Consider the following 54,245-nt stretch of genomic DNA (forward strand, 5'->3'; position numbering starts at 1 on the left):
CGGCACCGCCACCCCCTAGCGATGCATCCGCCTAGGGATGCATCCGCGCCCCCTTCAGCACCTTGTCCACCGCGTTTCGCGGCCCGTACACCGCAAGCCCCACCAGATCCAGCTCCCCGGTCGGCACGGCCCGTACGGCCGCCCGGTTGTCACGGTCGTTGCCCGTGGCGAACAGGTCGGACGTGAAGACCGCGCGCGGCAGCGCCCGGGACAGTGCGCGGCCGTGCGCGGCGGTCAAGGTCTCCTTCGAGCCCTCGAAGATCAGCACCGGCTGGCGGAACATCGGAAGATACGGGGTGCCGTCGGCGTCCTCGTACGCCTCGCCGATCACCTCGGGAACCGTCGTCCCCAGGCCGCTCACGAGAAAAGCGGTCACATTGAGCCGTTGCCAGGGCTCCAGGTCGTCCCGCAGCAGGACGGCGATCTTGGTGTCGAAGCGGATGGGTTCAGGGGTCGACGAGGTGTTCATGCGTCGAGACTCCCGAACGCCGTACGACATCGTCTTGTACGTTCTTTGCATGGCCCCTCAGGTCCATCAGGCCCCTCAGCGGGAGATCACCGCGTGGCGCCCGCGCGTTCCGGGTGTCGTGGAGGTCTTCCACGCCCACTACACCGAGTACGCGTACCCCATGCACGTACACGAGGCGTGGACGCTGCTGATCGTCGACGACGGCGCCGTACGGTACGACCTCGACCGGCATGAGCACGGCACCCCGCACGACACGGTGTCGCTGCTGCCGCCGCACGTGCCGCACAACGGTTCGCCGGTCACCGAGCACGGCTTTCGCAAGCGGGTCCTGTATCTCGACCTGAGCCGGCTCGACGAGAGCCTCATCGGGCCCGCGGTGGACGGGCCCGATCTGGTGGATCCCGTACTGCGGCGCCGCGTCGGGCAGTTGCACACGGCGCTCGCGCACCCCGGGGACGAGCTGGAGGCCGAGAGCAGGCTGACGCTGATCGCCGAGCGGCTGCGCGGGCAGCTGCGGCCACGGCTCGTCGACGAGCCGCGACCCGACCGGCCGATCGCCCTCCGCCTGCGCGAACTCCTCGACGAACGCCTCGTCCAGGGCATCGCCCTCGACGAGGCGGCCGCGCTCGTGCACGCCCACCCCGCCCACCTGGTGCGGGCGTTCAGCGGCGCGTACGGCATCGCCCCGCACCAGTACCTGATGTCCCGCCGCGTCGACCGCGCCCGCCGGCTCCTCCTGGAGGGCGGGAGACCGGCCGAGGTGGCGACGGCGACCGGCTTCTACGACCAGCCCCATCTGACGCGCCACTTCAGGCGGTTGGTGGGGGTCTCCCCCGGTCGCTATCGCTCCAGCTCGCGCTGAGCGTCGTACAGATTGCGCGGGCGTACGACGTCCGTGGTCCCGTACAGCTCCAGTCGGGAGTGCAGGTCTCCGGTGAAGTCGGGTACGTCGATCTGGTCGAACTCGGTGACTTCGTTGACGCCGACGGTGGCGGAGTAGGGCGCGAGGCCGTCGATCTTCATCAGGCCCGCGCGGCCGTTGGTCACCCGGATGTTCCAGTGCGTGAACCGGGCGCCGAACAGCGGACCGGCGCTGGCGTCTCCGCCGTGCCGGCCGTTGTTGTCGACGGTGATGTCCGTGCGGACGTTGGCGAAGGGCATGCCCCGGTGGGAGTCGAACGTGCCCATCCGCATGTCGCCGCGCGACCAGACGTTGTAGGAGGACAGGCCCTCGACGTTGATGCCGTGGAGTTGGGTTCCGGCGGGGGCCGGCACCGTGCGCTGCTCGATCGTGAAGTCCTCGATGAGGTTGTCGTGCGAACCCTCGCGGCAGAAGTACGGGTGGTGCGAGCCGCGGCCCGCCACGCGCGTACGGCGCAGGGTGCAGGCGGAGGCGGCGACGAGCCCGAATCCGTTGTCCACATGGCGTACGACGATGTCGTCGGCCCAGCAGTCGTACGCGCACTGGAACACGACCCCGTTGTAGCCCTTGTCGAGGAGGTGCGGGGACTGGGGTGTCTCGACCGCCTCCAGGGTGACGCCCTCGACACCCGAGCCGGTCAACTCCCGTACGTGGGTGGTCAGGCGCGGGTCCCATTCGGGGCGTACATCGAGCGGGAGGGGGCGTTCGAGGGTGACCTTGCGGCCTCGGACGTGCGCGATGCGCACGGGCCACTCGTAGGGGACGTACGAGGTCAGTTTCGTCTTGTCGTCCCAGTAGTACGCCTCGGGGCCCGGGCCGCCGCCCGCCATGTGTTCCAGGAGCGTGTGGTCGGCGTCGTCGGCGAGGCGGAGGAGGACGAGCGCGCCGGGTCGCAGTTTCTCGGCGTCCGCGACCGTCACCGTCCAGGAGCCCTGGCGCGCGGGCGCGACCGTCGTCAGCGTCTCCCACTCGTCGCGCTTGTTGCCGGTCCAGCCCTCGAAGGGCCACGCCTTCGCCTTGATGGCGGTCGTCAGCGTCGCGAAACGGTCCGCCGGGCAGAGCCAGACGAGCCCGCCCGCCCAGGACCAGGACGACTTGTCGCCGCCGTAACGGGATCCGTAGACACCGATCAGCTCGGTGAGGTTCTTGGTCGCGTACAGCTTCGTACGGTCGCTGCCGGCGCCGCGCAGGACGACGTTCGAGTGCCCGATGCGGATCAGGTCGTCGATGCGGAAGGTGCCGGGCGGGATGAGAACCGTGCCACCGCCGGCCCTTCCGGCAGCAGCGATGGCACGGTTGATCGCGGGCGCGCAGTCCGTCGTTCCGTCGTCCGCCACGGCTCCGTAGTCGCGTACGTCGGCCACGACGGGGCGGCGGGGGAAGCGCGCCGCCCCGCCGCCGCGGCCGGACCTGCCGATGTACGGGATCTGCGGGTGGGTGAAGGGGGTGCGGGTGAACTCGCGCCAGAGGGCGGGGACTTGTCCCTGTTGTGCGGCTTGTGCGGGTGATGGAGATGATGCGGCTTGTGCGGGTGATGCGACGGCCGTCGTCGTTCCGCCGGTCACGGCGACGGCCGCCACGGCTGTGGCGCTGCCGAGCAGGCGCCGTCTGGTGATGCCCGTATGCCCGTTGCCCATCCCCGCACCCATGCCCGTGCTCATGCCCGTCCGCCTTCCATCGCTTTCCATGGATGTGAACGACGTTCAGATCTGCGTCGGCGGTGAGCATGCCACGGCGACCGCAGGCAGGGAAGGGGTCATGCAGCGGCTAATTACTAGGTGAAGGAGGTCAGTTGGAGGGACGCCGAGTCAGGTGAGTGAACGCGTCCAGATTGCGGGTCGACTCGCCGCGGGACACCCGCCAGTCGTACTCCTTGCGGATCGCCGAGGCGAAACCAAGCTCAAGGAGGGTGTTGAAAGAGCCGTCGGCGGCTTCCAGGACCGCGCCGAGCAGCCGGTCGATCTCGTCCGGCGCGACCGCGGCCAGCGGCAGCTTGCCGACCAGATACACGTCCCCGAGGGAATCGACCGCGTAACTGACCCCGTAGAGCTTGAGGTTGCGCTCCAGGAGCCAGCGGTGGACCGCTTCCTGGTTCTCGTCCGGGTGCCGGATCACGAACGCGTTCAGCGACAGCGAGTGCCTGCCGACGATCAGCGAGAGGGTCGTCGACAGCTTCCGGGTGCCGGGGAGCTTCACCACGTAGTTGCCGGGCTCAGGGCTTTCCCATTCGAGTTCGGCGTCCTTGAGGACCCCCTCGATGACCTGCGCCGCCCGCTGTACGTCAGCCATGGTGGGAGCGTACGCGACGCCGGTGGGCCTGCATCGCCGCCGTGTACACGTCCGCCGTCGCCGCGGCCGCGGTGTCCCAGCCGAAGCGCTCCGCATGGCACGCGGCGGCCGCGCCCATCCGGGCGGCCAGCTGCGTGTCGTCCGCGAAATCGCGCAGCACGCGCGCGTAGTCGACGGGACTGTGCCCGGGGACGAGGAAGCCGGTCTCCTGGTGGCGCACCGCCACCGGCAGCCCGCCGACCTCGGCCGCGAGCACCGGCGTACCCGCCGCCTGCGCCTCGATGGCGACCAGCCCGAAGGACTCGCTGTACGAGGGCATGACCAGCACCGACGCCGCCCGGAACCAGTCCGCGAGCTGCTCCTGCCCGACGGGCGGCCGGAAACGCACGACATCGGCGATGCCGAGCCGCGCGGCGAGCTTCTGCAGCCCTTCGGGCTTGGCGAGACCGCTGCCGCTGGGACCGCCCACTACAGGGACGACGATGTTGCCGCGCAGCTCGGGACGCTCGTCGAGCAGGACGGCGACCGCGCGCAGCAGCACATCGGGGGCCTTCAGGGGCTGAATGCGGCCGGCGAAGAGGGGGATCAGGGCGTCCTGCGGGAGCCCGAGGCGGGCACGGGCGGCGGCGCGGCCGTCGGCCGGGCGGAAGCGGTCCAGGTTCACGCCCGGGTGGACGACGGCGACCTTGCCGGGGTCGGCCTCGTAGTGGCGTACGAGCTCGTCGGCCTCCTCCGCGGTGTTCGCGATGAGGCGGTCGGCGGCGCGCACGATCTGGGTCTCGCCGATGACGCGGGCGGCGGGCTCGGGGGTGTCGCCCTCGGCGAGCGCGGCGTTCTTGACCTTGGCCATGGTGTGCATCGCGTGCACCAGGGGCGCGCCCCAGCGCTCGGCCGCGAGCCAGCCGACGTGACCGGAGAGCCAGTAGTGCGAGTGCACGAGGTCGTAGTAGCCGGGTCGGTGGCCGGCCCAGGCCTGCATGACGCCGTGCGTGAAGGCGCACAGCTGGGCGGGCAGGTCCTCCTTGGCGAGGCCCTCGTAGGGGCCCGCGTCGACGTGCCGGACGAGGACGCCGGGGGCGAGCTCGACGGTCGGCGGGAGGGCGGCCGTGGTGGCCCGGGTGAAGATCTCGACCTCGATGTTGATCGCGGCGAGGCGTTGGGCGAGCTCCACGATGTAGACGTTCATGCCGCCCGCGTCGCCCGTGCCGGGCTGGTGCAGCGGTGAGGTGTGCACGGAGAGCATCGCGACGCGACGGGGCCTGCGGTGCAGCCTGAGCCTTGCGGACGCCGCCGGGGAGCGTCGCCCGAGCCTGCTGACGTACTGGCTCACGTGGCGTTCCTCCTTGCTGCGGGCATGCCGGTCGGAGGACGCACTGCGCCCTCCGAGAGGGGCAACGCCGGAGGGCGCCGCTCCATTTCCTCTTTGCCGAATCATTACTGGGGGTCGCTCAACCGTTCGAGGGTGGGGCGGGTTGCGCTCCGACTGCGGGCGAGTGGGGGCTTGTCAGGAGCGCGGGGAACTGCGCGATCTTTCAGCGGGGGGGGGCTGGGGCGGCAGCCCCCAGGGACGGGCAGGGGCGGAGAGGGCGAAGAAACCCCGGCCTCGGCACCGGCGCGGGGTGCACCCCAAGCCGGCGCATACCCTCGTACGTATGACAGCCCGCGCAGCGTCCCGCCCCGTGGGAACCGTGACGCGCGGGACCACCAACCCCAACCGCCTGCGCCGCATGGACCGCTGGATAGCGGCGACACACGGCGCCGAACTGCGCCGCACCCCTGCCCCCGTGGCGGTCGACCTCGGCTACGGCGCGGCCCCCTGGACGGCGCTGGAGCTGCTGACACGGCTGCGCACCGCCGCCCCCCGCACCCACGTGGTGGGCGTCGAGATCGACCCGGCCCGGGTCGCCGCCGCTCGCCCGTACCAGCGCGACGGTCTCGTCTTCCGCCACGGCGGCTTCGAGGTACCGGTGCAGGGCAGCCCCGCCCTCATACGCGCGGCCAACGTGCTGCGCCAGTACGACGAGGACCAGGTCGCCGAGGTCTGGCAGCGCCTGCGCACACGCCTCGCGCCGGCGGGCCCGGGCTCCCGGGGCGGCCTGCTCGTCGAGGGCACGTGTGACGAGATCGGCCGCCGGCACGTCTGGGTCGCCCTCGGCCCGGAGGGCCCCCGCACGGTCACCTTCGCCACCCGCCTCGGCTCCCTGGACCGCCCCTCCGACCTCGCCGAACGCCTGCCGAAGGCCCTCATCCACCGCAATGTCCCGGGCGAGCCGGTGCACGCCTTCCTGCGCGATTTCGACCGCGCCTGGGCGGCCGCCGCGCCCTACGCCTCGTACGGCGCCCGGCAGCGCTGGATCCGCACGGTCCGCGACCTGACGGCCGACTGGCCGGTCGCGGACGGGGTGACGCGCTGGCGGCAGGGCGAAGTGACGGTGCGCTGGGAGGCGTTGGCGCCACGCCTGTGACCGCGGATCGACGAACACGATCGGCCCAGGCGGCCTGACCTGCGGGGAACGATCTCCGTGACTGGTTCGTCACACAGGCGGGAGATCGTCTTGTGGAACTGGGGGCAGTGGGCGGAGGGCGGGGAGTTGGGCCGAGGGAGGGGAGTTCCTTGCCCACCTCTGTCGCATTGCGCGTCGACATGGCACGATCCCCCAGGCGTCCGTAAGTTACTGACGGTAAATCAGTTTGGGGGCGAAGTAATGGGATCCGGCAAGCGGAGCCTGACCACGGCGGCCATGGCCCTGGCCTGCGCATGCGTCTGCGCCGTGCTCGCGACACCCGGCGTGGCGTACGCGAGCCCGACACCGACACCGACCCGGACCGCCACCACGACACCAACGCCGGTGAGCAACAAGGACCTTGACGCGGTCCGCAAGAAGCTGGACAAGCTCTATCACGCGGCGGCGGTGGCCACGGACGCGTACAACGCCGCGGAGGAGAAGGCCCAGAAGCAGTCCGCCGAGATCGTCGATCTCGCCCGCGAGATCGTCAAGGGCCAGGCGAAGCTGGACAAGTTGAAGGACCGCGCGGGCGCCGCGGCCCGTGCGCAGTACCGGGGCGGCGGGCTGCCGCCCGAGGCGCAGTTGTGGCTGAGCGACGACCCGCAGGAGTTCCTGGACGGCGCGGGACGGGTGCGGCAGGGCGAGCACGCGACCAAGGGGCTGCTCGCCGAGATGACGCGGACACAGCAGGACTTGCAGCAGTACGCGAAGGACGCCGCCGCCCAGTGGAAGAAGCTGGAGGCTGGCCGCAAGACCAAGGCCGAGGCCAAGAAGAAGATCAAGGAGCGGATCGCCGCCGCCGAGAAGCTGGAGTCCCAGCTGGAGAAGGAAGAGAAGGAGCGGCTGGCGAAGCTGGAGGAGGAGGCCGCCTACCAGGCGCAGACGACCTGGCTGAGCTCCGGCATCCTCGCCGAGATCAACGGCAAGGCGTCAAAGCAGGGCAAGAAGGCCGTGAAGTACGCGACCCACCAGATCGGCAAGCCGTACGTATGGGGAGCGGAGGGCCCGGGGTCGTACGACTGCTCGGGGCTGACCTCCCAGGCCTGGGCGTCCGCGGGACACGGCATTCCCCGCACCTCGCAGGAGCAGTGGAAGCAGCTCACCCACGTCGACATCAAGGACATGCGCCCCGGCGACCTGATCATCTACTTCGACGACGCCAGCCATGTCGGGATGTACGTGGGCGACGGCGCGATCGTGCACGCACCCCGGCCCGGGCGGACGGTGACGATCACGGGTGCGGGTTCGATGCCGATTCTGGGGGTCGTACGGCCGGACGCGTGACGCCTCACGTGTGACCCCGCGGCGGCGCACCCCGCGTGACCTGCCCCACGTGAGCCATCACACGGTTGCCCTCCCCGCGCAACCCCAGGGACGTGACGTTCGTCATTCCGGAGGGAACCGCATCCTGTCCAAGTGCGGTACAGGATGCGGCATATGACGGTGGCCGTTTGCCGGACGCCGTGCCGCACACCATTCCGTTGCGGCACCGGCTGACGCTATGGTCCCCGTCGGTGGGTCGAGGACCTTCGACCCACCACGCCCTCGGGGGGAGGGAAGGAACCCAGACGATGCCCGTACCCGTACCGCGGCAGAGAGCGATCCCGGCCGTGGAAAGTGGTCAGGCTCAAGCCGCGTTCTCACCCGGCGGGCCATCCGGAGACTCGACCGGCGGCCCCGCCGGGACAGTGCCGGCGCCCCGCGCCTCGACCCCTGTCGCCAGCACCACCAACCTGACCCTGCTGGTCATCGAGGACGACCCGGCGGGTTCGCTCAGCGTGCCCGAGATGCTCGACGCGGCCGGCAAGCCGATCCGTATCCGTACCGCCCGCAACCTCACCGAGGCCGAGCGGCTGCTGACCGACGACGTCCACTGCATCCTGCTCGACCTCGCGCTGCCCGCGCCCGGCCGGGCCACCGGCAGCGAGGACGAGCTGGCCACGCTCAAGCACGTGCTGCGGCTCGCGCCCCGGCACGCCGTCCTCGCGCTCACCGCGTCCGGGGACGCCGAGCGCGGCGCGGAGGCGGTGCGCGTCGGCGCCCAGGACTACCTCTTCCGCGACGAGCTGGACGGCCGGCTGCTGAGCCGCGCGATCCGGTACGCGGTGGAGAGGAAACGTTCCGACACGGCCGAGCGACGGCTCACGGAGTCGAAGCTGCGCGCCCAGGAGAACGCGCGCCTGGAGCGCGGCCTGCTGCCGACCCCGCTCCTGGAGGGCTCCCCTCTGCGCTTCGCCGCGCGCTACCGCCCGGGCCGCTCCCGTGCCCTGCTCGGTGGCGACTTCTACGACACCGTCCGTACGCCCGACGGCACCGTGCACGCGATGATCGGCGACGTCTGCGGGCACGGGCCCGACGAGGCGGCGCTCGGCGTGGAGCTGCGCATCGCCTGGCGCGCGCTGACGTTCGCCGGCCTGTGCGGCGACGAACTGCTCTCGACGCTTCAGCAGGTCCTGGAGCACGAGCGCGAGAACGACGAGATCTTCGCGACGGTCTGCACGGTGGACATAGCACCGGACGGCCGCCGCGCCGGGCTCTGCCTGGCCGGCCACCCGTCACCGCTGATAGCCCGCCCGGGCCGGCCCGCCGAACTGCTGCCGTACGACAACAACGGCCCGGCACTCGGCCTGCTGCCGCACGCCCGCTGGCCGCGCATGCAGGTGGAGCTGGGCGCCGCCTGGAGCCTGATGCTCTACACCGACGGTCTGATCGAGGGCCACATCGGCGAGGGCAAGGAGCGACTCGGCCAGGACGGCATGGTGGACCTGGTCCGCCGCCAGCTGGCTCAGGGTCTGCAGGGCGAGGAACTGCTGCGCGCGACGGTGAGCGAGGTGCGCGAGCTCAACGGCGGGGAGCTGGCGGACGACGTGGCGGTGCTGTTGCTGGACCGGACGCCGTAAGCGCCGTACGCGTCAGGGCTTGTCGGCCTTGGCGGCCTTGCTGCCCTTGTTGGTCTTAACGTCCGCCGTTGTAGGGGCCGTACGGGCCGTCGCTGCTGCTTCCGCCGCGGCGGCCGCGGCCGCCGCCGGAGACCTGGCGGAGGGCGGGGCGGACGTCGACGAAGAAGACGATCGTGGCGATCAGGCCCGCGATCTGCAGGAAGAGCATCGGCACCAGGAGATTCACGGCCACCGTGATGCCCAGGATGATCAGCCAGAACATCTTGTTCTGCTTGTCGGCCGCGCGATAGGCGTCCTCGCGGGCCACCGCGGCCATCACCAGTGCCACCACGGCGAGCACCAGCATGGCTGTGAAGATCAGCCACATGAGGCCGCCGAATGCCGTCATCAGCACAATGCCCACCGCCCGAGTCGAGTCGTCTCTATGGCCACCGTACCCGGAGAACGGGCCGGGAACTCTGAGAGTGCCCGGCCCGTCTCTGTGAGGTGAAGTGGTCCTGCTGCTTCTTCCCGCCGAGGACTTACTTCGCGGGCGGAGTCGTCTTCTTGGCCGTCGTCTTGCGGGCCGGGGCCTTCTTGGCGACGGGCTTCTTCGCCGGGGCCTCCGCGGCGGCGGCCGCGGCCGGCTTCTCCTCGTCCTTGACCTCGACCGGCTCGGCCTTCGGCTCGACGGCCGCGGCCAGCTCCTCGATCTCGTCGGCGGCCTCGCCGCGCCAGGTCTTCACGGTCTGCTCGCCGTGCTCGGCGACCTTCTCGTACGTCTCCCGGGCCTTGACGGCGTACTCGGCGGCGACGCCGACACCTCGCAGGGCGAAGTCCTGAGCGGACTCACCGAGCTTCTTCAGGTCGGTGTCGAGGGTGCTGCCGAACTTCTTGATGTCCGCGTCGAGGGTGCTGATGAACTCCGTCACCTTGGCCTGGAGGGTCTCCTGCGCCTCCTTGGCGCGGGCAGTGGCCTTCTCCTGGACGGCGTTCGGGTCGATGTTCTTGACGGTCTCGATGCGGGCCGGGGCCTCGGCGCGGATCTGCTCCACGATGCCGGGGACCTTCTTGGCCTGCTGGACGGCCAGGTCGGCGGTGCCGGCGAGGAAGTAGAGCGGGGTCGGGTCCGTGGCGGCCTTGCGGATGTCGTCGGTGATGGCCATGGCGATGGTCCTCCCGTATTCGCTTTCGTCTGAGGGTTTTGGTGATCCGCGGTGTGACCGCGCGGTCTGCGTTTTTGCGGCGGTGCTGGTCAACTGGCGGTCTGCTGCGGATCGGCATCGCTGCCGTCGGCCGTGCGGGGGCCGCGGACGGCGGTGTCCTTCGGGTGCTCGGCATCCGGTATGTCCTGAGCCGTGCGTACGTCGGTGCCGTGCACCTCGGTGTTGTGAACGTCCTCGCTCGCCTGGGCGATCTCGAACCCGTTCTCCTTGCGGAAGGACTCGTAGATCTGGAGCAGCACCTGCTTCTGCCGCTCGTTCAGCGTGGGATCGGCGAGGATGACGGCGCGCGTCTCCACCTCGTCCCGGTCCCGCTCGGCGTCGAGGATGCCGGCCCGCACGTACAGCGTCTCGGCGGAGATCCGCAGCGCCTTGGCGACCTGCTGCAACACCTCCGCGCTCGGCTTGCGCAGCCCGCGCTCGATCTGGCTCAGATACGGATTGGACACCCCGGCGGCGTCGGCGAGCTGCCGCAGTGACAGCTGCGCGTTGCGCCGCTGTTCCCGCAGATACTCACCAAGATTGCCGACGTTGAGCGATGCCATGCCCCTACCTTGCAGCACCCCCGCTAACAATTGCAAGCACCCGCTTGCAAAAGTGCGCCACGCCACGCGGCGGCCGTAGGAGAACCAGCCCAAGCGAAGGAGAACCGGCCGAAGCCAAGGGCAACCAGACGTACGCTCGAAGCCGGTCGGATCGAGCCAGGCGACGCCGACGGAGACCGCGAAGGCGGCCCCGCCCAACAGATGGAGACACGATGAGCATGGCCATGAGGACGGACACGCAGTCGCCTGCGCCGCACGCTGCCGACAGCCACGATCTGATCCGCGTGCACGGCGCGCGCGTGAACAACCTCAAGGACGTCAGCATCGAGATCCCGAAGCGCCGGCTGACGGTGTTCACCGGGGTGTCCGGCTCGGGCAAGAGCTCGCTGGTGTTCGACACGATCGCCGCGGAGTCGCAGCGGCTGATCAACGAGACCTACAGCGCCTTCGTGCAGGGCTTCATGCCGACGCTCGCCCGTCCCGAGGTCGACATCCTCGACGGGCTGACGACCGCGATCAGCGTCGACCAGGAGCGGATGGGCGCCAACGCCCGCTCCACCGTCGGCACCGTCACGGACGCCAGCGCGATGCTGCGCATTTTGTTCAGCAGGCTCGGGAAGCCGCACATCGGCCCGCCCAACGCGTACTCGTTCAACGTCCCCTCGGTGAAGGCCAGCGGTGCGATCACCGTCGAGCGCGGCGGCAAGACGAAGGCCGAGAAGGCCACTTTCAACCGTCTCGGCGGCATGTGCCCCCGCTGTGAGGGCATGGGCTCGGTCACCGATTTCGACCTGTCGGCTCTGTACGACGACAGCTTGTCGCTCAACGAGGGCGCGCTCACGATCCCCGGCTACAGCATGGACGGCTGGTACGGCCGCATCTTCCGAGGCTGCGGCTTCTTCGCCCCGGACAAGCCGATCCGCAGGTTCACCAAGAAGGAGCTGCACGACCTGCTCCACAAGGAACCGACCAAGATCAAGGTCGACGGGATCAACCTGACGTACGAGGGGCTGATCCCGAAGATCCAGAAGTCGTTCCTGTCCAAGGAAGTCGACGCGCTGCAACCGCACATCCGCGCCTTCGTGGAGCGGGCGGTGACGTTCTCGACCTGTCCCGAGTGCGACGGCACCCGCCTCAGCAAGGAGGCCCGGTCGTCGAAGATCAACGGGAAGAACATCGCCGACGTCTGCTCGATGCAGATCAACGACCTGACCGACTGGGTCCGGGGCCTCGACGAGCCGTCGGTGGAGCCCCTGCTGGCCGCGCTGGGGCACACGCTCGACTCGTTCGTCGAGATCGGGCTCGGCTACCTCAGCCTCGACCGGCCGTCCGGCACGCTCTCGGGCGGCGAGGCGCAGCGCACCAAGATGATCCGCCACCTCGGGTCGTCGCTCACCGACGTCACCTACGTCTTCGACGAGCCGACGATCGGGCTGCACCCCCACGACATCCAGCGGATGAACGACCTGCTGCTGCAGCTTCGCGACAAGGGCAACACCGTGCTGGTCGTGGAACACAAGCCGGAGGCGATCGCGATCGCCGACCACGTCGTCGACCTCGGCCCGCGCGCCGGCACCGAGGGCGGCGAGGTGGTGTTCGAGGGCACCGTCGAGGGGCTGCGGGCCAGTGACACGCTCACCGGGCGGCACCTGGACGACCGGGCCTCCTTGAAGCCCTCGGTGCGGACACGGTCGGGAGTGCTGGAGGTGCGCGGCGCCGGCGCGAACAATCTGCGGGACGTCGACGTCGACATCCCGCTCGGCGTGCTGGCCGTCATCACCGGCGTCGCAGGGTCGGGAAAGAGCTCCCTGATCAACGGCTCGGTGTCCGGGCGGGACGGGGTGGTGTCGGTCGACCAGACCTCGATCCGCGGCTCGCGACGGAGCAACCCGGCGACGTACACCGGACTGCTCGACCCGATCCGCAAGGCGTTCGCGAAGGCCAACGGCGTGAAGCCGGCGCTGTTCAGCGCCAACTCCGAGGGCGCGTGCCCCACCTGCAACGGCGCCGGCGTCATCTACACCGACCTGGCGATGATGGCGGGCGTCGCCACCACCTGCGAGGAGTGCGAGGGGAAGCGGTTCCAGGCATCGGTGCTGGACTACCACCTGGGCGGCCGCGACATCAGCGAGGTGCTCGCGATGTCGGTGACCGAGGCCGAGGAGTTCTTCGGCGCCGGCGAGGCGCGCACGCCGGCCGCGCACCGCATCCTCGACCGGCTCGCCGACGTCGGGCTCGGCTACCTCAGCCTCGGCCAGCCGCTCACCACGCTGTCCGGCGGCGAGCGGCAGCGGCTCAAGCTGGCCACCCACATGGCGGAGAAGGGCGGCGTCTACGTCCTCGACGAGCCGACCGCCGGCCTCCACCTCGCCGACGTCGAGCAGTTGCTCGGCCTGCTCGACCGGCTCGTCGACTCCGGCAAGTCGGTCATCGTCATCGAGCACCACCAGGCGGTCATGGCGCACGCCGACTGGATCATCGACCTCGGCCCCGGCGCCGGCCACGACGGCGGCCGAATCGTCTTCGAGGGCACACCCACCGACCTCGTCGCCGCCCGCTCCACCCTCACCGGCGAGCACCTCGCGGCCTACGTCGGCACCTGACCGAGGCCCTCGCGGACACCGTGAGACGAAGTCGCTGTGCGCCGCGCGCACAGCGACTTCGCCGTGCGGCTGTGCGGCGCCCGCCATGATCGCGCCTGCCAGGGTCGGCGCGCTCACCCGCTGCTCCCGGTCGTCGCCGCCCGCCATGTCGGCGAGCCAGGGCGGCGCCGCGAAAGCTCGCCGAATGGACACTGCCCTGGTGGCACGGGGCCGACCACAGGTCGTTCCGGAGTGTGGGGGCCGGTTCCGCGGCGATGCGGTCCAAGAGCGCCGGGATGTCCTCCGCGGAGCCGCGCGCGTGGCCGAGTCGCGACCAATCCGTCATGCGCGCACCCAACCACCCGTGGTTGGGACGCTGTTGCGGCTCAGCTTCTCAACGGCCGGCCGTCCACTCCTCCCTGAGCAGGCCGAACAGCACCCTGTCGTGCCACTCGTCCCCCACCCGCACACTGGCCCGCCGTCGGCCCTCCTCGACGAAACCGGCGGCGCGGAAGGCACGGAGGGCGCGTTCGTTGCCGCTCCAGGTGTCCAGGTCGACGCGGTGCAGGCGGAGGGGGCCGAAGAGGTGGGCGAGGAGGAGGTGAAGGGCCTCGGAGCCGTAGCCGCCGCCCCAGTGGTCGCGTTCGCCGATGGTGATGCCGACCGTCGCGCAGCCGGTGAACGGGTCGAGGTCGCGGTAGTCGACCATGCCGACCGCGCGGCCGTCGGCCAGGTCCTCCACGGTGAACGTGGCCTGCACGCGCGGGTCGTCGCGCAGCCGGGCCTCGTAGAAGTGGGCCACGGCCTCGCGGCTGACCGGGCCGAAGAGCGGGTCGCCGCCGGTCGCCCAGTGCACCACCTCCGGGTCGTTGCGCCAGCGCACATGCGCGTCCAGGTCGTCTGCGCGCAGCGCCCGCAGCCGTACCAACTTGCCTTCGATCATGGGGTGATCATATGAATCCTGAGGACCGGTTCCACTGAGCCGCAGCCCTAGCCCACCCGCTCCGCCAGGAAGTCCTCCCACGTCCGCTTGCCGATCTCCGCGCCGTCGAGCGTCAGGTTGTCGCCCGCGCGGTAGGCGCGCCCCGCCTTGCCGGGGATGCGGATTGGCATCATCGGGCGGCGCTTGCCGCGGGCCTTGAGGTAGCCGCGGGCCAGGTCGTCGAGACCGTAGACCTTGGGGCCCGCGAGGTCGGGCACCAGGCCGGCGGGGCTGCCGAGGGTGAGTTCCGCGATGCGGGCCGCGACGTCGCGCGCGTCGACCGGCTGAAGGCGCAGGCCGCCCGGGACCGGGAAGACCGGCATTTTCGCCATCGTCCGCACCATCTTCAGCGTCAGTTCGTGGAATTGGGCGGCCCGCAGCGTCGTCCACGGCACCCCCGATTCGGCGATGGCCCGCTCGGCGTCCAGCTTGGACCTGAGCCAGGCCAGCGGGACCCGGTCCGCCCCGATGACCGAGATGTACACGAGGTGCCGTACGCCCGCGGACTTGGCGGCCCGCACCAGGTTCCGCGTCGCGATGTCGTCGCCCTTGGGACCGCCCGCGAGGTGCAGGACGGTGTCGACCCCGGCCAACGCGGCTTCGAGGCCCTCGCCCTTGAGCAGGTCGACCGCCACGTACTCGACGCCGCCGACAGCCGCGCGGGCGTGCCGGCTCAGTACCCGTACGTCGCGGCCGGCCTCCCGCAGCAGCGGGACGACGAGGCTCCCGAGCGTGCCTGTGCCGCCGGTGACCAGGATGGTTGACGGGGTGGACGTCATGACTGCTCCCATGGTGGTGGGGACCGGACCTGCGAAAATCCCTGTCCCCTCAGCGGGTTCTCGGTGTTCTACTTCTCTGACACCCCGCGAGGAAGGAATGTGACACGGTGGGCGAGAGCGCATGGCTGGCGGAGCGTTTCGAGGAGCACCGGACGCATCTGCGGGCGGTGGCCTACCGGATGCTCGGCTCGGTGAGCGAAGCCGATGACGCGCTCCAGGAAGCCTGGCTGCGGGCCGGCCGCGTCGACACCGACGACGTCGAGAACCTCGCCGGGTGGCTGACCACGATCGTGGCGCGGGTGTGCCTGAACATGCTGCGCACCCGCGAGCGGCAGCGCGAGGAACCCCTCGACGTACGGCTCACCGATCCGGCCGTCGGCCCGGAGGACGGTGGCGACCCCGAGGAGGAAGCGGTCCTCGCCGACTCGGTCGGTGTCGCGCTGCTGGTGGTCCTGGACATGCTCTCCCCGGCCGAGCGGCTCGCCTTCGTCCTGCACGACATGTTCACCGTGCCCTTCGACGAGATCGGCCCGATGCTCGATCGTTCCCCGGCCGCGGTGCGACAACTCGCGAGCCGCGCCCGCCGCCGCGTCAAGGGCGCCTCACCTCTGCCCGAGGCCGACCTCACCCGCCGACGCCGGGTCGTCGAAGCCTTCCTGGCCGCCACCCGAGGCGGAAACCTCGACGCGCTGGTCGCCCTCCTCCACCCGGACGTCGTCCTGCACGCCGACAAGTCCGTCATCCCCACCCCGGAACCGGTCGTCGTCAGCGGTGCGATCACCGTCGCCAAGAGCGCCATGGCCGCCACCGGCCGCGCCCGCTTCACCGGCCTCGCCCTCCTCGACGGAACGGTCGGCCTGGCCATGGCCCCCCTCGGCCGCCTCCGCGTGGTCCTCACTTTCACCGTCACGGACGACGACCGGATCACCGGGATCGACGTCATCGCCGAGCCGGACCGCCTCGGCGAACTGGAAGTCGCCGCGCTGGATGCCTGAAAACATGCAGGAAGACCTGCCCGAAATCGCTCGGGCAAGGAATACCGCATTGCATTAAGGCCGTACCTGGCATTAGCGTTGCGCCCATGACTGCCGGGTCGGCCTTGTGCCGTGAGCGAGTTGGTTGCCCGGCCTCCGAGTGAGGCCGGGGCGGGGTAGAGCCCCGCCTGCTCTTTCTTCGTACGACATCTTCGTACGCCTTCTTCGTACGGCCTCCGCGTACGCCTTCCGCGTATGACGCCCTCGTACGACTTCCCTGTGCGCACCCCCTGTTCGGGACACCGCGCGCCATCACGCACGCCCACATTCAGCACCGCGGGGCGCCTTTCGCACCCCATTCGCCCCGCGGTAATTCCCCCTGCCCGAAAACACAAGAAAGCAGAGAATGACCAACCCTTTCAATCAGCAGGTCATCGAAGAATTCCGCGACAACAACGGGCGCGTCGGCGGTTATTTCGAGGGAGCGCGACTGCTCCTGCTGACGACCACCGGGGCGCGCACGGGGACCCCGCACACGACCCCCGTCGGCTTCTATCCCGATGGCGGCGAGCGAGTGCTCGTCATCGCGTCGGCCGGTGGCGCGCCCCAGCACCCCGACTGGTTCCACAACCTCGTCGCGAACCCTCGGTTGACCGTCGAGGACGGCGTCTTCACCTACGAGGCGGAGGCCGTCGTCCTCGAACGCGACGAACGTGACGCCGTGTTCGCCCGCGCGGTGGAGGCCGACCCGGGCTGGGCGGAGTACCAGGCGAAGACGGATCGCGTGATCCCGGTCGTCGCCCTCCACCGGATCCCGCAGGACGGCCCGCCGAACGTCAATGCCGGCTCCATGGCCGAGTATCTGAAGGTCGTCCACGACGCGTTCCGGCGCGAACTCGCCCTGATTCGCGAGGAGTTCACCACCCCCGGCGTCGACGGCAGCACCGGCGCCTCCCTCGGCGCCCAGCTCCGCGTCAACTGCCTCACCCTCTGCCAGGGCCTCCACAACCACCACACCGGCGAGGAGCTCGGCATCTTCCCGCTCCTCGCCGACCGGCATCCCGAACTCACCCCGGCCCTGGACCGACTGCGCCAGGAGCACGAGCGGATCGCCGACCTTCTCGAAGAGCTGCGCCGGGTCGTCGCCCAGGATCCCGAGGACACGGACCCCAGCCGCGTACTCTCCCAGGTGGAACGCCTCACCACCGATCTCGAAGCCCATCTGACCTACGAGGAAGAACAGTTGATCCCCCTCCTGACACCCCAAGGGACCTCGCCGGGAGCGTCGCGGTGATCGCTCTCGTCACCGGCGCCAACCGCGGCATCGGCCGCGAGGTCGCCCGGCAGCTGGCCGCCGCGGGCCACACCGTGCTCGTGACCGCCCGGTCCGCCGGGGCCGCCGAGGAGACGGCGCGAGATGTCGGCCCGAACGCACACCCCCTCCGCCTGGACGTCACCTCCGAGGCCGACATCACCGCGGCCGCCCAGGACATCGACGCCCTCGACGTCCTGATCAACAACGCGGCGATCACGTACGACACCTGGCAGCGCGCGACCACCGCCGACCTGGACGTCGTACGCGAGGCGGCCGAGACGAATCTGTACGGTCCCTGGCGGCTGACCCAGGCGCTGCTCCCGCTGCTGCGCGCGAGCGCGCACCCGCGTGTCGTGAACGTCTCCAGCGAGGCCGCGTCCCTGGCGAGCATGGGGGGCGGCACCCCGGCGTACTCCGCGTCCAAGGCGGCTCTCAACGCCCTCACCCGCATGCTCGCCGCCGAACTGCGCGCCGACGGGGTTCTGGTGAACGCCGTCTGCCCGGGCTGGGTCGCCACCGACATGGGCGGACCCGGCGGCCGCCCGGTCAAGGAGGGTGCCGCGAGCGTCGTGTGGGCGGCCACCCTCCCGGACGACGGCCCCACCGGCGGCTTCTTCCGCGACGGCGCGCCCATCCCCTGGTGACTCACCAGGGCAGAGGGCGCGCGTGCACCACGTCCAGCCTCGACACCGCCCGCGTCAGCACCACGTACAAGCGGTGCAGCCCGCGCGCCTCCGCCTCCGCGACGGCGGCCGGTTCGACGGCGACGACATGGTCGTACTCGAGTCCCTTCGCGAGCCCCGCGGGCACCACCGCGACACGCGCGCCCAGTTCGTCGGGGCCCGCCGCCGCGATCCCCGCGGCGTCAAGGGCTTCCCGTACCCGCACGACGTCCCCGTCGGCGGCGATCACCCCGATGGAACCCTCGTGCGCGAGCGCGTCGCGCACGGCGTCGACGGTGGCGGACAGTACGTCGGACGCCGGCCGCATCCTCAACTCACCGTCCCCACGCAGGGACTGAGCGGGCGGCACCGCCACGTCCAGTCGCCCCAGCAGCCGGTTGGCGAGTTCGACGACGGCGCCCGGCACCCGGAAACCGGTCGTCAGCGGTACCACCGCGGCGTCCGGTTTCCCCAGGTGCCCGAGCAGCTCGCCCCACTCCCGCGCGGCCCACGGAGTCGTGCCCTGCGCGAGATCCCCGAGCACGGTCAGCGACCCGAACGACGCGCGCCGCGCGATCGCCCGGCACTCCATCGGCGACAGGTCCTGGGCCTCGTCGATGACCAAGTGGCTGTATCCCTCGGGGTGTTCGATGAGCCCGGCGATCTCGTCGAGGAGGACGAGATCGGCGGCCGACCACCGCGCCGACTTCCACGACCGCGGCGGCTTGGCCCACAGGATCGCCTTCTGCTCGTCCGCGTCCAGGATCCCGTCGGCCGCCGCCGCCAACCCATCGGCGTCGGTGAGGAGGTGAGCGACGAGTTCCTCCGGACGCACCCGGGGCCACACCGCGTCGACGTACGCGCCGACCGGCCGGGCCCGCGAGATCTTCTGCACCCAGGCGTTCGTACACGTCCCGCCACGCCGCTCGGCCTGCTCCAGCACATGGCGCACCACCCGCGTCCGCACGCGCTCGCGTCCGACGGCGTACGGGAGCTCCTCGGCCCGTACGCCGTCCACGATCCGGCGGAGTGCGCCGACGGGGACGCGCCAGCGGTACGAGCCGTCCGGTACGGCGAGGGGTTCGGCGGGGCTGCCGATGTTCCCGTACAGAGCCCGGCGCAGCACCTCCGCCATGCGGGCGTCGTGCTTGACGACGGCGGCGCGCTCGCCGTCCTCCCCCGTCACCGGGTGCCGGGCGATCTCGTCCCCGACGGTCGACTGCCGCACGCCCGTCTCGCCCAGCGCCGGCAGGACCTCCGAGATGTACGAGAGGAACGTGCGGTTGGGGCCGAGGATCAGCAGACCGCCGCGGCGGATGCGCTGCGGGTGCGTGTAGAGGAGGTACGCGGCCCGGTGCAGGCCGACGGCCGTCTTGCCGGTGCCGGGGGCGCCCTGCACACAGACCGAGGCCGTGAGATCACCTCGTACGAGAACGTCCTGTTCGGGCTGGATGGTGGCGGCGATGTCGCGCATGGGGCCGACGCGGGGACGCTCGATCTCGCCGGCGAGGATGCGACTGTCCCGTGCGTGCGCCCGCGTCTCCTCCTTCCCGCGCCCCTCCCTCTGGCCCTCTCCGATGTGCTCGTCCTCCAGGCCGGTGAGGTCGGCGGAGTCGCCGCGGCTCCCCGGGGCCCAGCCGAACCGCCGGCGCACGGCGACGCCCTGCGGGTCGCGGGCGCTCGCCTGGTAGAAGGCGCGCGAGACGGGGGCGCGCCAGTCGACGACGAGTGGTGGGGCGGAGGGATGTTCGGTGATCCGCAGCCGGCCGATGTGATAGCTCTGCCCGGCATGCTCGCCGGCCGCCCCGGCATCCCGCCCGAACTCCAGCTTGCCGAAGAACAACGGGCCTTGCGGCAGCTCACGCAGCTCCTTCGCCTGGCTGCGCAGCCGGTACCCGAGCACCTCGGCGTCGGCACCGGAGGCGGAGACGTCCTCGCCGGTGACGACCTGTTCCTCGGCGCCGTCGACCATGGCGGCGAGGGCGGTGCGGCAGGTGTCGTGGTACTCGCGTTCGCGGGTGAGGGAGCGGGCGAGGGCAGGGTCGGGTGACGTCATGCCATGAAGGATAACGGATAACGTAACCGAGTTAAATTTTTTACTGGGTTGCCAATCCGAGGTGGGGCAGCGCCTACGCGTACCGCGGCAGCCCCGCCCCCAACCGCGCGAACGCCTCTTCCGCCGCGGCGACGGCATCGGGCCGCACCTGCTCAGCCCCTTCCCCCCTGGCGATCCGCCGCCAGTTCTCCTGCGCGAGGACGCGCTGCACGGCGACGATCTGCCCGGCGGCGAGCCGGGCGCCCAGGTCACCGCCGAGTGCCTCGGCGAGGGCGGCCTCGGACCGCTCCAGATACGCGTACATCCGGCCCGCCAGCGAGGGCGTCCCGTAGAGCAGCCGTTGGTAGGCGAGGACATGCGGGTTGTCGTTGAGCCCGGTGATGGGATCGCACCGATCCAGCCCGTCGAGGAAGTGCCGCCGCAACGCCTCCACCGGGGAGGGGCCCCGCACGGCGACCCGCGCGGCTTCGTCCTCATGGTCGGCGAACCGGTACAGGACCAGGTCCTCCTTGGTCGCGAAGTACCGGAAGAGGGTCGGCTTGGAGATCTCGGCGGCGGCGGCGACCTCGGCGACGGACACGGCGTCGAACCCCTTCTCCAGGAAGAGCCCGATCGCGATGTCCGAGACGGCCTGGTACATCCGCTGCTTCTTGCGCTCGCGCAGTCCGATCTCACCCATGCCCCGAGCCTACGCACCCCTCAGGGCCGCTCTTGACCTCGACCGAGCTTGAGGTCGAAGACTGCGCAGTATTGAACCCGCTTCCTAGGAGTGACCGATGCGAGCAGCACAGGTGAAGGCGTTCGGCGGCCCGGAGGTCCTGGTGCCGGTGGAGATTCCGGACCCGATTCCGGGACCGGGCGAGGTGGTGATCGATGTCGCCTACGCGGACACGATCTTCGTGGAGACGCAGTTGAGGTCTGGCTGGGGCCAGGACTTCTTCCAGGTGACACCTCCGTACGTGCCCGGGGGCGGCGTGTCGGGCGTGGTCGGCGCACTCGGGGCCGATGCCCCGGCCGAGTGGCTCGGCCGCCGGGTCACGGCGTTCGTGACCGGCAGCTACGCGGAACGGGCCGTCGCCCCGGCCTCGGCCCTGACGGCCGTCCCGGACTCCGTGGACCTTCTCCAGGCCGCGGCCCTGGTCCACGACGGTGTCACCGCCACGGGCCTGCTCGAACTGACCGCCGTCGGCCCCACCGACCGCGTCCTCGTCCTCGGCGCCTCGGGAGGCATGGGCACGCTGCTCGTCCAGCTGGCCCACGCTCGCGGGGCACGGGTGGTCGGGACGGCCCGGGGTGCCGCGAAACTGGCACTGGTACGGGAGCTGGGGGCGGACGCGGCGGTCGACGCCACGGACCCCGACTGGCCGCGGGCCGCCCGCCACGCGCTCGGCGGCTCCACCGAAGCCGCGGACGTCGTCCTGGACGGCGTGGGCGGCGACCTCGGCGCCGCCGCCTTCACGTTGACGACCGACGGTGGCCGCTTCTCGGCCCACGGTGCACCCTCGGGCGGCTTCTCCCCCGTCGACCCGGCCGAGGCCACCCGCCGGGGCATCCAGCTCTTCGGCATCGGGGATGTCCAGTTCGGCCCCGACGACCTGCGTCGCTTCATGTCCGACGCGCTCGCCGAGGCCGCGGCGGGCCGGCTCCGGCCGGTGATCGGCGAGGTGATTCCGCTGGAGAGGGCGAGGGAGGCGCATGCGGCCATTGAGGGGCGGGGGCTGGTGGGGAAGGTGGTGTTGAAGGTATGAGTCCGAGATCAGATGCCGCCCCGGGCCGGCAACCAATGCGCCGACTGACGGTCAGATGCCTGCCGACCGGCGCCAATAGGGCACCGCCGCAAGGTTCCACAGGTCATCGAAGTGCTTGGTCCACATGGTGACCGCCTCCTCGGCGGACGCCGAGCCCTGCCTGGACCAGACGTTGAGATCGGTGCTGTAGCCCTTGGGATCGTAGAACTCTTGGTCCTGCAGTCGCATCCGGGTGGCGACGTTGTAAAGCCCATGCAGCACCTGTCCCCTGTTGAAGATGCAGATCTTGTCGCGGGGGATGCCGGGGTAGGAGCGATACTCGCAGACAACGGTCACCCGGCCGTTGTCGGTTATCTGCGCCGCCAGGCCCGACAGCACGTCGTCATAGTCCCTGCACCTCAACTCCTGGCGCTTGCGGAAGTCGGGGTCGTCCACGGGTTCGCCGTTACCGCCGATCCTGGAGGGGACGGTCATCGGCTGGCCGAAGTCGGGCACAAGCATCCGCACGGAGACCCGCTTGGTCGGACCGGGGTCGTCGAGCAAACCCTCCAGCCGGTGGTAGAGCTCGTTGTAGAGGGTCTCTCCGGTGTAGCCGAGAAAGCTGATCTCGACCTTCCGAGCTCCGAACGCCTCGCTGACGTAGCTGCCCAGCTGACGCGAGTTCACCAGTGCGCGCGTCGGTGCCGTGATCGACCGGGCGAGATCCTTCACCGCGTCGTACAGCACATAGCCCACCAGGCTGAGCAGCGCACCACCGAGATACGCCTTGCCTTCCAGAGCGTCTCCGACCGGCTTGACGAACTGCGCCGTCAGCCCGGTGAGAAAGATCCCGAGAAGCAGGACGCGCGTCGCCACAGGTTCGAAGCGGTCTTGGTATCTCTTCAAACGCGCACCGACACCGGCGTCGGCCTGGCCGCTCCCGACCCTGGACATGCGCATCCCCCCTCACCGGGCGGAGCCATCCAGCGAGGCCTCACATGCCTGCTGAGAATCCGACCCGCCGTGTGTTGCCATGGTCGCCGTGCGGCAATGCGCGGGCAAGATAGGGGTTCGCCGTCGAGCGGACGGGAAGGCCGAGTGCCGCTCTGGCCGCCTCCAGAGTCATCGCGTACGAGTCCACGGCCCTGCGCACGTTGGGGGCGTCGAGGCTGGCGCCTGTGACCAGGCGGTCGAGGTCGACATATGAGGAACGGACGATCTCGAGCCACCGGTAGGCGAGCCAGTCGTGCTTCCAGTTCTTGGTGTGCGTATTGGGCAGGCTGGCCGCCCAACGGCGGAACATCCGATCGCGGATCTCGGGCCGTGTCGGAGTGAGATGCATGTGCCGGACCAGGTCGTACAGAGGGTCGCCGACCATCGCCAGCTCCCAGTCGATGATGGTCAGCGCGAGGGAGTCGTCGCGGCGCACGAGATTCCACGGGTTCAGGTCCCCGTGCAGCAGCGTGGGCTTGCGCGAGGTCACCCGGTGCCGGAACAGGATTTCCTTCAGACGACGCGCGCCGGGCAGGCCCAGCACTCGGGCCAGCTGCTGCGACTCCTTGGGCAACCCCTCCACCAGCAGTACCAGTTGGTTGCACAACCACTCGTAGAAGTCCCTGTTCCCGGACCAGTCCGGCGCTGTCGGATCCAGCGAGGCGTAGTCCACCAGGGTCAGAGCGCAGAGCTGGTCCACCAGCTTGTCCGCCTCGTGGGGCAGCAGCCCGTTCACCGGGTGGTTCGGCGGCTGAACCCCGTCTTGCGGGCCGACATACGTGTGGATGGCAAAGGGGTCCTTGGTGTGACTCTCGCCCAGCGCGAGCACCCTGGGTGCCGTCACCGCGACCCCGGACTCCTCAATGGCCCTCAGGACGGCGTGCTCGCTCAGATAGCCACGTTCGCGGCGGCAGACCGATGCCACCTTGCGCCGCACCACCACCGGAAAAGCGATGTCCGGCACGCGCACCACCGAGTTGAGGTGGGCGGTTCCCTTGAACACCCGACCGGCAGGCGCTGCCCCCTCGGCGATCAAGGCGTGGCGCACGGCCCAGCGGGGAAAGTCCGGGTGTTCCGGAAGCCGTTCATCGGGCTTCCAGGCCAGGGTGGTGACCGACCTGCTGACGCCGGCCCGCCGATCGTGCCGGGATGCCTGCCACCGGATGAGGACGCGCTCGACCTCGGCCTCGTCGGGCACATGCGCGAGCCTGAGCGGCTCGGCCGCGGCCTTGAGGGCGCTGCTCACCGAGGCGGTTGCCTGGTCCAGGCTCTTCTGGTCGAGCGAGTCCTCCAGGGATCTCGCCGCACGCATCACATCCGGATAAACGGACTGGGCGCGCTCGAAGGCCACGTAGTGGCGCAGATCCCGTGCCAGGCCGTTCGCCGCCGCCGGTCTGGTGTCCTGGATGGCATCCGCCCACGCGTCGACCACCTCGCCCCATTGGAAGTCCGGATACCGCATCCGGACCAGGTGGGTGGCGAGGTCGTGCAGCGGGTCGCCGTATGTCGCGAGCTCCCAGTCCACACAGATCAGGGGCGGCTCTCCACGGTAGGTGACGATCACGTTGTCCCGGTGAAGGTCGGCGTGGAGGAGGCTGTACGGACGACGGGCCATCGGGGGGACCCGCGCGGCCAACTGGGTCAGGGCGTCCTCGGGGATTCCCAACGCGGCAAACAGCCCACCGAAGTCAGTCCAATTGGGCCGGCGGATTTGACGGTCGGCGAGATGCGCCAACGTCTGCAGAAAGGCCTGGCTGTCCTTGTCATTGGGCGACCAGCCGTCGGGCAGCGGAGGTAACGCTTCCCTGCGCACCTGCGACATCTGTGCGAGCAGCCCGGCCAGCGCGCTGATCAGCAGTCCGTCGACCGGCTTGCCGTTGGGGCAGACCGTGGAGAGCGGAACGCCCTCCACGTAGCTGTGCACGGCCGAGTCTCGGCGCCGGGCGAGACATTCCGGCACATGCGGCAGGACGCCCCGGATGGCGGCGAGGATCTGAGCCTCTTGCTCCCAGGTTCTGATGACCACCGGAAGGGCTTCGGGCCTGCGGATCCGCACCGTCACATTGGTGCCGGGCTCACGCCCCACGCGCCGCGCCATCGCCTCGGTCAGGGGCAGCACGTAGTTCCGGTTGTGATGACCGCCGCTCATCACTCCGAGCTGTTTCGCCTGTCCCACGAACTCGTCGTAGGCACCATCGGCGGCACATCGTTCCCAGAAGTCGCGCTTGGGAACCGGAGGTGCTCCCACGGGCCACTCCTGTAACTGAGGTTGCGGCAAACCTTAGCGTCGCTGACGGCCTCTGGCGTGTTGGGTCGGTCTCAATGGTGTAAACGCACGCTAAGGGCGGCAGGATGCGGACGGCGGCGCTTTGCCGGAAACTCCCTCAGGTCGCGAGCAGACTCCATACGGAGTTGAACCACGCCTGACTACTGGCGACGAAAACTGATCCGGTGGAGTCCGGGTCGTCGTCCTTGACGTAGTGCGTGAGGGTGGCGCCGAAGCCCAGTACGTCGACCGCGAGGATCTCGCTGCCGTCCTCCAGCTCAATCAGGCGTTCGACCGGCTCATAGAGGGCCTGCAGTGCGTCGGTCCCGTTGAGGAGGTACAGCTTGAACGTCGGAGTCAGCTCCACGTGGCGGATCTCCAGCTCGACGCTGGGCACCAGGTCCTCGAGTTCAAGGGCCCGCAGCACGCGTCGCACGGATGCCGTGTGCCTGCGCGTCAGGCTTTGGAGACGGTCTCTCAACCGTGGGTCGTCCGGATCGTCCTTGGTGCGCGGATAGGGCACGGCCAGATCCTCGGACGGCAGGAGCATGCGCATGGAGATGCGCCGAGGGGCGATCTCCCCTGTGCGGATCCGCTCCTCCTGAACCCGGATGTGCATGTCCAGGGACTCGGATGTCAGCGTGTAGACGTCGAGGGTGACTTCCGGCTGCTCGAAGGCCTGGCGGATGATCGGGCCCAGGGTCACGGCCCAACCCGGCTTCGCGCCACTCGGCGCACGGGTCGGGGCACGCTGCGGTTCCACCACACGGGAAACCCGGGACCCGCTGCCCTGGCGGGACATGATCCACCCGCCGTTGGCCAGCTCCCTCAACGCCCGTTGCACCGTGTCCCGGGAGACCCCGAACTCCTTCGCCAGCTCGCGCTGGGGCGGTAGAAGGGCTCCCAATGGATAGGTCCCGTCGCTGATCCGGGCGAGCAGCGCGCCGGCGACACGCAGGGACTCCTTGCCGCCGCCGTCGCCGATCTGCTGTCCGTCCACACCCCGACCGTACCTCTGCCACCCGACAAGCAAACCGATTCCGGTCAAGTAACCAGTCCAACCGGTCCGCTGGTTAAGGGATCAACCGGGCAGGGCAGACAACATTCAAGTCAACCAGTCCAATTGGACGGGGAGTTGATCGCTTCACTGGAAGTTGAAGGGGTGGGTGGAAAACATGGCTCAATGGGAAGTGGCTCTGGCGGTCACCGAGTTCATCCTGGCACTGGTGACCCAGGTGAAGTTCGGACTCGTGTGTGCGCTCCTTCTGCCACTGATCTTCATAGGCATACGTAAGGGCCACTCGTCCCTGGCGGCGGGAGCGGCGGTGGTCTTCATCATCCTGGTGTCTCAGGCCTGACCCCGGAGCTCCCGCAGGACCGGCTCGAGTGACCCCACGACCGCCTGCGCTCCGGCCTTCCGCAACTGCTTCTCCTTGCTCTCGTTACGCGCGTAGCCAAGAAACGGAACGCCGGCCCGCTGGGCGGCTTCGAAGTCCGAGGGGGCATCCCCGATCATGAGCGCGGTCGACGGGGCGGCGCCCAGGGCGTTGAGGGCGCGGTTGAGGCAGTGCGGGTGCGGCTTGAGGTGGTGCAGTTCCTGGGTGCGTCCGTAGATGTTGGGCACGAAGCACTCGGCGAGACCACGGCTCTCCAGGTAACTGGCCGCGGTGCGGGCCGAGTTGTTGGTCGCGATGGCCAGCCGGGCTCCGACGGCGCTCCAGGTGCGTATCAGGGGATCGGCGAATGCCGTGGGCATGGCCGAGGGCACTGCCTTGAGTTCCTGCTGGGTGAGCCGCGCCTCGAGCTCGGCCACCAGATCACTGTGCGGGTGGCGCCGGTTGACCGCGTGCAGGACGACCATCGGGTCCGGGTGGAAACGTTCCTCCTCGGTCAACAGTCCCCGCAGCCCCTGCCGTTCGAGCCACTCCACCAGATCCTTCGCCACATCCTCCGCGGCATGCCCCGCGAACAACCGGCAGATCGGCCCGTCGAAGTCGAAGAGCACGAAGCGGGCACGGTTGATCACTTCCCGTAGGTTCTCTGTCGCTGTCGCCACCGATTCAGTCTGCGCCGTATCAGAAGTCACTAGGAGAGTGTCAGGTCAGTGGTGATGGTTTCCCAGAGGGCGTCGAACCACTTCTGGGATTCCTCCACAAAGGCGGCGTCCCGTTGGCCGGCCCGCTTCTCGAAGGAGAAGAGGAGGGACGCCGAGCCGAGGGTGTCGTACATCTCCAGGACTCCGCTGTCCACGGTCTCCTCACGCCTGGTGATCATGTAGTACGCGATCAGCGCCTCCGACTCGTTGAGCAGGTACAGCTTCACCGGTGGGGTGAACGGCAGCGCGCGGAAGGTCACCCGGACGTCGATGCCGTGGGAGGAGCGCAGGGACTGGAGGTTGTGGCGCAGGACGTGACCCTGGGCGTTGCGCTGGTCCAGCCAGCGTTTGTGGACGGGGTCGTCCTCTCCGCGCCCCTCCACCGGGACGGGGAACGCCAGGGTGATGTCCCGGGAGGGCAGCAGAATCCGTACGTCGATCGACTCCGGACGGATCCTGCCCTCGTGGATCAGGCGGACAGGCTCCCCGAGGGCCACCATCAATGTCTCCGCGGTGAGGCAGGCGGCGTCCACGCGGACGCGCGGTACGGAGAATGCCTCGGTGAGGCGAGGCGCCAGCCCCACCATCGTCGGCTGGGGTTCGTCCCGCGCGGCGGGAACGTCGGCGATCCTCGGCGGGCTGCCCTTGCTGACGTTGCTGAGCAGACCGGCGTCCTGGAGTGCCCGGAGGGCTTGACGGACGGTGCCGCGCTCGACACCGAATTCCTCTGCCAACTCGGCCTGGGTGGGCAGGCGGTCGCCCGCCTTGAGGTCACCGACGCGGATGCGTTCCCGCAGGATGTCGGCGATCTCCTGGGGCGAGGTCCTTCTGCTGCCGTTCACTGCGACGTTCTCCTGGGTCACGACCAAACGCTACAACTCTCGCCCATCTATGGGGAGTTGCCTGGGAGTTGTTTATGAGTAGTAGCCAAGTGGGGACAACTTAATCAGAGTTGGTAACCAACTTGGCCAAGTTGGCGGAAGTTTTGCCTCCCCTCCCGGCCGGCCTCCCACCGGCCTTCCTTGAAGCAGGACTTGAAAGCAGGAGGAACCACCATGCCCGCCATAGCCCTCCTCTCCGCCGTCTTCGTCGTCGGCTTCGAGCAGCTCGTCCAGTGGAAGTACGGCCCCATGGGCATCATCGGACTGTTGCTGCTCACCATCGGAATCAAGGCGAACAGTCCCACCTGCAGCTCCATCGGGGCGCTCATGCTCGCCCTGATGGTCGCGGGTCCTGCGCTGTGACCAGCGAAGACTCCCGCCCAGGAGACCTCAGCTCGTGAACAGCAACTCCGAGCTGATGGTCTCCCACAGCGCGTTGAACCACAGGTGGGACTGCTCCACGAACGTCGTGTCCCGCAGCCCCGCCCCCTGGGTGAAGGGGAAGAGCATGGACTGCGTGCCCTGGACGTCGTACATCTCCAGGTGCACATCGTCGATCTCCCCCTCGCGCTTGGCGAGGGTGTAGTACGCGAAGAGGGCCTCGGCGCCGTTGAGCAGATACAGCTTCACGGGTGGTGTGAAGGGGAGCGCGCGGAAGGTGACGTTCACATCGATGCCGTGCGTGGACCGCAGGGCCAGCAGGTTGTGACGCAGCACCTGGGCCTGGGCGTTGCGGTTGGCCAGCCAGTTGCGCTGGAGGCGGCCGTCGGCGGAAGAGTCGACAGGGGCCGGGAAGGCAAGATCGATGTCACTGCTCGGCAGCAGCAGGCGGACGTCCACCCTGGCCGGTTTTATTCGCCCCGCGTGAATCTGACGGAGGGGCTCACCGATGGCAAGTGTCAGGGAGATGGACGTCAGACACAGCGCGTCTATCTCCACATGAGGGGCCGCGAAGGCGGCGGCTATCCTCGCGCCGAGTGCCACCGTGGTGGGCTGCGGCGGGGCTTCGGGGCCGGTCAGAGACCTTTCCGGGTTGTCGGCGACGGTCGCGGGGCTCCCCTTGGACACGTTGACGAGCAGATGCTCCGACTGAAGGATGCGCAGCGCCTGGCGCACGGCGCCGCGCTCGACGCCGAACTCGTCCGCCAGCTTGGCCTGCGTGGGCATGCGCTGGCCGGCCCGCAGCTGACCGGACCTGATCCGGCTGCGCAGCTCGTCGGCCACCTCACGGTGTGACCTCGGTGGCCGTGGTGACCTGTTCCGCCCATTGACGGCGGCGTGTTCCGGTTCCACGACCAAACACTACAACTTCCCGCCATCTTTGGGCAGTTACCTGATAGGTGGTTATGAGTCGACCCAACGCGGAGATAAGTACCTTTGAGTTGGTCACCAACTTGAGCAACATGGTCAAGCTTCCCGAGGGTTGGCCGCCAGAGTCGCACCTGCCAGCCAGGTGGACCAGGTGGACGGTCCTCAGCGGGGGTCCGCCTCCCCGTCCCGAAGGAGGGACCGTCATGCCGCTCATCGCCCTCGCCGTCGCCGCCCTCGCCATCGGATTCGAACAGCTCATCCAGTGGAAGTACGGGCCGATGGGCATCATCGCGTTCGTCGCGCTGTCCATCGGCCTCAAGGCCAAGAACTCCGTGATCAGCGGCATCGGAGCTGTGATTCTCGTGATGCTGCTCGCCCAGTCCGGCTGACCGGGCGCCACCGTCCGGCAGTCCGGCTGACCGGGCTCCCTTCCGGAGGGGAGCCGGGAGCTCGGTCAGTCCGCACCACCGCACAGCACAGCCACAACTGAACGCACAGCCACAACTGAATGCGCAGCCACAACTGAATAGCTACGGATAACGGACCAGAAGTCATCACCCGCACGGAAGGAGTACCGGCCGGCCGAGATCAGAAGATGTCCGGGCACCAAGGTCGCCTGGACGTGCGGAGCAGGGCGTCGGCAACGGAGGCGGCGCCCTCTCGTTCTTCCCGGATCCGGCCCAGCGCGACGAGCCGCACCGCCGACTCGTCGCCGAGCCACAGCGCCGCCAGCTCGCCCACATCCAGGGTGAGTTCGGCGGCCAGTGTCGTTGATGCGCAAGATGCTCCGTCCGGACCCGCGTCCAGCCGGTAGCGCCCGGCGGACAGCCCGTCCCGGTCGGTGACCTCCAGCACCAGGGTCCCGGTCCCCGCGTACGTACGCGCCTCCAGAGCCCGTACGACATCCAGGATCCGCACCCACAGCCAGTCCGCCTGCGTGGTGACGTGAGCGGCGCGCGGATCGGGCAGGACGTGCGGCAGCAGGTCGTCCGGGGCCCGCCAGCCGGTCTTGACCCTGGTGATCCAGTCGATCGAGCAGAGGTACTGCCACAGAGCGCGTTCGGCCTCCGGCGTCACCGCGATCAGCCAGTTCACGTCGGCCGTGTTCAGGGGCTGCTTGGCGTCGCCCCACTTGTCGTCCGACTCGTACGACACCAGGCCCTCTATCTCGCCGGCCGGTGAGCGGTACACGGCGTAGAACGGCTCTGTCCACGGCGCGCTGTCCAGGCGCAGCACGCCGGTGTTGATCTGCCACCAGCGGTCGGTGCGGCTGACCGCGCCGGGCTGGATGCGCCTGAACCGTTCGTGCAGTTCGGGGCCGATCTTGCGGACGTCTTCGGCGTCCACGAGGTCGATACGACCGCCGTCGGGCGGTCCCGACCAGCGGGGGTCCAGTCCCGCGCGCGGTACGTCGATGGTCCACTCGGTGGTGCTGGTGGCGGGGCCGAAGCCGTACCGCCCGTAGATCGGGTACTCGGCGGCGATCAGTGTCGCCACGACGTCGCCCCGCTCCTTCGCCGCCGCGAGGTCCCTCGCCATCATGCGGCTGAGGACGCCGCGGCGGCGGTGGGTGGCGGTGACGGCGACGTTCGAGATCGCGTTCGCGGGGACGGGGGTGCCGCCCACCGTGGTCAGCTCTTGCGGGAACGATCGGAAGGTCGCGACACAGCGGGCGCCGTCGAATGCGCCGAGCGTGCGCTCCGGCACGATGTACGACCATCGGTCCGCGAGCTCTCGCTCCGACACTTCCGGCGACCGCAGGAAGCCCGCGTTCAGCGCGCGGATCCACTCCCGGGTTTCCGGCTCGGTGATCGGGCGTACGTCGATGGGGTCACGGGGGGCCATGACGCCACGCTAGGTGTACGACGGTGGGGGTGTCGTGGGGTTTTTCGCCCCCTCCGCCCCTACCCGTCCCGTCCCTGGGGGCTGCGCCCCCAGACCCCCGCTAAAAGATTGCGCAGTTCCCCGCGCCCCTAAAAAGGGGCGCGGGGAACTGCGCGACAAGCCCCCCAACCACCCGCAGCCGAAAGGCTGGTCGGGACGGGCAGGGGCGGAGGGGGCGAAAAATCCGCACGCCAGCCCCACACCCCCGTACTCAGAACGCCGCCCGAACCTCCCCCACCTCTCGCCCTCCACCCAGCAGCGGCGCCCGCCCGATCCGCGACACCACCGGGGCATCCATGCCCAGCAGGCCCAGCCCACGGGCGAGGACAGGCCCCAGCGCCCGGCCCCCGCCGTCGTCGATCTTGAAGGCCAGGGCCCGGCCGTCCGGGAGGGCGATCGCCTGGACGGCCTCCGCGCCCATCTTGGAGAGGGCACCCGGGATTTCGCGCATGAGCCAGGTGTCGGGGCGGCGCGTGCCCGCGACGTACTCGGGGTGGGCGCGCATGGCGTCGGCCACGCGTCGTTCGGCGGAGCCGGGGGCGGCGAGGACGAAGGAGCGGAAGGCACGGGCGAGGCCGGTGAGGGTGATGGCCATGAGGGGCGCCCCGCAGCCGTCGGTGCCGACCGCGGCGACGCGCTCCCCGGCCGCCTCCTCGACCACGGAGTGGATCAGCTGCTGGAGGGGGTGTCCGGGGTCGAGGTACGACTCCGTCGGCCAGCCCCGCAGCGCGCACACCGCGAGCATCGCCGCGTGCTTGCCGGAGCAGTTCATGGTGACCCGGTCACGGACGGCGCCCGCGGCGAGATACGTCTCGGCCTCGGCCGGGTCCAGCGGCAGATCCGGCGGGCACTGCAGCTGCCCGGCCGACAGCCCGTGCTCGTCCAGCATCTTGTGGACCAGATCGCGGTGGAAGATCTCCCCGGAGTGGCTCGCGGCGGCGAGGGCGAGGCGCTCTCCGGCCAGGTCGAGCCCGGCGCGCAGCACACCCGCCGCCTGCATGGGCTTGTTCGACGAGCGCGGGAAGACCGGCGCCGTCACCTCGCCGAGCGCCAGCTCGACCGACCCGTCCGCGGCCAGCAGCACCAGGCTGCCGCGATGGCGTCCCTCGACGAAGCCGGAACGTACGACTTCGGCGAGGACAGGCGATATGGCGGGCACGGACATCAGGGGTGGCCTTCCGAGGTGGGGACCCACCCCGGAAGGGCCCCGGGATCGCCGGGGCCGCCGCGTCACATGAGCAGGTCGTCTACTTGTGCTTCGCCTTCACGGTACCTGCGGGCGATCTCGGCGCTGCAATCGTCGGCCGTGCGCTGCAGCTGCTGGCGCCGCCGGGAGACCTGCTGCTCGTACCTGACGAGCCGGCCCATCCCGGCGCCCAACTCCTCGTCCGTACGGGCCTCCAGGTCGGACAGCTCCACCTCCGCGAGCATGTCCGCGGCCAGCGCCCGGTACTCCTCGCCGCGCGGTGTGCCCACTGTCACATGGCGGGCCGACGAGCGGTGCCTGGCGGGCGCGTCCGTCAGGATCTCCGAGAGCCGTTCGACGACCGACGGCTGTCCGGGGCCGACGACCGACAGCCGCCCCGAAGCCGGGGAAGGCGCCCGCTGCTCGCCGCGGCGCGCCAGCTCCGCCCGCAGGATGTCGATACGCCCCTGCAGCAGCCGCCGCACATAGCTGAGATCGGCCTCGTCCCGCTGGGCGTCCCGGCGCAGTGTCCGCAGCTCGGGCAGCCGGAGTACGGCGAGGTCGTGCGGGCGCGGCTCGGCCGACAGCGGGCTGTCGGTGCGCTGCGCCGGCGGCCGGGCCGTCATCCCACCCGTCCGTTCCGCACGTGGGCTCGTACGGGTCAGTGACACGATTCCGGGCGGCTGCCCACTACTCGGTGTGCTCATGTGCCTCTACCGTCCCCTCGACCGGCGCGGTCCACCCCACGGTTGCACCGCAACACACCGCATCGTGCCACCCCAAGTGGCCGCTATGTGACCGAGTGCCCCCGATCGGCCCCAGATGGGGGGTTAGTGACGCCCGGAAATCACGCGAAGGGCCCGCACGACGCCTCATCGGCCCCGCACGGCATGATGGTCCGCATGCGTGCGGTGGTGCAGAGGGTGGACGGCGCGAGCGTCGTCGTGGACGGCGAGACGGTCGGCGAGATCAGCGGTGAGGGGTTGTGCGTACTGGTCGGGGTCACGCACGACGACACCAAGGAGAAGGCGGGCCAACTCGCCCGCAAACTCTGGTCCATTCGCATGCTCGCCGACGAGAAGTCCTGCTCCGACATCGACGCGCCGCTGCTCGTGATCAGCCAGTTCACCCTGTACGGCGACGCGCGCAAGGGCCGTCGGCCCACCTGGAACGCCGCCGCGCCCGGCGATGTGGCCGAGCCCCTCGTCGACGAGGTGGTCGCCCAACTCCGCGCCCTGGGCGCGACGGTGGCGACCGGGCGCTTCGGTGCGCAGATGCGGGTGTCCCTGACGAACGACGGGCCCTTTACGGTGCTGCTGGAGATGTGAGGCGCCCGGTGCCGAGGCTGGGCTCGGGGTGGGTGCGCCTGCCGGCGGCTACGGCTCGACGACGACCTCCTGTGCCGCCGCCGTGGTGTCCGCCACCAGCGCCGCGTCCACCGGCACATTCCGCTTGACCAGTGCCAGGGCGATCGGGCCCAGCTCGTGGTGGCGTACGGAGGTGGTGATGAAGCCGATCTTCCGGCCGTCGGGGCCCTCGTCGGCGAGGCGGAGTTCGGTGCCGTGCGGCGGCAGATGGACCTCGCTGCCGTCGAGGTGCAGGAAGACGAGGCGGCGCGGGGGCTTGCCCAGGTTCTGCACGCGGGCGACGGTCTCCTGGCCGCGGTAGCAGCCCTTCTGGAGGTGCACCGCGCTGCCGATCCAGCCCAGCTCGTGCGGGATGGTGCGGTGGTCGGTCTCGAAGCCGAGGCGCGGGCGGTGGTGCTCGACGCGCAGGGCCTCGTAGGCCAGAAGTCCGGCCGCGGGGCCGTGCTTCTCCGCGTACGACTCCAGGTCCGTACGCGGGAGGAAGAGATCACGCCCGTACGGCGTCTCGCGTACGACGACGCCCTCGGGCACCTCGGCGATGGAACCGGCCGGGAGGTGCACGATGGCGAAGTCGGCCGTGCGGTCGGCGACTTCGACCCGGTAGAAGAACTTCATCGACTCCAGGTAGGCGATCAACGCCTCCTGGGTGCCGGGTTCCGCGTGCATCCACACCGTCTCGCCGTCGTCGACGAGATACAGCGCGTGCTCGATGTGACCGTGCGCGGAGAGGATCAGCGCCTCGGTGGCGCGGCCCGCCGGGAGGTCCGAGACGTGCTGGGTGAGCAGCAGGTGCAGCCAGCTGAGCCGGTCCTCACCGGTGACGGTGACGACACCGCGATGGGACAGGTCCACGAAGCCGGTGCCGTCGGCGAGGGCACGCTGCTCACGGAACAGGTCGCCGTAGTGGGCGGCGACGGCTTCGTCCACGCCCTCGGCGGGAACGGCGCCGGGCAGGGACAGCAGGGGGCTCTTCATATCCACACAGCCTACGACCCAGTAGCTGCCGATTTTATTTCTTACGGAGCCCGGCTTCCTGGCCGGACACCCCGTCCCGGCCGCGCGGTCCTTACTTCTTGGCCGCGCAGTCCTTGCAACGGCCGAAGATCGCGAAGTGTTTCATGTCCGTCTCGAAGCCGAACGTCTCACGGAGCTTCGCCGTGAACTCGGCGGCGACCGAGACATCGGCCTCGATGACGTTCGTGCAGTCGCGGCACACCAGGTGGATGTGGTGGTGCCGGTCGGCCAGGTGGTACGTCGGCGCGCCGTGCCCCAGGTGGGCGTGCGAGACCAGGCCGAGCTCCTCCAGGAGCTCCAGGGTCCGGTAGACCGTGGAAATGTTGACCCCCGACGCCGTCTTCCTCACCTCGATGAGGATGTCGTCGGGGGTCGCGTGCTCCAGGGTGTCCACGGCTTCGAGGACAAGCTGGCGCTGCGGCGTCAGCCGGTAGCCGCGCTGCCTCAGGTCGCTCTTCCAGTCGGTGCTCACCACACCAGAGAGTCTAGGTCTACTTGAAGAAAGCGATCCCGTCGTCCGGCATGTCGTCCGGGAGGGCCTTGGCCCAGCGCTCGACGTCCTCCGGGGTGACGACCTTCTTCAGGTGCGCGGACATGTAGGGGCGCAGCTCGACCTCGGGGGTCTGCTTCTCGCCGACCCACATGAGATCGCTCTTCACATACCCGTACAGGCGCTTGCCGCCGCTGTACGGACCCGAGGCCGCCGTGCGCGCGACCGCGTCCGTGACCAGGTCGATCTGCGGCTTCTTGTCGGCCAGCTCGCCGTACCAGATCTCGACGACACCGTCGTCGCGGGTCATGACGACCTCGACCTTGCGGTTGCCGTCGACGCGCCAGAAGCCGGACTCGGTCTCCAGCGGCCTGACCTTGTTCCCGTCCGCGTCGAGCACCCAGGTGTGCGAGTGGTACTCCAGGAAGTCCCGCCCGTCATGGGTGAAGGTGACCTCCTGCCCGAAGTTGCACTTCTCGGAGCCGGGGAAGTCGTGGACGCCCGCGCCGGCCCAGGTGCCGAGCAGGAAAGCGAGGGGGACCAGGTCCTTGTGGAGGTCGGACGGGATCTCGATCATGAGCTCGGAAGTTCCTTGATGGGGGTCAGCGCTGGCCCTGGTACAGCTTCTTCACGGTCAGTCCGGCGAAGGCGAGCACGCCGACGCAGACCAGGACCAGCAGGGTTTCGAAGAAGATCTCCACGGGTGCTCCTCGGATGAGCGGGGGTTGCGGTGTACACAAGAGCCGGACCCCACTCTAGTCGGGTGGGGCCCGGCCCTCTCTGTCAGGTGCACCCTGGCGGGCTCAGCCGAGCAGCTGGCTCTCCAGGATCACCGTCTGCTGGAACGGGACCGCCTGCGCGGTGCCCTTCCGGGACTGGACGATCAGGGCGAGGGTGTCCCCCGCCGAGAGGTACGCCTGCCGCACCTGCTCGGCGCCGTACGGCTTGCTCTCCACGTACGACAAACGCGTGACCTCGTCGACCGCGGCGCGTTCCGGGAACTTCTCGTCCCGCTCGGTCAACGCGGCGCCGCGCACCGGGTACTGCGGGGAGTCGTAGTTCGCCAAGTCGGTGGTGAACAGCTCGTCCGCGACGCCCGCGGTGTCGAACTGCAGCAGGTAGATCCGCGTGTGCGTACCGTCCTCGGTGGTCCAGCCGCGCGCGGCGATGTGCCGCAGACCGTAGTCGGTCAGCTTCTGCCCGACGGTGTCCCGGTCCGACTTCTCGGCGTACTCCGCCAGGAAGGTCTTCGTCGCCAGCCAGCCGTCCTCGCCGCGCAGCGCCGCGTCGGCCTTCGCGCCCTTGGGGGCGGGGAGGACCAGCTTGCGCAGGTCGGCGTAGTGGGTGCCGGCCTTGTTCGACTCGGCCATCGGGCCCGGGCTGCCCGAGGGCAGCGGCGGCTTGATGATCGTCGGGTAGTCCCAGCGCCCGTCCGACTCCGTCGCCAGACCGGGTACGTCGGTGCGCTCCATCCGCGTGATGCCGTACGCGGCCGACGTGCCGACCGCGCCGAAGACCACCGCGGCCGCGGTCCAGCGCAGCACGGCGCGCAGGACTCGGCGGTCCTTCTTGACCGGCGGGGCCGGCTCGGCGGGCACCATGGTCGGAGCCGCCTCGGGCATCGGTGGCACCGGAGGCAGCACGGCCTGCGGCTCCATCGGTGTCGTCTGCTCGGTCTGCTCGCTCATACCGCCTCCCCCGGCTCGACGATGCGGTCGAGCTGCTCGCGCAGGAGCGCCGCGACCCCCTTGGTGTTCAGCGGCTTGGCCGCCTCCGCGGTGACGCTGACGAGCACGTCACCCTCGTAGGCGGAGCAGATCATCATGTCGAGCTTCTCCTCCTTGTCCTTGGGCGGGAGGAAGCACTTGGCGTTCTTGTGACCCTCGATCTTCGGCCCGCTGCGGAAGATCGAGAGGGCGTCGAAGAACTCGTTCTGGAAGGTCGACATGTTCCGGACCGCCGTCTTGTCCTCCATCTGCATCAGCTCGATGCTCACGGTGAAGGCCCTCTCGGCGTAGGCCGAGGAGTCGCTCGCGTTCGCCGTGCTCAGGTAGCTGCGCATCACCATGCCCTTGGTGTGCTGCTTGTCGATCTGCTTCTCCAGCCGCCGCCGCTGGGAGCGGGGCAGATCGCTGATCGACTCCTTGCGCAGGGCGGCGGCCTCGCCCCCGCTGAGCGCGGCGTCGGAGCCGAACTCGGCGATGTCCGGGCCCCGGCTCCAGCCGTCGGCCTCGTACGGCACGAGCATGGCGGCGAGCTCCGAGGCCGCCTTCGTCTTCTTGGCGTCCTCCTTCGCGGCCTTCGGGAACTTCCAGACCGGCGCGCCCGCGTCACGATCGGCATCCTGGACGGTCACGACGGTGTAGCCGGCACCACCGATGACGGCGCCGACGAGCAGGACGGAACCGGCGATGGCGGCGATACGCCCACGACGCACGGGCTTCTTGGCGGGCTCGGGCTCCGGGACCGGCGTCACGAACTCCGGGACCGGCGTCACGAACTCCGGGACCGGCGTCACGAACTCCGGGACCGGCGTCACGAACTCCGGGACCGGCGTCACGGACTCCGGGACGGGGTTCACGGACTCCGGGACGGGGTTCACGGCGGCCACCGGCTCCAGCGGCTCCGGGTTTGTCGGTTGCTCGGTCACAGCCGCTCCATCTGCTGCTTGGCCAGGTCCATGATCTTCGACTTGGGGATCGGCTTGGTGTCGTAGATCCAGATCTCCATGGCAATGTCACCGCGCCAGGCGTGCGCCTCGGCCTCGTACATCGGCAGATACCCGGCCTTCGTGTCGGCCTTGGTGTGGACATACGCCGTGCCGTCGCCCGTGCCGGGGATGTCCCAGCTGCGGGTGCCGCTCTCTTCGTTCGCCCAGTAGTGGCCGTCCTCGGCCGCGTCCGCGGCGGCGAGGTTCTCCTCCTGGCGGTACTGGGCGAGCCGGATCTCGACGCTGTACGTGCTGCCGACCCGCCAGCCGGTAACGGCCGCGCGCCGGAACTCGTCGCTGACCAGACCCCTGAAGGCACCGGCGGGCTTCGTGTACGACTCCGCGTACTCGCCGATGTCCATCCAGCCGTCGTCGCTCAGCCAGTCGGCCTCCCGCGTCCCCTTCGGCCGCTTGATCAGCAGCTTGCGCAGGTCGCCGTCGGTCTTCACCCGGCGGTCCTGCGCGGCCGACAGCGGCTCGGGGCCCGCGCCCTTGGCCTGCGCCACCACCGGCTGCGACAGCGACGGCAGCTTGGTGGGCTCGCGGTCGGCCTGGACGAGATAGCCGGCGCAGGTACCGGCGACGAGCCCGAGCACGGCGGCCGAGGCGATCATCAGGGTCGTACGGCCCCGCCGGCGCCTTGGCACATCCGGCGCGACCGACACGTCCGGCACAACCGGCACGTCCAGCGCTTCGGGCACTTCAGGTGCCTGGGGTCTTCCAGGTACTTCGGGTACTTCCGGTGTTTCCGAGACTTCCAAGACGTCCCCCCACAGAACGTGAAGCGCGGATTCCGTATCCGCGCGCACAGGAGACCCATGGCCACCGCATGGAGTTGCACGGGAGTTGATTACGATTCGGACTACCATTCGGGCATGGCGAAGAAGCTCGTGATCAAGGTGACGGCGGGGGCCGATGCCCCGGAGCGCTGCTCACAGGCGTTCACCGTCGCGGCGGTGGCCGTGGCCAGTGGCGTCGACGTCTCCCTCTGGCTGACCGGCGAGTCCTCGTGGTTCGCGCTGCCGGGCCGCGCCGCCGAGTTCGAGCTTCCGCACGCGGCGCCGCTGCCGGACCTGATCGACTCGATCCTGGCCGCGGGGCGCATCACGCTCTGCACCCAGTGCGCGGCCCGGCGCGAGATCACGGAGAAGGACGTCCTGGAGGGCGTACGCATCGCGGGCGCGCAGGTCTTCGTGCAGGAGGCGATGGGGGACGAGACGCAGGCACTCGTCTACTGAGTCGCCCGGCCGCTCGTCACTGAGTCGCCCGGCCGCTCGCCTGCTGAGTCGCCTGACGCGTGTGACGCCTCAGACGCTTCGGATGCTTCTCATGCGTGTGCACCCAGAGGCAGAAGGGGTGCCCCGCCGGGTCGAAGAAGACCCGTACGTGCTCCTGGGGCTGGTACTCGGCGAGCCTGGCCCCCTCGGAGAGGGCACGGGCCGTCTCCGCGGCCAGATCGTCGACCTCGATGTCGAGGTGCAGCATCATCCGCTGGTCGTCGGGGCCCGCGGGCCACACGGGCGGCGTGTAGAGCCGCTCGGTCTCGAAGGCGAGCGCGGTGCCGCCGTACGGCGGGCCGATGAGCACCCAGTCCGGCTCCTCCGCGCGCACCACATACCCGAGGAGCCGCCTGTAGAAGTCGGCCAGGGCATGCGCGTCAGGCGCGTCGAACACCACGGTGGACAATCTCGTACGCGACATATGCGCCTTTCTACCGCCGCCCCCATGCCGTCGACTGCCGCCGCTGCCGTCTACTGCCGCCGCTTCTTGCCGTCCAGCTCGTCCCACCACTCATCGGACTTGGGGTCACCGGACGGGTCGTCCCACCACCGGTCCTCCGGCCCGCGCCGATTGGCCACCATCGCGGCCAGCGGCGGAATCACCATGGCCACCACACACATCCCGACGGCCACAGGAATCGACCAGAGCCGCACCACTCCCCAGGCCAGGACGAAGAGCCCGATGCACGTCCCCATCATGGCGAAATAGACGTGACGCCGTCGTGCGTACATACACCCAGCGTAGGCCCGCGAAAGCCGTAGGCGCACGAGCGAGAGCCTGTCGGCGCACGGGCGGGATAGGTCCATCGGCCCATGCGCGGGAAAGGTCATCTGCCCGCGCGTGGGCAAGCCGAAGGGCCGCACCCCGATCCGGTAAGCGTCCAACCCCCGGGGGTGCGGCCCTTCAGCCGTTCAGGTGACTGCCGTCAGGGACGGCGGTCCGTCGTTCAGACGGCGATCGCGACCTCGGCGAGGCCACCCGTCTGGGCGACGACCGTGCGGTCGGCGGTGCCGCCGGGCACCAGGGCCCGCACGGTCCACGTGCCCTCGGCCGCGTAGAAGCGGAACTGTCCGGTGGCCGAGGTCGGGACCTCGGCGGTGAACTCGCCGGTCGAGTCCAGGAGGCGGACGTAACCCGTGACCGGCTCGCCGTCGCGGGTCACCTGGCCCTGGATCGTGGTCTCACCGGGCTTGATCGTCGAGGCGTCGGGGCCGCCGGCCTTCGCTCCACACATATTTCGATTCCGTCCTTCAGGCCTTGAGGGTTACTTGTTGGCGCCGAGCTCGATCGGGACGCCGACCAGGGAGCCGTACTCGGTCCAGGAGCCGTCGTAGTTCTTGACGTTCTCCACACCGAGCAGCTCGTGCAGCACGAACCAGGTGAGCGCGGAACGCTCACCGATACGGCAGTACGCGATGGTGTCCGTGGCGAGGTCGACCTGCTCCTCGGCGTAGAGCTCCTTGAGCTCGTCGTCCGACTTGAAGGTGCCGTCGTCGTTGGCGTTCTTCGACCACGGGATGTTGCGGGCGGTCGGGACGTGGCCCGGACGCTGCGACTGCTCCTGCGGCAGGTGGGCCGGGGCGAGCAACTTGCCGCTGAACTCGTCGGGCGAACGCACGTCGACCAGGTTCTGCGAGCCGATCGCGGCGACGACGTCGTCACGGAAGGCGCGGATCGCCGTGTTCTGGGCCTTGGCCTTGTACGCGGTGGCGGCACGGTCGGGCACCTGCGAGCCGTCGACCAGGTCGCGGGAGTCGAGCTCCCACTTCTTGCGGCCGCCGTCGAGGAGCTTCACGTTCTCGTGGCCGTAGAGCTTGAAGTACCAGTAGGCGTACGAGGCGAACCAGTTGTTGTTGCCGCCGTAGAGGACGACGAGGGTGTCGTTGCCGATGCCCTTCGACGAGAGGAGCTTCTCGAAGCCCTCCTGGTCGATGAAGTCACGGCGGACCGGGTCCTGGAGGTCCTTGGTCCAGTCGATCCGGATGGCGTTCTTGATGTGGTTCTTCTCGTACGCGGACGTGTCCTCGTCGACCTCGACGATGGCCACGCTCGGGTCGTCCAGGTGGTCCTGGACCCAGTCGGCGTCTACCAGGACGTCGCTGCGGCTCATGCTCGTTCTCCTCCGGGGCAGTTGCGGCGGGGCGGTGCGTCAGTGAGGGGTGCGCGGTCATGCCGGTAAACGGCTGCGTGGCGCAAGGGTGGCCCCGACAAGAGAGGTCCAGGGGCCCGGCTCGCGGAAGTACGAACGCTTCCGCTCAGAAGGTGCGACAGAGCATGGCGGCGACGCGGCACAGGTCTACTGCCCGCCGCTTCGTGAGATCCGCCTGTCGCTTCATGCGTCCGATCGTAGGGACGGACAGGCGGGCATGTCACCGGTGTGTCGGATATTGAGACGCGATCGTCCGTGATGTGGGATGCGGTGACCATCGAGGCCGCGCCCGCCCGGTTTCCGGGCCCCTGTTTCCGTCGTCACGCCGACAGCGCATCTGCGGTACGGACGAGGCCGTCTCGCTCTTCGGACAACCGGCCGCCCTCCACGTGCCCCTGCCCGTGCCGAGGCCTACCCGACCAGCTTGACGTCCGAACCCTTCACCGAGATGTCGACGCCGCTCTTCGCCGCCTCGACCTTGTCGAGCTGGATACCGCCGGGCAGTTCGTCGATCTTCTGCTCGAAGTCGGTGATCGCGCGGATCCGGCCCTCGGCGAGCTCGACGCCCAGCTTGGGCAGGGAGTCGGCGTGCACCTTCACCGTGTCGCCCGAGACGCTGACGGAGCTGAGCACGGAGACCGGCTGGGGCAGCTTGGTGCCCAAGACGGTGGCCTCGACCGTGACCTTGATCTTGCCGTTGCCGCCGTCGGAGAGGCCGATGACCCGGGCGGTGACGCCGGAGGCGACCTGAGTGGGCTCGGCCTTGGCGGCCTTGAGCAGCTCGGCGTACGAGATGGACGCGGTGCCGACGGCACTGTTCGCGGTGGCGGAGCTGTAGTCGCCGTTGAAGACGACGCCGTGCATCTCGGCGCTGAGGTCGTCGATGCGGATCGTGGAGGCGGCGGCGCTCGTGCCGCCCGTCGAGGCCTCGTAGTTCTTGATGCCGATCTTCACGTCGTCGAGTTCGCCGCCGGCGACCTGGGTGAGGAAGGGGAAGCCCTCGATGGACACGTCGGGGGTGCTGGCCAGGCCCTCGGTGCTCTTGATCCGGTCCGCCGCCTTGTCCTCCGCGAACCCGACCGCCACCCGGTCCGCGATCACGAACAGGCCGCCCAGGATGACGGCGACGATCAGGATTATTCGCAGTGCGCGCATGCTCGGTGTTTCCCCCACCTCGGCAGACCCGGTCTCAACGACCGAGTGGCCGTCGATCGCGAGCCTAACCCCGAAGGGCCCCCACATTGGGGGCCCTTCGGGGTGCTTGTCGATCAGCTGTGACGAACCGCGCGGCTAGGGCCTGTCCGGCGGATCATGTCGGAGACGCGGGGCCTGGCACGCACATCTGCGGCGTTGTCGTCGGTTGCCGACGCTCCGCGTCGACGCCCTCCTCCGCCTTGCAGCTGCACGCACCAGACCCCGCTCACCTGCGATTATCAGGCGCCGCAGCTCCCCTCCGGCCTGATCCGCCGGACAGGCCCTAGCCCAGCGCGCGGCCCAGCAGGTACACCGCCGGGGCCGCGGCGGCCAGCGGAAGGGCCACACCCGCGGTGAAGTGGACGAAACGCGACGGGTAGTCGTAGCTCGCGACCCGGTGGCCGATCAGCGCGCAGACGCCCGCGGCGAGGCCGAGGAAGGCGCCCCGCGAGCCCAGGTCGGTCATCCCGCCCACCGCGACACCGGCGCCCGCGGCGGCCAGCAGCGCGACCACCACGGAGGCCGTCGTGGGCAGCGGCAGCGCACGGGCGAGGATCGCCACGGCGACGGCGGCCGCGCCCACCGTGACGGCGTCCGGCTCCGCGGCGAGGTGCCCGGCCGCGACGATCGCCAGTGCCGCCGAGGCGACGGTCGCCATCAGGCCGTACATCCGGGTGTCCGGGTCGGCGTGGCTGCGCAGCTGCAGAACGAGGGTGAGCAGCACCCACACGCCGAGAGTGCCGAGGATCGCGGCGGGCGCGTTCTCCCGGCCGGTCACGAGCAGCGCCACGTCCGCGGTCACCGCGCCCAGGAACGCCAGCGCGATGCCCTGCCGGGCCGGCCACATCCCGTTCAGCCGGAACCATCCCGCCGCCGTGACGGCCTGCAGCAGCACGAGGGGTACAACGAGCGCGAACTCCCCGATGGCCGCCGCACCGGACAGCAGCAGCCCCAGCCCCGCCGTGAGCACGGCCGGCCGCATCCCGGGCTCAATGATCGGCGACCGCCCTTCGGCCCGGGCACGCTGGGCGTCGGTGACGCGCGGGTTGCCGGTGATGGTGGGGGGGCCGTAGTCGGGGGTGACCTGTGAGTCGGGCGCGACATGGGGAGCGGGCGCTTGATGGGGCGCTGGAGCGCCCGTGCCGTACCCGCTCCCGCTTTGGGCACTCGTCCCTCCCCCGGTGTCCGAAGGACCTTGGGGGACCCCCATGTCGGACGGGTGGGCAAAGCCACCCACGCCGGGCGCCGTGTAGGCAGAGGGCTCGTACGGGGGCGTCCACTCGGGCGCCGGCGCCTCCGGCGGGAGAGGCTGGCCGACGGTGCCGTAGGGAGACGGCTCGGCATACCCCTGCGGAGGCAGATACGCCGTGTCCGCCGCGGAAACCGGCGCCTGCGCCTGCGTCTCCCAGGTCTGCCCCTCCCACTGCTGCGTGTACTGCTGCCACTCGGGCTGCGGCGCGGCCTGCGGAGGCTGCTGGTGCTGCTGGTGCTGCTGGTGCTGCTGATACGGGTCGTACCCCTCGTACGGCGGCTCGTACGGGGGCTCATACGGCTGGTTGCTCATCGTTTCGCTCACCCTCCTGCGAACGGCGGGAGCACCTCGACCGTGCCGCCCTCGGCCAGCCGTACCGTCTCATGCCCGCGGGTCCCCACGGGGTCACCGTCGATGAGGAACGAGCATCGCCGCAGGACGCGGACCAGTTCGCCGGGGTGTCGCTCGCGCGCCGCGTCGAGCGCCTCGGCGAGCGTGCTCGCGTCGTACGGCTCCTCGGCTACGCCGGCCGCGGCCTTGGCGGCGGCCCAGTAACGCACCGTGCCCTTTGCCATCTCGTTCCTCAATCAGTGGATACGTGATCCCAGTGGATCGCCTGCATCGGTGGATCGCGTACATCAGTGGATCCTGTGAACCCCGCCAGGCTAGCCCGCGTGCGCGGCGATCCAGTCCCCGATTCGGGCGAGCAGCTCGTCGTCGGCCGCGTTCTCGGCGTGGCCCATCCCGTGCTCCAGCCACAGCTCGGCGTGGTCCCCGGAGGCCTCGGCCAGCATCCGCGGGTGGTCCACCGGGAAATAGCCGTCCTGGTCGCCGTGGACGATCAGCAGCGGGGTGGGTGCGATGAGGGGGACCGACTCGACGGGAGAGGCGGGGACCGGGTCCCACTCGCGGTGGTGGATCCGCGTACGCAGCCCGTAGCGGCCCACGGCCCGCCCCACCGGCCGGGTTACCAGCCAGTGCACACGCCGCATAGGGGCCGTGCCCCGGTAATACCAACGGGCCGGTGCGCTCACCGAAACCACCGCGTCCGCATGCGCTTCCGTGCGCCCCTCGTGCTCCGAACCGGCCGCCGGGTGCAGCGCCGCGTGCCGCAGCACCACCGAGCCGCCCATCGAGAACCCGACGGTCGCGACCCGCGCGTGCCCCAGCTCCCGCGCCCACGCCACCGCGGCCGCCAGGTCGTGCACCTCCCGGTCGCCGACCGTGGAGCGGCCGCCGGAGGCCCCGTGACCACGGAAGGAGAAGGTGACCACCGCCGCGTTCCGCCCGAGGACACCCGCCGCGCGGCGCACGTGCGGGCGGTCCAGATCGCCCGTGAAACCGTGCGCGACGACGATCGCGAGGTCACCAGAAGGCCGCGTTCCAGGGTCGTACGCCGCATCGATCGTCACCCCGTCGACCGTGCGCAGAAACCTCCGCAAAGGGGTGCGCGGTGCTGTCTCAAGGTGTGGACTATTGGAAGATCGCGTCACTTGACCTGCCGGACCTGAGCTCATGTGGGCTATTCTGCTGGGCAGAGGACTCGGGCAGCGTAGCCCCCGGGTCCTTTTGTGCTTTCGGAAGCGTTGTATACGAAGCGGGAAACCGCAGGTGTACGGGGCCTCGGACGCATCGCGGATCCCAGGGGCGCGGGAGCCGCACGTACAAAGCAGTGCCGCAAACGTCCTCGCAGGGACCGAGGAGGAACCAGACGTTATGGGCGAGCGAACCGTGCACGAACGTATGACGACCCAGGCAGGTGGGGCGCGATGAGTTCTCTGCTGCTCCTGACCAATGCCCTTCAGCCGTCGACGGAGGTGCTTCCCGCTCTCGGCCTGCTCCTGCACAACGTGCGAGTGGCTCCGGCGGAAGGCCCCGCTCTCGTCGACACCCCGGGTGCCGACGTCATCCTGATCGACGGGCGACGGGACCTCCCGCAGGTCCGCAGCCTGTGTCAGCTGCTGCGGTCCACGGGCCCCGGCTGCCCCCTCATCCTCGTCGTCACCGAAGGCGGCCTCGCGGCCGTCACCGCCGACTGGGGCATCGACGACGTACTCCTGGACACGGCCGGTCCGGCCGAGGTCGAGGCCCGTCTGCGGCTGGCCATGGGCCGCCAGCAGATCGTCAACGACGACTCCCCCATGGAGATCCGCAACGGCGACCTCTCCGTGGACGAGGCGACGTACAGCGCCAAGCTCAAGGGCCGGGTCCTCGACCTGACCTTCAAGGAGTTCGAGCTCCTGAAGTACCTCGCGCAGCACCCGGGCCGCGTCTTCACCCGCGCCCAGCTGCTCCAGGAGGTCTGGGGCTACGACTACTTCGGTGGCACGCGGACGGTCGACGTCCACGTACGACGACTGCGCGCGAAGCTCGGACCCGAGCACGAGTCGCTCATCGGAACCGTGCGGAACGTCGGTTATCGATTCGTTACTCCCGAGAAGGTGGACCGCGCCGCGGACGAGGCGAGGGCCAAGGCGGCCCAGCCAAAGCCGGATGATGCGGACGAGACGGCGCACCTGGACGCCGTCGACTCGGCGGAGGCCACAGCGGAGACACAGGAAGCCGCCGTACGCCCTGCCCAGAGGTAGGTCCATCCGCGTAGACTCCGCGCGTGGCCAAGGTGACTAGGGATGATGTGGCGCGGCTGGCGGGTACTTCCACCGCCGTCGTCAGCTATGTCATCAACAACGGACCGAGGCCGGTTGCCCCGGCCACGCGCGAGCGCGTTCTCGCCGCGATCAAGGAGCTGGGGTACCGGCCCGACCGGGTCGCCCAGGCCATGGCGTCGCGGCGGACCGAGCTCATAGGCCTGATCATCCCGGATGCGCGCCAGCCGTTCTTCGGCGAGATGGCGCACGCGGTCGAACAGGCCGCCGCCGAGCGCGGAAAAATGGTGCTCGTCGGCAACACCGACTACATCGCCGAGCGCGAGGTCCACTATCTGCGGGCCTTCCTCGGCATGCGGGTCTCCGGGCTGATCCTGGTCAGCCACGCGCTGAACGACCACGCGGCCGCCGAGATCGACGCGTGGGACGCCCGTGTGGTGCTGCTGCACGAGCGGCCCGAGGCGATCGACGACGTCGCGGTCGTCACGGACGACCTCGGAGGCGCCCAGCTCGCCGTCCGCCACCTCCTCGAGCACGGGTATGAGTACGTCGCCTGTCTCGGCGGTACGGCGGAGACGCCCGCCGTCGGCGACCCGGTCTCCGACCACGTCGAGGGCTGGCGGCGCGCGATGCAGGAAGCCGGGATCTCCACGGAGGGACGCCTCTTCGAGGCGCCGTACAACCGCTACGACGCGTATCAGGTCGCCCTGGGGCTGCTGGCCGGGCCGGATCGGCCGCCGGCCATTTTCTGCTCCACGGACGACCAGGCGATCGGTCTGCTGCGGGCGGCGCGCGAGCTGCGCATCGACGTGCCCGGGGAGCTGGCCGTCGCCGGCTTCGACGACGTCAAGGAAGCCGCGCTGACGGACCCGCCTTTGACAACGATTGCATCGGACCGGTCGGCCATGGCCCGCGCCGCGGTCGACCTTGTGCTCGATGACGGGTTGCGCGTTGCCGGGTCCCGGCGTGAGCGCTTGAAGCTCTTCCCGTCGCGGTTGGTCGTACGCAGGTCCTGCGGCTGCGAGTAGTGGGGCAGCTGCGGGCCGCCTGTGGCTGATCGCGCAGTTCCCCGCGCCCCTTACGGGGCGCGGGTCTTCTGCGATCTAGAACAGCAAGTTGTACTGGTTGAAGCCCGTGCCCAGGCTCTTGCGTGAGCCGAAGAGGCTGCTGGACGCCTTGTTGGTGCCCGGGTAGAGCCAGAGCGTGCCGCCGGAGTCGCGGGTGATGACGTCGGCGATGCCGTCGCCCGTCACATCGCCGTTGGAGACGTACGAGGTGAAGTTCCAGCCCGTACGCGCCTGGATCCGTGCCGACCAGGGCGCGTGCTCCTGCTGGGTGCCCCGGTAGAGGTACAGGACGCCGGAGCTGTTGCGGACCAGCAGGTCGGCGCGGCCGTCGCCGGTCAGGTCGCCGTGGCCGAAGATCTTGACGTTCTTCCAGGCCTGGTTGACGACCTTGACGCGGGCGTAGAACTGGCCGTTGCCCTTGCCCGGGTAGAGGTAGACCGAGCCGTCGGCGTCCACCGCGACGAGGTCGGGGCGGGCGTCACCGGTCATGTCGCCGGGGATGGCGTACGACTTGTAGCCGCCCCAGACCGAGCTGATCTGCATCCACTCGAACTCACCGCTGGAGTGGTTCATGTAGCTGCGGTACAGCTTGCCGTCGCCCTTGTCGCGGACGATCAGGTCCTGGTAGAAGTCCCGGTCCAGGTCGGCCTGCAGGCCCCAGCTGATGCCCTGCCAGCCGGTGCCCTGGAACGCACGCGTGGCGAGCGAGGTGCCCTTGCTGTCCTGCTCGAACAGGCCGCCGGAGGGCGTACGGGCCAGGATGTCGGCCTTGCCGTCGAAGGACAGGTCGGTGTCGTCGATGCGCGGCTGGGCGGCCCAGGCGTACGAGCCGACCTTGGTGAAGACCGGGTAGGCGCCCTTGGCGGTGCAGCCCTCGACACCCCAGGAGACGATGCCGATGATCTTGTTGCCGGCGATCACCGGGCCGCCGGAGTCACCGTTGCAGGGGCTCGTGGTGCCCTCGTCGGTGCCGGAGGCCGGGGTGCCCGCGCAGAACATCGACCCCTCGATGAAGTCGTCCTCACCGAGGACGGACTGCATGGCGCTGTTGCAGGTGGCGTCGTCGACGATCGGGAGATCGGCCTTGCGCAGCTTCGCGGACAGCTCGGTTCCGGTGCCTGAGGTCAGGCCCCAGCCGTAGACCGTGGCGGTCGCCCCCGGGCTGACGTACGCGAGGTCGTTGAGGTACGCCAGCCGCATCCACTTCTGTTCCAGCGGGCGGTCCAGGGTGAGGACCGCGATGTCGTTCTGGATGGTCGTGGGGTTGTAGCGGGGGTGGTTCCACTGGCGCCAGACGCCCGCGACGGTGCCGTTGGTGTCGTCGTACAGGTCGGTGGCCCCGGCCAGCACGGCGCCGTTCTTCGCCCAGTCCAGGCCGGCGACGCAGTGGGCCGCCGTCAGGACCTTGTTCGGGGCGACGAGGGTGCCGCCGCAGAAGTAGCCCGCGCCGGTGGTGTCGTCGTAGTAGGCGAGCTGGACCATCCACGGGGCGGAGGAGATCGTCGTCTCGCTGCCGCCGATGATGAAGGGAGTCTTCTTGGGGGTCGTCTCCGGGGCCGCCTGGTCCTTGGCGGCCTCGACGACCCGGTTGCGCAGTTCCTTGTCGGAGGCGGTCGGCGCGGGGTTCGCCGACTGGGCGACGCTCGCGTCGGGCAGTCCGGGCGGGTTGTCGGCCGCGGCCGCGGGCTGCGCCGCGAGGGCGCCGGCGCAGCTCAGCGCCAGCGCGAGGGCGGCCGCGGGCAACGCCGTGACGGGGCGTCTCAGGCGGCCGCGCAGGGCACGTATCACTCAGGACTCCTGGGGTGTGTGGGTGCGTGTGGTGTCGTTCCGTGTCGTAAAGGGCCCGAGAAGGGCGTACGACGCACCCGCCTGATCGACGACAGCAATCGCTTGCACACGCATGTGCATGCTCGCCGTCGCTTGCATCGATTCAGGCGTAACCGCGGAGCCCCCCTCCGGCGCGGAGATCGTAGGCCTCACGCGCCCCTGCGCACACGGGCTTCACAGCAGGCAGACAAGTGTTCGTCCGCCGCGTTCCCCGCCATCACCCCACCGCAACCCGCTGTTTCCCGGGCCCGAGCGCCTTTATATCGGGCATACGAGGTTCTGTCGGGCTTCTCAGCGGGGACTCAGGGAGCTCTCATGATCGGGGGACAGTCTTTTTCCATGACCGAGAGCTTCCGCCGCAGCGGCGAGTACGAGCACCCCCAGCAGGACGGCCAGTCCGGGTACGTCCAGGGCGACGGCCAGCAGGCGACCGACCCCCTGCGGTCGGCGTACCCCCAGCAGCAGCACGCCTCCTCCCCCGTGAACCCCGAGTGGCCTCCCCCGCCGGCGTACCAGCCGGTCGCGCCGGTCGCCGTCGAGCCGGGTACCACCGTGTGGCCGGGCTCCGGTCACGGTGGCAACGGCGGTGACGGGTACAACGGCGGCGCGTACGCGGGTTACCCCGAGCCGGACGCCGGCTCCACCGCGGTGCTCGCCGCGGCTCCTGTCCAGGCGGAGACCCCCGCTCCCGCCAAGAAGCGCGCGAAGGGCCCGCTGGCCCTGCTGGCCGCCGTGGCGATAGTCGCCGCGGCCATCGGAGGCGGTACGGCGTACGGCATCCAGGAGCTGACCGGCAAGGACACCACGTCGAGCAGCACCAGCACGAACGTGGTGCCGACGGCGAAGAAGGGCACCGTCGCCGGGGTCGCCCAGGCGGTCAGCCCGAGCATCGTGGAGATCAGCGCGACCTCGAACGCCGGTTCGTCCACCGGCTCGGGCGTGATCATCTCGTCGAGCGGCGAGATCATCACCAACAACCACGTCGTCTCGGGCGCCTCCGAGATCAAGGCGCAGCTGAGCAACGGCAAGTCGTACACCGCGAAGGTCGTCGGCACCGACAGCAAGAAGGACCTCGCGCTGATCGAGCTGGAGAACGCGCCCTCCGGCCTGAAGGTCGCCACGCTCGGCAACTCCGACGGCGTCCAGGTCGGCGACGACGTCGTCGCGATCGGCTCCCCCGAGGGCCTGACCGGCACCGTCACCAGCGGCATCGTCTCGGCTCTCGACCGTGACGTGACCGTCTCGACGGACGAGAGCCAGGGCCAGCAGCAAGACCAGGGCGGCGGCAGCGACCAGTGGCCGTTCTCCTTCGGCGGCCGGCAGTTCAACGGCGACACCGGTTCGTCGACGACGACGTACAAGGCGATCCAGACCGACGCCTCGCTGAACCCGGGCAACTCCGGCGGCGCGCTGATCGACATGAACGGCAACATCATCGGCATCAACTCCGCGATGTACTCGGCCGCTTCGGACTCGTCCTCGTCCTCGTCGAGCGCCGGCAGCGTCGGCCTCGGCTTCGCCATCCCGATCAACACCGTGAAGTCCGACCTGGCCACTCTGCGGGCCGGCGGCTCCGACAGCTGACACCTGGAGGTTCACATGATCACGCGTGTCTCCCACATCATCGCCGACAGCGACCCGGCCGGTTTCGTCCTGGCCCTGGAAGTGGCGCACGAACTGCACGCCCCGGCGGAGCGGACCCCGGAGGTGGCCGTCCCGCAGCTGATGGGACTGCGTATGTCCGCCGCGCGCCCGCACCGCCGCAAGATCCCGCTGCGCCGGCTGAGCGCACTGAGCTCGCTGCCGAGCTGAGCCGGCCCTTCCCCGGCTGAGCCGGTCACCCCCGGCTGAGCCTTTCCGCCCCCGCCCTCAAACGTGCGAGGCTGAAAGGCGTCACCGTCACCGTCCCACCGCACCCGAGGAACTCCAGCCCATGAGCCCCGCCGAAGGCGACCGTGAACCCCAGCGCATCCTGATCGTCGACGACGAGCCGGCCGTGCGCGAAGCACTCCAGCGCAGCCTCGCCTTCGAGGGGTACGACACCCAGGTCGCGGTCGACGGCGCGGACGCGCTGGAGAAGGCCACCGCCTACCAGCCCGACCTGGTCGTCCTGGACATCCAGATGCCCCGCATGGACGGCCTGACGGCGGCCCGCCGGATGCGCGGCGCGGGCACGACCACGCCGATCCTGATGCTCACGGCCCGCGACACCGTGGGCGACCGCGTCACCGGCCTGGACGCCGGCGCCGACGACTACCTCGTCAAGCCCTTCGAGCTCGACGAACTCTTCGCCCGGGTCCGGGCCCTGCTGCGGCGCAGTTCCTACGCCGCAGCGGCGGTCGGCACGCAGGAGGACGACGCGCTCATCTTCGGCGACCTCCGCATGGACCTGGCGACCCGCGAGGTCACCCGGGCCGGACGCCCGGTGGAGCTGACCCGCACGGAATTCACCCTCCTGGAGATGTTCCTGGCCCACCCGCGCCAGGTCCTCACCCGCGAGCAGATCCTCAAGGCGGTCTGGGGCTTCGACTTCGAGCCCTCCTCCAACTCCCTCGACGTGTACGTCATGTACCTGCGCCGCAAGACCGAGGCGGGCGGCGAGCCGCGCCTCGTCCACACCGTGCGGGGCGTGGGGTACGTGCTGCGCTCGGGCGGCGCGGAGTGATCCGCAGGTTCAGGTCGCTTCCGCTGCGGTCACGGTTGGCGTTGCTCGTCGCTGCTGCGGTGGCGTTCGGAGTGGCGGCTGTTTCGGTGACGTGCTGGTTCATCGTGCAGGGGAAGTTGTACGACGAGGTCGACAACAATCTCCAGGCGCAGAAGGGACCCGTGCAGTACGGATCGGTCCAGCGCGCCACCAAGAACTGTGGCCAGGATCCGAAGAGCAGCAGCGACAACCCCCGCGGACGGTCCGACTACTACTTCCAGGTGGTCCAGGCAAACGGCACCGTCTGCGCCTTCGACGGCTCTGCGGGCACGGTGAAGGTCGCCGACAGCGACGAGGACGTGGCCAAGGACCCGAAATTGGGCGAGGACACGTTCCGGACCGGAACCGACAGCGACGGCAACGCCGTACGGGTGCTGACCGTGCCGCTCGTCGTCACCAGCGAGGTTCCGGGCGGCCCGCCATCTCTGGTCCAGGACGCCGCCCTCCTCGTAGCCATCCCCCTGAAGAGCACCCAGTCCACCCTCAACGACTTGGCCCTCCTCCTGCTCCTCGTCTCCGGCATCGGAGTCGTCGGCGCCGGAGCGGCCGGCCTGGCGGTCGCCCGCGCGGGTCTCCGCCCCGTCGACAAGCTCACCGAGGCGGTGGAGCATGTAGCCCGCACCGAGGACCTCTCCGTCCGCATCCCGGTCGAAGAGGACAGCGAGGACGAGATCGCCCGTCTCTCCCGCTCCTTCAACGCGATGACCTCCGCGCTCGCGAGCTCCCGCGACCTGCAACAGCAGCTCATCGCGGACGCGGGCCACGAACTCCGCACCCCCCTCACCTCCCTCCGTACGAACATCGAACTCCTCACCCGCAGTGAGGAAATGGGCCGCCCGATCCCCCCGGCGGACCGCAAGGCGCTGCTCGCCTCGGTCACCGCCCAGATGACCGAACTGGCCGCGCTGATCGGCGACTTGCAGACACTGTCCCGCTCGGACGCGGGGACGCCGGCCGACCGCGTGCAGGTGGTCGCGTTGCAGGACACCGTCGAGGCCGCCCTGCGCCGCGCGCGGCTGCGCGGGCCGGAGCTGACGATCACGGCGGACGTGCAGCCCTGGTTCGTACGGGCGGAGCCGTCGGCCCTGGAGCGGGCGATCGTGAACATCCTCGACAACGCGGTGAAGTTCAGCCCCGACGGCGGCACGATCGACGTCGTGCTCAAGGACGGCGAACTCACCGTCCGCGACCACGGCCCCGGCATCCCCTCCGACGAGCTCCCGCACGTCTTCGACCGCTTCTGGCGCTCCCCGAGCGCCCGCGCCCTGCCCGGCTCCGGCCTCGGCCTGTCGATCGTGGCGCGCACCGTGCAGCAGTCGGGCGGCGAAGTGTCCCTGACCCCCGCCGCGGGCGGCGGCACGGTGGCGACGATCCGCCTGCCGGGCGCGCCGACCCCACCGCCCGAGGCGCCGTAGCGGGCCCTCCCCGGCCCCGGTCGGCGTCAGCCCGCCTGGGACCGTGACGGCGTCTGCTTCATACCGTCGACCACGGCCCGCTTCAGGATGGCGCTGGTGAAGGTCACCGTGCCGGGCTTGATCAGGGCGTCGGTTCCGGTGTTCTGCTTCACCTGGACCGAACGCTCGCCGAGGAAGACGTGGGTCCGCTTGTCGAAGATCCACTCCTCGCGCTCACCGCTGGTCTCGTCGAGACGGGCCACCGCGACCCCGTGCCGGCCCACCGCGTCCACCGCGTCCTCGACGACGACAACGCCGGGGATCTTCGCGGCGGCCTTGAACAGCGTCGAGTACAGCTCGGCCGGCGGGTAGCTCTGGCCGAGCAGGTCTCCGATGGTCGTGAACGCCTCCTGGTCGGGGGAGTTGCCCTGGCCCTTCGTCTCCTTGTAGATCTTGGCCAGCAGCGCGTCGGGATCGGTGGTCAGCTTGGCCAGGTAGTCGTAGGACGGACCGTTCAGGTTCGCCTTCGGGGTGTTGCCCTGCTCGTCCGGCAGGCTCAGGGTCTCGCCCTCGGGGCTGTCGTTGACGGCCGGGTCGATCAGCCAGCCCTTGGTGCCGTCCGGGGACTTCCACATCTGGCGGCGATGCAGCGCATGGCTGGCC

58 protein-coding genes (2 of these 58 running past the window's edge) are annotated in these 54,245 nt (G+C 69.9%); 21 read left to right on the plus strand and 37 right to left on the minus strand.

Going from position 1 to position 54,245, the window contains the following annotated elements:
- Positions 1 to 19, plus strand: the final stretch of a protein-coding gene (locus tag AB5J53_RS22685; RefSeq protein WP_369247500.1) for an MDR family MFS transporter. It extends 1,280 nt beyond the left edge of the window; 19 of the gene's 1,299 nt are visible here — the last part of the coding sequence; its start codon lies off the left edge, out of view; its stop codon occupies positions 17 to 19.
- A gap of 12 nt (positions 20 to 31) precedes the next feature.
- On the opposite strand, the gene AB5J53_RS22690 is transcribed toward AB5J53_RS22685, so the two are convergent.
- Complete coding sequence (locus AB5J53_RS22690) at positions 32 to 469, minus strand: DUF2000 family protein (protein ID WP_369247501.1); 438 nt, start codon at positions 467 to 469, stop codon at positions 32 to 34.
- A 49-nt stretch (positions 470 to 518) separates the two neighbouring features.
- Between AB5J53_RS22690 and AB5J53_RS22695 the strand changes: the two genes are divergently transcribed.
- Positions 519 to 1,331: an AraC family transcriptional regulator gene (locus tag AB5J53_RS22695; protein ID WP_369247502.1), complete on the plus strand. Its 813-nt coding sequence runs from the start codon at positions 519 to 521 to the stop codon at positions 1,329 to 1,331.
- Here the strand turns inward: AB5J53_RS22695 and AB5J53_RS22700 are convergent.
- The 3 genes from AB5J53_RS22700 to mshA form a co-directional block, all read right to left on the minus strand.
- On the minus strand, positions 1,310 to 3,028 hold the full coding sequence (locus AB5J53_RS22700; protein WP_369252398.1) for a glycosyl hydrolase family 28-related protein: 1,719 nt from the start codon (positions 3,026 to 3,028) through the stop codon (positions 1,310 to 1,312). The two genes, AB5J53_RS22695 and AB5J53_RS22700, sit on opposite strands and share 22 nt — an antisense overlap.
- 151 nt (positions 3,029 to 3,179) lie before the next feature.
- Positions 3,180 to 3,680 (minus strand): YbjN domain-containing protein, encoded by a 501-nt coding sequence (locus AB5J53_RS22705; RefSeq protein ID WP_369247503.1) that lies wholly within the window; start codon positions 3,678 to 3,680, stop codon positions 3,180 to 3,182.
- Positions 3,673 to 5,010, minus strand: coding sequence for a D-inositol-3-phosphate glycosyltransferase (mshA, locus tag AB5J53_RS22710; protein ID WP_369247504.1), 1,338 nt, complete (start codon positions 5,008 to 5,010; stop codon positions 3,673 to 3,675). The genes AB5J53_RS22705 and mshA overlap by 8 nt, the downstream gene beginning before the upstream one ends.
- 322 nt (positions 5,011 to 5,332) lie before the next feature.
- On the opposite strand from mshA, the gene AB5J53_RS22715 reads away from it, so the two are divergent.
- From AB5J53_RS22715 to AB5J53_RS22725, 3 genes are all read left to right on the plus strand, one after another.
- The gene (locus tag AB5J53_RS22715) at positions 5,333 to 6,145 is read left to right on the plus strand and encodes a class I SAM-dependent methyltransferase (protein ID WP_369247505.1); all 813 of its coding nucleotides are present in this window, start codon (positions 5,333 to 5,335) and stop codon (positions 6,143 to 6,145) included.
- 240 nt (positions 6,146 to 6,385) lie between these two features.
- Positions 6,386 to 7,471: an NlpC/P60 family protein gene (locus AB5J53_RS22720; RefSeq protein WP_369247506.1), complete on the plus strand. Its 1,086-nt coding sequence runs from the start codon at positions 6,386 to 6,388 to the stop codon at positions 7,469 to 7,471.
- 287 nt (positions 7,472 to 7,758) lie between these two features.
- Positions 7,759 to 9,087, plus strand: coding sequence for a PP2C family protein-serine/threonine phosphatase (locus AB5J53_RS22725; RefSeq protein WP_369247507.1), 1,329 nt, complete (start codon positions 7,759 to 7,761; stop codon positions 9,085 to 9,087).
- Positions 9,088 to 9,142: 55 nt separating this feature from the next.
- Here the strand turns inward: AB5J53_RS22725 and AB5J53_RS22730 are convergent, their stop codons facing one another.
- From AB5J53_RS22730 to AB5J53_RS22740, 3 genes are all read right to left on the minus strand, one after another.
- Positions 9,143 to 9,481 (minus strand): DUF2516 family protein, encoded by a 339-nt coding sequence (locus AB5J53_RS22730; RefSeq protein ID WP_189186484.1) that lies wholly within the window; start codon positions 9,479 to 9,481, stop codon positions 9,143 to 9,145.
- A gap of 127 nt (positions 9,482 to 9,608) precedes the next feature.
- Positions 9,609 to 10,232: a hypothetical protein gene (locus AB5J53_RS22735; protein WP_369247508.1), complete on the minus strand. Its 624-nt coding sequence runs from the start codon at positions 10,230 to 10,232 to the stop codon at positions 9,609 to 9,611.
- 89 nt (positions 10,233 to 10,321) lie between these two features.
- Entirely contained in the window at positions 10,322 to 10,834 is a 513-nt protein-coding gene (locus tag AB5J53_RS22740) for a helix-turn-helix domain-containing protein (RefSeq protein ID WP_369247509.1), read from the minus strand.
- A gap of 212 nt (positions 10,835 to 11,046) precedes the next feature.
- On the opposite strand from AB5J53_RS22740, the gene AB5J53_RS22745 reads away from it, so the two are divergent.
- Positions 11,047 to 13,437: an ATP-binding cassette domain-containing protein gene (locus tag AB5J53_RS22745; protein WP_369247510.1), complete on the plus strand. Its 2,391-nt coding sequence runs from the start codon at positions 11,047 to 11,049 to the stop codon at positions 13,435 to 13,437.
- A 373-nt stretch (positions 13,438 to 13,810) separates the two neighbouring features.
- Here the strand turns inward: AB5J53_RS22745 and AB5J53_RS22750 are convergent, their stop codons facing one another.
- Together AB5J53_RS22750 and AB5J53_RS22755 are read right to left on the minus strand one after the other, a co-directional pair.
- Positions 13,811 to 14,359, minus strand: a complete 549-nt coding sequence (locus AB5J53_RS22750; protein ID WP_369247511.1) for a GNAT family N-acetyltransferase — start codon at positions 14,357 to 14,359, stop codon at positions 13,811 to 13,813.
- A 47-nt stretch (positions 14,360 to 14,406) separates the two neighbouring features.
- On the minus strand, positions 14,407 to 15,177 hold the full coding sequence (locus AB5J53_RS22755) for an SDR family oxidoreductase (protein WP_369247512.1): 771 nt from the start codon (positions 15,175 to 15,177) through the stop codon (positions 14,407 to 14,409).
- A 107-nt stretch (positions 15,178 to 15,284) separates the two neighbouring features.
- Between AB5J53_RS22755 and AB5J53_RS22760 the strand changes: the two genes are divergently transcribed.
- From AB5J53_RS22760 to AB5J53_RS22770, 3 genes are all read left to right on the plus strand, one after another.
- Positions 15,285 to 16,172, plus strand: coding sequence for a sigma-70 family RNA polymerase sigma factor (locus AB5J53_RS22760; protein WP_369247513.1), 888 nt, complete (start codon positions 15,285 to 15,287; stop codon positions 16,170 to 16,172).
- A gap of 385 nt (positions 16,173 to 16,557) precedes the next feature.
- Entirely contained in the window at positions 16,558 to 17,445 is an 888-nt protein-coding gene (locus tag AB5J53_RS22765; RefSeq protein ID WP_369247514.1) for a nitroreductase/quinone reductase family protein, read from the plus strand.
- Positions 17,442 to 18,110, plus strand: coding sequence for an SDR family oxidoreductase (locus AB5J53_RS22770; RefSeq protein ID WP_369247515.1), 669 nt, complete (start codon positions 17,442 to 17,444; stop codon positions 18,108 to 18,110). The genes AB5J53_RS22765 and AB5J53_RS22770 overlap by 4 nt, the downstream gene beginning before the upstream one ends.
- 1 nt (position 18,111) lies before the next feature.
- On the opposite strand, the gene AB5J53_RS22775 is transcribed toward AB5J53_RS22770, so the two are convergent.
- Positions 18,112 to 20,184 (minus strand): AAA family ATPase, encoded by a 2,073-nt coding sequence (locus AB5J53_RS22775; protein ID WP_369247516.1) that lies wholly within the window; start codon positions 20,182 to 20,184, stop codon positions 18,112 to 18,114.
- A 73-nt stretch (positions 20,185 to 20,257) separates the two neighbouring features.
- Positions 20,258 to 20,863, minus strand: coding sequence for a TetR/AcrR family transcriptional regulator (locus AB5J53_RS22780; protein ID WP_369247517.1), 606 nt, complete (start codon positions 20,861 to 20,863; stop codon positions 20,258 to 20,260).
- 97 nt (positions 20,864 to 20,960) lie between these two features.
- Between AB5J53_RS22780 and AB5J53_RS22785 the strand changes: the two genes are divergently transcribed.
- Positions 20,961 to 21,932 carry a zinc-binding dehydrogenase gene (locus AB5J53_RS22785; protein WP_369247518.1) on the plus strand — a complete coding sequence of 324 codons (972 nt, stop codon included), beginning with the start codon at positions 20,961 to 20,963 and terminating at the stop codon, positions 21,930 to 21,932.
- Positions 21,933 to 21,983: 51 nt separating this feature from the next.
- Here AB5J53_RS22785 and AB5J53_RS22790 read toward each other — a convergent pair whose 3' ends face one another.
- From AB5J53_RS22790 to AB5J53_RS22800, 3 genes are all read right to left on the minus strand, one after another.
- Positions 21,984 to 22,865 carry a hypothetical protein gene (locus AB5J53_RS22790; protein ID WP_369247519.1) on the minus strand — a complete coding sequence of 294 codons (882 nt, stop codon included), beginning with the start codon at positions 22,863 to 22,865 and terminating at the stop codon, positions 21,984 to 21,986.
- A gap of 40 nt (positions 22,866 to 22,905) precedes the next feature.
- On the minus strand, positions 22,906 to 25,053 hold the full coding sequence (locus tag AB5J53_RS22795; protein WP_369252401.1) for an aminoglycoside phosphotransferase family protein: 2,148 nt from the start codon (positions 25,051 to 25,053) through the stop codon (positions 22,906 to 22,908).
- Between the two features lie 235 nt (positions 25,054 to 25,288).
- Positions 25,289 to 26,170 carry a GntR family transcriptional regulator gene (locus AB5J53_RS22800; protein WP_369247520.1) on the minus strand — a complete coding sequence of 294 codons (882 nt, stop codon included), beginning with the start codon at positions 26,168 to 26,170 and terminating at the stop codon, positions 25,289 to 25,291.
- A 175-nt stretch (positions 26,171 to 26,345) separates the two neighbouring features.
- Between AB5J53_RS22800 and AB5J53_RS22805 the strand changes: the two genes are divergently transcribed.
- Positions 26,346 to 26,528 carry a hypothetical protein gene (locus tag AB5J53_RS22805; RefSeq protein WP_369247521.1) on the plus strand — a complete coding sequence of 61 codons (183 nt, stop codon included), beginning with the start codon at positions 26,346 to 26,348 and terminating at the stop codon, positions 26,526 to 26,528.
- Here AB5J53_RS22805 and AB5J53_RS22810 read toward each other — a convergent pair.
- The gene (locus AB5J53_RS22810; protein WP_369247522.1) at positions 26,519 to 27,226 is read right to left on the minus strand and encodes an HAD family hydrolase; all 708 of its coding nucleotides are present in this window, start codon (positions 27,224 to 27,226) and stop codon (positions 26,519 to 26,521) included. The genes AB5J53_RS22805 and AB5J53_RS22810 overlap by 10 nt on opposite strands.
- 29 nt (positions 27,227 to 27,255) lie before the next feature.
- Positions 27,256 to 28,134 carry a GntR family transcriptional regulator gene (locus tag AB5J53_RS22815; protein WP_369247523.1) on the minus strand — a complete coding sequence of 293 codons (879 nt, stop codon included), beginning with the start codon at positions 28,132 to 28,134 and terminating at the stop codon, positions 27,256 to 27,258.
- Positions 28,135 to 28,320: 186 nt separating this feature from the next.
- Between AB5J53_RS22815 and AB5J53_RS22820 the strand changes: the two genes are divergently transcribed.
- The gene (locus tag AB5J53_RS22820) at positions 28,321 to 28,509 is read left to right on the plus strand and encodes a hypothetical protein (protein WP_369247524.1); all 189 of its coding nucleotides are present in this window, start codon (positions 28,321 to 28,323) and stop codon (positions 28,507 to 28,509) included.
- A gap of 27 nt (positions 28,510 to 28,536) precedes the next feature.
- On the opposite strand, the gene AB5J53_RS22825 is transcribed toward AB5J53_RS22820, so the two are convergent.
- Positions 28,537 to 29,445 (minus strand): FadR/GntR family transcriptional regulator, encoded by a 909-nt coding sequence (locus AB5J53_RS22825; protein WP_369247525.1) that lies wholly within the window; start codon positions 29,443 to 29,445, stop codon positions 28,537 to 28,539.
- Between the two features lie 215 nt (positions 29,446 to 29,660).
- Here AB5J53_RS22825 and AB5J53_RS22830 point away from each other — a divergent pair, with 215 nt between their 5' ends.
- Positions 29,661 to 29,846, plus strand: coding sequence for a hypothetical protein (locus AB5J53_RS22830; protein WP_369247526.1), 186 nt, complete (start codon positions 29,661 to 29,663; stop codon positions 29,844 to 29,846).
- Between the two features lie 199 nt (positions 29,847 to 30,045).
- Here the strand turns inward: AB5J53_RS22830 and AB5J53_RS22835 are convergent, their stop codons facing one another.
- The 3 genes from AB5J53_RS22835 to AB5J53_RS22845 all read right to left on the minus strand — a co-directional run bounded on the left by AB5J53_RS22835 (position 30,046) and on the right by AB5J53_RS22845 (position 33,234).
- Complete coding sequence (locus AB5J53_RS22835) at positions 30,046 to 31,302, minus strand: GNAT family N-acetyltransferase (RefSeq protein WP_369247527.1); 1,257 nt, start codon at positions 31,300 to 31,302, stop codon at positions 30,046 to 30,048.
- Positions 31,303 to 31,552: 250 nt separating this feature from the next.
- Positions 31,553 to 32,506 (minus strand): asparaginase, encoded by a 954-nt coding sequence (locus AB5J53_RS22840; protein ID WP_369247528.1) that lies wholly within the window; start codon positions 32,504 to 32,506, stop codon positions 31,553 to 31,555.
- Positions 32,507 to 32,571: 65 nt separating this feature from the next.
- Positions 32,572 to 33,234, minus strand: a complete 663-nt coding sequence (locus AB5J53_RS22845; RefSeq protein WP_369247529.1) for a hypothetical protein — start codon at positions 33,232 to 33,234, stop codon at positions 32,572 to 32,574.
- A gap of 195 nt (positions 33,235 to 33,429) precedes the next feature.
- On the opposite strand from AB5J53_RS22845, the gene dtd reads away from it, so the two are divergent.
- Positions 33,430 to 33,855, plus strand: a complete 426-nt coding sequence (gene dtd / locus AB5J53_RS22850; RefSeq protein ID WP_189186087.1) for a D-aminoacyl-tRNA deacylase — start codon at positions 33,430 to 33,432, stop codon at positions 33,853 to 33,855.
- A 48-nt stretch (positions 33,856 to 33,903) separates the two neighbouring features.
- Here dtd and AB5J53_RS22855 read toward each other — a convergent pair whose 3' ends face one another.
- The 6 genes from AB5J53_RS22855 to AB5J53_RS22880 all read right to left on the minus strand — a co-directional run bounded on the left by AB5J53_RS22855 (position 33,904) and on the right by AB5J53_RS22880 (position 38,809).
- On the minus strand, positions 33,904 to 34,869 hold the full coding sequence (locus AB5J53_RS22855; RefSeq protein WP_369247530.1) for a folate-binding protein YgfZ: 966 nt from the start codon (positions 34,867 to 34,869) through the stop codon (positions 33,904 to 33,906).
- Between the two features lie 91 nt (positions 34,870 to 34,960).
- Entirely contained in the window at positions 34,961 to 35,383 is a 423-nt protein-coding gene (locus AB5J53_RS22860; protein WP_369247531.1) for a Fur family transcriptional regulator, read from the minus strand.
- Between the two features lie 16 nt (positions 35,384 to 35,399).
- Positions 35,400 to 35,975 (minus strand): FABP family protein, encoded by a 576-nt coding sequence (locus AB5J53_RS22865; protein ID WP_369247532.1) that lies wholly within the window; start codon positions 35,973 to 35,975, stop codon positions 35,400 to 35,402.
- 226 nt (positions 35,976 to 36,201) lie between these two features.
- Complete coding sequence (locus AB5J53_RS22870) at positions 36,202 to 37,086, minus strand: hypothetical protein (RefSeq protein WP_369247533.1); 885 nt, start codon at positions 37,084 to 37,086, stop codon at positions 36,202 to 36,204.
- Entirely contained in the window at positions 37,083 to 38,048 is a 966-nt protein-coding gene (locus AB5J53_RS22875) for a hypothetical protein (RefSeq protein ID WP_369247534.1), read from the minus strand. The genes AB5J53_RS22870 and AB5J53_RS22875 overlap by 4 nt, the downstream gene beginning before the upstream one ends.
- Positions 38,045 to 38,809 carry a hypothetical protein gene (locus tag AB5J53_RS22880; protein WP_369247535.1) on the minus strand — a complete coding sequence of 255 codons (765 nt, stop codon included), beginning with the start codon at positions 38,807 to 38,809 and terminating at the stop codon, positions 38,045 to 38,047. The genes AB5J53_RS22875 and AB5J53_RS22880 overlap by 4 nt, the downstream gene beginning before the upstream one ends.
- A 174-nt stretch (positions 38,810 to 38,983) precedes the next feature.
- Here AB5J53_RS22880 and AB5J53_RS22885 point away from each other — a divergent pair, with 174 nt between their 5' ends.
- Positions 38,984 to 39,346 (plus strand): DsrE family protein, encoded by a 363-nt coding sequence (locus AB5J53_RS22885; RefSeq protein ID WP_369247536.1) that lies wholly within the window; start codon positions 38,984 to 38,986, stop codon positions 39,344 to 39,346.
- Positions 39,347 to 39,362: 16 nt separating this feature from the next.
- Here the strand turns inward: AB5J53_RS22885 and AB5J53_RS22890 are convergent, their stop codons facing one another.
- The 9 genes from AB5J53_RS22890 to AB5J53_RS22930 form a co-directional block, all read right to left on the minus strand.
- Positions 39,363 to 39,809 carry a VOC family protein gene (locus AB5J53_RS22890; protein WP_369247537.1) on the minus strand — a complete coding sequence of 149 codons (447 nt, stop codon included), beginning with the start codon at positions 39,807 to 39,809 and terminating at the stop codon, positions 39,363 to 39,365.
- Between the two features lie 50 nt (positions 39,810 to 39,859).
- Positions 39,860 to 40,120 (minus strand): DUF3099 domain-containing protein, encoded by a 261-nt coding sequence (locus AB5J53_RS22895; RefSeq protein ID WP_369247538.1) that lies wholly within the window; start codon positions 40,118 to 40,120, stop codon positions 39,860 to 39,862.
- Between the two features lie 215 nt (positions 40,121 to 40,335).
- Positions 40,336 to 40,623, minus strand: a complete 288-nt coding sequence (locus tag AB5J53_RS22900) for a DUF1416 domain-containing protein (RefSeq protein WP_054232391.1) — start codon at positions 40,621 to 40,623, stop codon at positions 40,336 to 40,338.
- 30 nt (positions 40,624 to 40,653) lie between these two features.
- Complete coding sequence (locus AB5J53_RS22905; RefSeq protein WP_369247539.1) at positions 40,654 to 41,499, minus strand: sulfurtransferase; 846 nt, start codon at positions 41,497 to 41,499, stop codon at positions 40,654 to 40,656.
- Positions 41,500 to 41,644: 145 nt separating this feature from the next.
- Positions 41,645 to 41,725: a putative leader peptide gene (locus AB5J53_RS22910; protein ID WP_350310325.1), complete on the minus strand. Its 81-nt coding sequence runs from the start codon at positions 41,723 to 41,725 to the stop codon at positions 41,645 to 41,647.
- Between the two features lie 224 nt (positions 41,726 to 41,949).
- Positions 41,950 to 42,693, minus strand: coding sequence for a DUF2993 domain-containing protein (locus AB5J53_RS22915; RefSeq protein WP_369247540.1), 744 nt, complete (start codon positions 42,691 to 42,693; stop codon positions 41,950 to 41,952).
- Positions 42,694 to 43,015: 322 nt separating this feature from the next.
- Complete coding sequence (locus AB5J53_RS22920) at positions 43,016 to 44,296, minus strand: hypothetical protein (RefSeq protein ID WP_369247541.1); 1,281 nt, start codon at positions 44,294 to 44,296, stop codon at positions 43,016 to 43,018.
- Between the two features lie 8 nt (positions 44,297 to 44,304).
- Positions 44,305 to 44,559: a MoaD/ThiS family protein gene (locus AB5J53_RS22925; protein WP_362026818.1), complete on the minus strand. Its 255-nt coding sequence runs from the start codon at positions 44,557 to 44,559 to the stop codon at positions 44,305 to 44,307.
- A gap of 90 nt (positions 44,560 to 44,649) precedes the next feature.
- Positions 44,650 to 45,501: an alpha/beta hydrolase family protein gene (locus AB5J53_RS22930; protein ID WP_369247542.1), complete on the minus strand. Its 852-nt coding sequence runs from the start codon at positions 45,499 to 45,501 to the stop codon at positions 44,650 to 44,652.
- 252 nt (positions 45,502 to 45,753) lie between these two features.
- On the opposite strand from AB5J53_RS22930, the gene AB5J53_RS22935 reads away from it, so the two are divergent.
- Both AB5J53_RS22935 and AB5J53_RS22940 read left to right on the plus strand, forming a co-directional pair.
- Entirely contained in the window at positions 45,754 to 46,572 is an 819-nt protein-coding gene (locus tag AB5J53_RS22935) for a winged-helix domain-containing protein (RefSeq protein WP_369247543.1), read from the plus strand.
- Between the two features lie 23 nt (positions 46,573 to 46,595).
- Positions 46,596 to 47,618 (plus strand): LacI family DNA-binding transcriptional regulator, encoded by a 1,023-nt coding sequence (locus AB5J53_RS22940; RefSeq protein WP_369247544.1) that lies wholly within the window; start codon positions 46,596 to 46,598, stop codon positions 47,616 to 47,618.
- Between the two features lie 75 nt (positions 47,619 to 47,693).
- Here the strand turns inward: AB5J53_RS22940 and AB5J53_RS22945 are convergent, their stop codons facing one another.
- Positions 47,694 to 49,445, minus strand: coding sequence for a trypsin-like serine protease (locus tag AB5J53_RS22945; RefSeq protein WP_369247545.1), 1,752 nt, complete (start codon positions 49,443 to 49,445; stop codon positions 47,694 to 47,696).
- A gap of 378 nt (positions 49,446 to 49,823) precedes the next feature.
- Here AB5J53_RS22945 and AB5J53_RS22950 point away from each other — a divergent pair, with 378 nt between their 5' ends.
- From AB5J53_RS22950 to AB5J53_RS22965, 4 genes are all read left to right on the plus strand, one after another.
- Positions 49,824 to 51,068 (plus strand): S1C family serine protease, encoded by a 1,245-nt coding sequence (locus tag AB5J53_RS22950; RefSeq protein WP_369247546.1) that lies wholly within the window; start codon positions 49,824 to 49,826, stop codon positions 51,066 to 51,068.
- A gap of 15 nt (positions 51,069 to 51,083) precedes the next feature.
- Positions 51,084 to 51,296, plus strand: a complete 213-nt coding sequence (locus tag AB5J53_RS22955; RefSeq protein ID WP_369247547.1) for a hypothetical protein — start codon at positions 51,084 to 51,086, stop codon at positions 51,294 to 51,296.
- Positions 51,297 to 51,417: 121 nt separating this feature from the next.
- Positions 51,418 to 52,149 carry a response regulator transcription factor gene (locus AB5J53_RS22960; protein ID WP_369247548.1) on the plus strand — a complete coding sequence of 244 codons (732 nt, stop codon included), beginning with the start codon at positions 51,418 to 51,420 and terminating at the stop codon, positions 52,147 to 52,149.
- On the plus strand, positions 52,146 to 53,603 hold the full coding sequence (locus AB5J53_RS22965) for a sensor histidine kinase (protein WP_369247549.1): 1,458 nt from the start codon (positions 52,146 to 52,148) through the stop codon (positions 53,601 to 53,603). Before AB5J53_RS22960 ends, AB5J53_RS22965 begins: the two co-directional genes overlap by 4 nt.
- A 26-nt stretch (positions 53,604 to 53,629) precedes the next feature.
- Here AB5J53_RS22965 and AB5J53_RS22970 read toward each other — a convergent pair whose 3' ends face one another.
- A protein-coding gene (locus tag AB5J53_RS22970; protein ID WP_369247550.1) for a CU044_5270 family protein crosses the window boundary here: on the minus strand, positions 53,630 to 54,245 show its 3' portion. It continues 488 nt past the right edge of the window; only the last 616 of its 1,104 coding nucleotides appear in the window; its start codon lies beyond the right edge, outside the window; it ends in the stop codon at positions 53,630 to 53,632.

This window comes from Streptomyces sp. R41 (assembly GCF_041053055.1).
Lineage (GTDB): Bacteria > Actinomycetota > Actinomycetes > Streptomycetales > Streptomycetaceae > Streptomyces.

Coding starts and splice junctions, on each gene's coding strand:
- AB5J53_RS22725 (WP_369247507.1), top strand. CDS start 7,759: ATGCCCGTACCCGTACCGCGGCAGAGAGCGATCCCGGCCGTGGAAAGT.
- AB5J53_RS22820 (WP_369247524.1), top strand. CDS start 28,321: ATGCCCGCCATAGCCCTCCTCTCCGCCGTCTTCGTCGTCGGCTTCGAG.
- AB5J53_RS22890 (WP_369247537.1), bottom strand. CDS start 39,809: ATGTCGCGTACGAGATTGTCCACCGTGGTGTTCGACGCGCCTGACGCG.
- AB5J53_RS22715 (WP_369247505.1), top strand. CDS start 5,333: ATGACAGCCCGCGCAGCGTCCCGCCCCGTGGGAACCGTGACGCGCGGG.
- AB5J53_RS22905 (WP_369247539.1), bottom strand. CDS start 41,499: ATGAGCCGCAGCGACGTCCTGGTAGACGCCGACTGGGTCCAGGACCAC.
- AB5J53_RS22765 (WP_369247514.1), top strand. CDS start 16,558: ATGACCAACCCTTTCAATCAGCAGGTCATCGAAGAATTCCGCGACAAC.
- AB5J53_RS22950 (WP_369247546.1), top strand. CDS start 49,824: ATGACCGAGAGCTTCCGCCGCAGCGGCGAGTACGAGCACCCCCAGCAG.
- AB5J53_RS22775 (WP_369247516.1), bottom strand. CDS start 20,184: ATGACGTCACCCGACCCTGCCCTCGCCCGCTCCCTCACCCGCGAACGC.
- AB5J53_RS22855 (WP_369247530.1), bottom strand. CDS start 34,869: ATGAAGAGCCCCCTGCTGTCCCTGCCCGGCGCCGTTCCCGCCGAGGGC.
- AB5J53_RS22830 (WP_369247526.1), top strand. CDS start 29,661: ATGCCGCTCATCGCCCTCGCCGTCGCCGCCCTCGCCATCGGATTCGAA.
- AB5J53_RS22900 (WP_054232391.1), bottom strand. CDS start 40,623: ATGTGTGGAGCGAAGGCCGGCGGCCCCGACGCCTCGACGATCAAGCCC.
- AB5J53_RS22785 (WP_369247518.1), top strand. CDS start 20,961: ATGCGAGCAGCACAGGTGAAGGCGTTCGGCGGCCCGGAGGTCCTGGTG.
- AB5J53_RS22925 (WP_362026818.1), bottom strand. CDS start 44,559: ATGGCAAAGGGCACGGTGCGTTACTGGGCCGCCGCCAAGGCCGCGGCC.
- AB5J53_RS22695 (WP_369247502.1), top strand. CDS start 519: ATGGCCCCTCAGGTCCATCAGGCCCCTCAGCGGGAGATCACCGCGTGG.
- AB5J53_RS22930 (WP_369247542.1), bottom strand. CDS start 45,501: ATGAGCTCAGGTCCGGCAGGTCAAGTGACGCGATCTTCCAATAGTCCA.
- AB5J53_RS22720 (WP_369247506.1), top strand. CDS start 6,386: ATGGGATCCGGCAAGCGGAGCCTGACCACGGCGGCCATGGCCCTGGCC.
- AB5J53_RS22910 (WP_350310325.1), bottom strand. CDS start 41,725: ATGAAGCGACAGGCGGATCTCACGAAGCGGCGGGCAGTAGACCTGTGC.
- AB5J53_RS22845 (WP_369247529.1), bottom strand. CDS start 33,234: ATGAGCACACCGAGTAGTGGGCAGCCGCCCGGAATCGTGTCACTGACC.
- AB5J53_RS22915 (WP_369247540.1), bottom strand. CDS start 42,693: ATGCGCGCACTGCGAATAATCCTGATCGTCGCCGTCATCCTGGGCGGC.
- AB5J53_RS22790 (WP_369247519.1), bottom strand. CDS start 22,865: ATGTCCAGGGTCGGGAGCGGCCAGGCCGACGCCGGTGTCGGTGCGCGT.
- AB5J53_RS22780 (WP_369247517.1), bottom strand. CDS start 20,863: ATGGGTGAGATCGGACTGCGCGAGCGCAAGAAGCAGCGGATGTACCAG.
- AB5J53_RS22795 (WP_369252401.1), bottom strand. CDS start 25,053: ATGAGCGGCGGTCATCACAACCGGAACTACGTGCTGCCCCTGACCGAG.
- dtd (WP_189186087.1), top strand. CDS start 33,430: ATGCGTGCGGTGGTGCAGAGGGTGGACGGCGCGAGCGTCGTCGTGGAC.
- AB5J53_RS22895 (WP_369247538.1), bottom strand. CDS start 40,120: ATGTACGCACGACGGCGTCACGTCTATTTCGCCATGATGGGGACGTGC.
- AB5J53_RS22740 (WP_369247509.1), bottom strand. CDS start 10,834: ATGGCATCGCTCAACGTCGGCAATCTTGGTGAGTATCTGCGGGAACAG.
- AB5J53_RS22745 (WP_369247510.1), top strand. CDS start 11,047: ATGAGCATGGCCATGAGGACGGACACGCAGTCGCCTGCGCCGCACGCT.
- AB5J53_RS22755 (WP_369247512.1), bottom strand. CDS start 15,177: ATGACGTCCACCCCGTCAACCATCCTGGTCACCGGCGGCACAGGCACG.
- AB5J53_RS22705 (WP_369247503.1), bottom strand. CDS start 3,680: ATGGCTGACGTACAGCGGGCGGCGCAGGTCATCGAGGGGGTCCTCAAG.
- AB5J53_RS22690 (WP_369247501.1), bottom strand. CDS start 469: ATGAACACCTCGTCGACCCCTGAACCCATCCGCTTCGACACCAAGATC.
- AB5J53_RS22840 (WP_369247528.1), bottom strand. CDS start 32,506: ATGTCCGTGCCCGCCATATCGCCTGTCCTCGCCGAAGTCGTACGTTCC.
- AB5J53_RS22750 (WP_369247511.1), bottom strand. CDS start 14,359: ATGATCGAAGGCAAGTTGGTACGGCTGCGGGCGCTGCGCGCAGACGAC.
- AB5J53_RS22960 (WP_369247548.1), top strand. CDS start 51,418: ATGAGCCCCGCCGAAGGCGACCGTGAACCCCAGCGCATCCTGATCGTC.
- AB5J53_RS22955 (WP_369247547.1), top strand. CDS start 51,084: ATGATCACGCGTGTCTCCCACATCATCGCCGACAGCGACCCGGCCGGT.
- AB5J53_RS22935 (WP_369247543.1), top strand. CDS start 45,754: ATGAGTTCTCTGCTGCTCCTGACCAATGCCCTTCAGCCGTCGACGGAG.
- AB5J53_RS22870 (WP_369247533.1), bottom strand. CDS start 37,086: ATGAGCGAGCAGACCGAGCAGACGACACCGATGGAGCCGCAGGCCGTG.
- AB5J53_RS22865 (WP_369247532.1), bottom strand. CDS start 35,975: ATGATCGAGATCCCGTCCGACCTCCACAAGGACCTGGTCCCCCTCGCT.
- AB5J53_RS22735 (WP_369247508.1), bottom strand. CDS start 10,232: ATGGCCATCACCGACGACATCCGCAAGGCCGCCACGGACCCGACCCCG.
- AB5J53_RS22805 (WP_369247521.1), top strand. CDS start 26,346: ATGGCTCAATGGGAAGTGGCTCTGGCGGTCACCGAGTTCATCCTGGCA.
- AB5J53_RS22920 (WP_369247541.1), bottom strand. CDS start 44,296: ATGAGCAACCAGCCGTATGAGCCCCCGTACGAGCCGCCGTACGAGGGG.
- AB5J53_RS22700 (WP_369252398.1), bottom strand. CDS start 3,028: ATGGGCAACGGGCATACGGGCATCACCAGACGGCGCCTGCTCGGCAGC.
- AB5J53_RS22835 (WP_369247527.1), bottom strand. CDS start 31,302: ATGGCCCCCCGTGACCCCATCGACGTACGCCCGATCACCGAGCCGGAA.
- AB5J53_RS22885 (WP_369247536.1), top strand. CDS start 38,984: ATGGCGAAGAAGCTCGTGATCAAGGTGACGGCGGGGGCCGATGCCCCG.